Genomic DNA, 48953 nt, shown 5'->3' with positions numbered 1-48953 from the left:
ATACTTACCCGAAACGTAAGCAGAAAATGTCGGCTGCCATGAAAACCTGGTTCGAAGCCTTCATCGATTCGCCGCGTTGCTTCACGTACCCGACTTCAACGATTGGAGTCGCCGGCCAAATGAGATCCAGTGTGCACATGGCTTCTGCGTTTGAAGATCATGGCGTCACAAGGGGCAGCGAAGGGATTCGGGACTGGGACGATGGCGGCGATGTGGCAAGGTTCCGAATTCGGGTCGAGCAGAAGGGGACCTATGCGGTCTGCTTGCAATCATCCAGCTCGGACAAGGCGATCGATGCTCAGGCTCGTTTTCGCATTGGCATCGGAGAACAGCTGATCGAAGCATCGCTGAAGCAGCTAGCGGATAAGCAACAGTCCGTACGACAGCCAAGACAGACTAGCTTGTCTCTGACGCCCGGCGAATACATTCTCTCGGTGGAACTGATCGATCCCGCGACGGCGAAAGGCAGGTTGCAGATAAAGGCCGTCTGCTTTGATCTGCAAGGCCCCTGAGCTTCCAGTTAGGAAGCGAGGCAGGAAACACGGTTTTGATGAACCACGCAAAAATGCCAAAGAACGGTCGAATTGACGAGGTGGCATTCATCGACCGGATGCGTAACGCACAAGAAATTGCTGCGTTCTATCGCTCTGCTCGGAAGGAGGTCGCGAGATCACCATGACTTTAGAATAGAATCTCGTACGCGTTGGTGAATGAGGTGACAGGTCCAGCATTGAAGGATGCGAAACTTCATTGACGACCGAAAACAATCACTCCCTCGATAGAAAATCTATGAATATTCCGACGCGTTTGCTTCTCTGCGTTGCCTTGGTCCTCGTAAGCCGAACCGGCCATCTGATGGCGACCGACACGCCGCCGAACGTCGTGTTTCTGGCGGTCGATGACATGAACGACTTCGTCGGATGTCTGCCGTCGCGTCCCGGCGCGATCACGCCCAACATCGATCGGCTTGCCGCGCGTGGTGTCTGTTTTACCAACGCACACACCGCTGGCGTGTTTTGTGCCCCCAGCCGCGCGGCCATATTCTCGGGCCAGTACGCATCGACAACTGGATGCTACACGACCCCAAATTACTTTGTGCATCACCCGGAGATTGAATCGCTGCAGATGAGCTTTGCCAAAGCGGGTTACTCCACGCTGGGCGCTGGAAAGCTGTTTCATCATCCCGCCGGAGCGATCGATCAAAGAGGTTGGACAAAGTTCTTCCTGCGCAATCAGTTCCAACGTGAAGGCGGGTGGGCATTAGAATCGTGGAGTCGTGGCACGCCGGTGCCACAACCGTTCCCGGCTAGCGTCTACAACCAAGGTAAAGAAATCACCGGCGGTTTGTTTTTGGAATGGGGAGCCATCCCGAACAACCGCGAGGACGAGATGGCCGATTCGATACGAGCCAACTGGGCCGTGCAGCAGTTGGCTCGAAGTCACGACACACCGTTCTTCCTGGCTTGCGGTTTTTATGCTCCGCATTACCCCAATTACTGTCCGCAGAAGTATTTCGATCTCTACGATCGGGACACCATTTCAACGCCAGCATTCAAAGACGATGATTTGGTGGACTTGCCGGACAAGATTCGCAAGCAACGGGAAAACCGCAAAGCATTCCACTACGACAAATTGGTTGCGATGGGAGCTTGGAAGGATGCTCTACACGGATACCTTGCTTGCACCAGTTACGCCGACGCAATGGTTGGGCGAATCCTAGACGCACTTGAAGCCGGTCCCCATGCCGACAATACCATCGTCGTGCTGTGGAGTGATCACGGATATCACCTGGGCGAAAAAGGCCAGTGGGGCAAACATACGTTGTGGGAACGGACCTCCAACGTACCATTCGTCTGGGCCGGTCCTGGCATTGCGGAAGGAGCAAAAACAGACGTTACCGTCAGCCTGATCGACATCTATCCGACGCTGGTGGAAACATGCAACTTGCCGGCACCGCGTCAGGACCTGGAGGGTGTCTCGCTGGCGTCGATATTGAAGAATCCCGCCGAGGCCGATGACCGCACGGTGTACCTGCCATACATCAACCCAGGTGAATACGGGTTGATGAATCGCCAGTGGCGTTTCATCCATTATGACGACGACAATCAAGAACTGTACAACGTCAAAGAAGATCCGCACGAGTGGAATAATCTGGCGTCTGACCCACAACACGCCGACGTCATCGCCGAACTACGTGCCTCGGCACCGACTGAATTCGCCGCCCCGGAACCCAAGATGAACGCAAGACGTGACTTGGTCGTCGAAGGCGAAACATTCCGTTGGGTAAAGGGTGAAGGTAACTATGTGCCGCACCCAAAGTACCTGCCCTACACCGACCCGGCGCTGAAACAAAAGAAGGCGAATTCGGAACGGTAAAGGTATACAAATACACGGTCTGATGCGCACGTAGTGGACGGGGTCACGAGCCCCTGAAATCTAGAATTTCGCGAGGAAAGGAATCTTTTACCCTCGTCCACTACGATTCGGATCTGAACGACCAAGCTGACGAACCTGAAACGTATCGAATGAAGTAGGGACAAACATCGCATGAATAGCCTGAAACACGCGTGTTTGATTCACCGGCTTGGATCCACCGTCATTGCGTTTCTTCTGTTGTCGGTCAATCTGGTTGCCGATGAAGCCGAATCCGAACGGCTTCCGAACATCGTTCTTATGTTTGCTGACGATCTTGGTTATGGCGACCTCGGCTGCTATGGGCATCCATACGCGAAGACGCCCGCGTTGGATCGACTGGCGGAAGAGGGCACACGGTTCACTCAGTTTTATGTGACCGGAGTCACATGTAACCCCAGCCGCACAGGGCTGATGACCGGGCTGTTTCCGGCTCGGTTTCCGCGGTACGCCGCCGACTTTGGTTTTGGCGAGCGTGTGACGATCACCGAATTGCTAAAAAATCGAGGCTATCAGACGGGCCATTTTGGCAAATGGCATATTGGCCCGAAAGAAACCGACGGCACCTACGGTATCGACACCGTCAGAGTGATCGGGAAAAGCCGCGACCGTTCGTCAGGTCGGGACGACGACTTGTATGCCGCTGCGATTGAATTCATGAGAGAAAACGCGGATCACCCCTTTTACGTCAACATCTGGGGGCACGCGACACACTTCCCTGTGAATACGGCAGACGGTCTGGTCGCCAAGTTCAACGACGTCAATGTTGACCGCAACGATTTTTCGCCAACCATGCAACACAAATTCGATGAGTGTGTGCAGATCGGAGGCGATGTTGACGAGTCGATGCGTCAGTACCTCGGCGACGTCTACCAGATCGATTTGAACGTCGGTCGCATCCTGGACGCACTTGAAGACCTGGGGATCCAAGACAACACCATCGTTGTCTTCTCAAGCGATCATGGCCCCGCTCCCGTAGTCCTGGGCAAGAAGAGAGCGCGCGAATTCTCGCAAAACATGCTCGGCTACGCCGGCATCTATCGTGGCGGCAAGCACGAGCAGTACGAGGGTGGCACGCGAATTCCGTTCATCATTCGTTGGCCCCAGAACGTGCCGGCCGGGCAAGTCGATTCGACCAGCGTGTGTTCGTTCATCGATTGGTTGCCAACACTGGCCTCGATTGCGGGAATTGATGAATTGCCCAAAAACCTGGACGGAGAGGACATTTCCGACATCTGGCGAGGAACCAGGCGGCCACGTGCAACGCCATTGTTCTGGAAGACAAGTTCCGCTGGGGCAACGCCAGCGATTCGCGACGGGAAGTGGAAGCTGCACTTGCCCCGCCGCCGATCCGGATCGCCCGAACTGTACGATCTGTCACTCGATCCATCGGAAAGCAACAACATTGCCGACGCCAATCCCGAGGTGCTCAAACGATTGACGCGGCAACTGAGACAATGGAACGCCGGATTACCGGCAAACTACCTGAAATCCCGGAAACGTCGCGAAGACGACTGATGCAAGTCCTCGTTTTTGGACGGTGGCTGTCCGGCGTTCCAACAATCATATGGAATCAACGTGAAACCTTTTATGATTTTTGCGTCATGGCTTTGCGCAATTGTGGCCGCGATTGGCAATGTCGCAGCCGCTCCGCCTGACCAGCCGATGAACGTTCTGTTTCTGGTCGCCGATGACCTGAACAGTTGGCTGCTTGAGGATGCTGATCGATACGCAGGCAAAGTCGTTGCTCCCAATTTGAAATTGTTTGCTGCCAGTGGTGTCAACTTCACACGCGCGTACACAGCGGCACCGGTTTGTTCGCCCTCAAGGACCGCATTCTTTTCCGGCGTTTGTCCCTGGCGCTCGGGGCACTATCACAACGCTTTGCAAGTCCAGCAGAGCGAACCATTGAACACGGCACTATCGCTGGCTGGTTGCTTCAAACGAGCCGGTTACACGACCGCCGGTTTCGGAAAGATCACGCACGGTTGGGACCAGAAGGAACACTGGGATGAAAAGCTGGGGCACAAGCGAGATCCCGCGCCGCCGGGCGCTCCACTCACTCCAGTCGGAAGAGGCGAGCAAGACTGGGGTCCAATTCATCTCGCCGAAGCGGACATGAATGACACCATGAACGCCAACGCAGCAATCTCTCGGCTTCAGAAACCACACGACCAGCCGTTCTTTATCGCGATGGGCACGTTCAATCCACACATGCCCTGGTACGTGCCGCAGAAATACTTCGACATGTTTCCGATGGATGAAGTTGTGACTCCACGGCTTCGGAAGAATGACCTGGATGATGTCCCGCCGGCCGGAGCTGCCTTGACCGCTGGCAAGAGCCGGTTTGTTGACAGTGTTCTCGAACACGGTCTTCACAAGGACGCCGTTCAGGCCTATCTCGCGACGACGGCTTATGTGGACGCACAGTTGGGACGAGTGCTCGATGCCCTGGATGACAGTCCCCATCGAGACAACACAATCGTCGTCTTCCTGTCCGACCACGGATTTCATCTGGGCGAAAAGCATCATTGGCAGAAAGCAACGTTGTGGGAAGAAGCGACTCACTGCCTGTTGATGTTTCGCGTTCCAGATGTCACGCGTGCGGGAAGCGTCTGTCAGAGATTCGTCTCGCTGCAGGATATCTACCCGACTTTGGTAGAACTTTGTGGTCTGGACCGCCCATCGTATTTGGATGGTCGATCCATGGTTCCTTTGCTGAACGATCCCGACGCCCCGTGGGACAGCACCGCAATTACCTGTTTGTCGGACAAGAGTCGTCCCGAACGGGGCTACGTGACGATTCGCAACGAAGCCGGGCGATATATCCGCTACGAACAAGGCCAGGAGGAGTTCTATGACACGTCTGAGGATCCGCGTGAATGGACGAACCAAATCGATAACCCCGAGTACTCCGCGATTATCAACGCATTGAAAGAAGCTGTTCCGTCGCCCGCAGAAATGGCGAATCCGATGCCACCCGTGATTCGAAAAAACAACAGCATCGGCGAATAAGCCCATCAGGCGCTCCGTCGATATTCCTTACCCGTCGTAGTGGACAAGGTCACGAGTCCCTGACTGCGCCGACCGCCAACGACACTCGTAACCTCATCCACTACATCGAGCGACTGCGACCAACAGCCAAACGATGACGTTTGCTGATACGGAATCTTTTCAGGGCATTTTTCGGGGATTTTGCGGCAGGTTGGCTTTTGACGATGCATCGGAATGCATGACGACGTCACAATCCTGTCAAGAACCTGCGACGGCCCAACGGGCTCATGCATGGTTGTTCCTAGCGGCCGGAACGATGTCCAAAACCAAGCCGCAGAACTGTATCGCGCCCCCTGGTTCATGCCTCGCTAAACTATGACGCGGGGTCACTGCCATCGGACTGCCCACCAAATCCAAACACTTTGAAAAAATGACGACGCAAATGAGAGCGTTTCTGATGATCGCTTGCGTGATGTGCCTGTCGGCCACGCAGGTGAATGCTGAACAGCAAGAACCGAAGTCGCAGCCCAACATCATCATCGTTTTTGCCGACGACATCAGCGCTCGCGAATTCCCGATCTACGGATCGTCGGTCTGGACGAAAGAAAAGGGTGTGGACACATCGGATCGGGCGTTTCGAGCCGAGACACCGGTGCTGAATCAAATGGCCCAGGAGGGATGCTGGATTAAAACGGCGTGGGCGTCGGTCGTCTGTTCGCCCAGCCGTGCGATGATGATGACCGGACGATATGCACACCTGCATAAATGGTGGCAAAATTCCTACAAGGGACGGTACATCGACGAAAACGGAAAGGAAACCACTTGGCCGCTTTACATGAGTTCGCCGCTGCAGATCGGTCATGTCGCTCAACAGGCCGGCTACGGAACTTACTGGGCCGGCAAAACCCAGATGGCTGGTGACCTTCGCGAGTATGGTTTTGATCAAGGCTGCTTCACACCGGGTAACCTGAGCGACAAAGACAATCCCTACACCGACTTCAAGCTGGTCCAAAGAGTTGCCAACGGTGAAAGACTGATCTTCAACGCGGACACTGGCAAACCGATTGACACGTACCTTCAACACGGCTGGTACTTCTACCCGCACGTCTGGCTGATGAATCACGGCGACCAGGACTTTCAGTGGTGGCCAAACACCGATGAGTCCAAGGAAGCGTTCGGCCTTGGCACCTACGGCCCTGACGTCGAACTGGATTTCATCTTTGACTTCATGGACCGCCAGCATTCCAAGGGCCGACCGTTCTTCGTCTATCACACCACGCACCTGGGTCATGGTGCGTTCGATTGGCTGAACCCCACCAACGGCCAATGCTGGCCGGGGACTCCCGTCGTTCAGTGGGACGGAAACAAATACACGCGGATCGAACCTCACATCACCGGCGACGACGGCGTGTACGATACCCATGGAACGGTCACCGAAACTGGAATCCAGTCGCAAATTGAATACCTGGATTATCAGATGTGGCTGTACCGCAACCGATTGCGCGAAATGGGGATCGCCGACAATACCGTGATCATCTTTTGCGCTGACAACGGAACTTCGGGATATGGAAAGGGCAGCCATGATCGGCAGAAGGGCGTCCATGTGCCGCTGATCATTTTTGCACCGGGAATGACGAAACACGGCCAGCAAGATGTCCTGGTCAACATGTCCGACCTGCTACCGACGATCGCAGATCTAACCGGCGCGACGATCCCCAAAGACTACGTGCACAACGGCGAAAGCCTCGTTCCGTTTTTGTTCACGAACAAGTCGAAGCATCGTCAGTGGATCTACGGATACAGCCGCGAGCGACAGATCATTCGTGGCGATTTTGTGATGCGAGACGGTTACGGAAAGTGGTGGGATGTCGCCGAAGAACCTGCAGATTTGATCAGTTACGACCAGATCACGAACTGGGATGACGTTTCACAACAGCATCGCGATGAACGCGACAAATTGAAGATCGTCCTTCCCAAGTTTGATTTGTTCGACATCGAACCCGATGCACCAGGAGTCCGCCGTTCGGGGACAATTGGTAATCCCACGGCATCGAGTTCGGGGAAGAAGAGTGCAACCAACAAAACGCTTGGCACGAAGAAGGCGTCAGCCGGGGCTAGCACCGTTGGTTCACAGCAATGGAAGCCCGTTTTTGAAGACGACTTCGACAACCGAACCAAAATCGGCAAGGATTACACGACGGCGCGGGGCCACGAGGATTCTTGGTCGGTCATCAACGGCGTGCTGGTTGGAAAACAGACCAAAGCAGATCACGGTGCGGTCATCCGGACACAGCTTGATTTTGACGACATCGATATCCAGTTCGACTTTCGGTTCAGCGGCGGGAAGAGTTTCAACTTTGTGATCGATGACCAGAACGAGAAATCCGTGCACGCGGGGCACATCTGTCGCGCTTCGGTTTTCCCGAAGTTTCTTAAGATAGGGGACGACAAAACTGGCGGCATGAATCTGGAAGTCCGCAAGCAACGCCAAGACAAGAATCTATCGACCCGCGATGCGGAGGCACTGAAAAGGCTACTGGAACGAACTGGGGCGTCGGCAAAGATCAGCATTCATCCCGGACAATGGCACACGCTGCGAATTCGAATCCGCGGTGACATCATGAAAGCGTTTCTTGATGACGAATTGGTCACAAGCCTGCGATCACCGGGTTTCGACCATCCGACCAAAACCAAATTCGGCTTCACGGTGAACGGACAGTCCATCGATTTTGACAACCTGGTTGTGAAAAGACTTGTAACGATGGACGGACGAGAATGACGTCAGGCACGCGGATCGAATCCTTTAAGCTGATCAACGTTCACCTAAGCTCATAAAAGTGACGTCCAAGCAAGAGCAACCAGCGGTTGCAACGCGCAGCGATGAAGCACCAAATCCACAACGCTTCGGTGAAAGCGGCAGCGAAATCAGCCAAACGCTCGACTACCTCGACTGCACAAACGTGCTTGCAGAAAGATATGACACTGTCGTGATTCCCAATGTCCCTGCCACCGAAACACTCACTTGTTCTTTTCCTACAGGCCTTTGGATGAAATGGTTCCTGTTCATGGTGCCGCCTGATTCGCGGTGGGTCATCACCTGCATCGCGACTGCCATGGTTGCGATCAGTCTTTCGGCGCAAAATCCTTCGAGCGCCCAAGTAGTCCAAGTATCGCCCACCGCAAACAGCCCGGGTGGCGTTGTGTCGTCGACCTTGTTGGTCGATGCTGATTCGCGGCTTCGTTTTCAAGCAAGCTTTCAAGGCAGACAGATCGTTCAGCCTTCGGCGCTGGGCATCACCGTTGACGGCGATGACCTGGGCGATGGTGTGATCATCGGGCAGCCAACAAAGTCGGTGATCAACCAGACCTACACGACACGCGGTCACCATCACACCGCGATCAACCACTGTGTGCATTGGGAGTTTCCAATCACACATTCCGCGTCGGGGATCGAATACGCGGTTCACTTGCGTGTCTACGACGACGGCGTCGCCTATCGCTATGTCGTTCCCGGCAATGACATTCAACATGTCGATGGTGAAGCATCCAGCTGGACGCTGCCCGCTGGCTTGAAAGCATGGTTCTTCGAAAGAAATGCCAAGAAATGGAAACTGAAGTCGTACGCAGGCGAATGGTTGACAGCCGACATTGACGAGTTGCCGACCATCTCGCCAAGCGGTCCGGTGCAGGGAACACCGATGGTTTTCGAGCTGCCTGCGAATCAAGGCTTTATGGCGATCACGAAAGCAGCAACCTACAACTACAGCGGCATGCGTTTGAGGGCGGTCGGAAAACGAACGCTTATCGCTGACTTCACCGAGGCCAAACAGGGTTTTGACGTCAACGGAACGATCACCACGCCTTGGCGGGTCACGTTGTTTGCCGACAACTTGACCGAGCTCGCGACCAGTGACTTGATCAACAATCTGAACCCATCACCAGATCCACAATTATTTAGCGACACCAGCTACATCAAGCCGGGGCGTTGTGTTTGGAGTTGGGAGACACTGGGCTTGGGAACTCCCGAAACGCAAGAAGAGTTCATCGACCTGGCGGCAGAGCTTGGCTTTGAATACTCGTTGGTCGACGACGGCTGGAAGGATTGGAATGAACCGTGGAAGACGGCGAAATCGTTGTGTAACCGGGCGGCCCAGAAGAATGTCGGTGTGTGGCTTTGGGTTCATTCTCAAGACATCATCGACCCGACCGACAACTACGCCATCATGCGTGATTACTTTGATCGTGTCGCCGCGATTGGTGCCGTAGGGTTGAAAATTGACTTCATGAATGGTGAATCCAAGACGTTGATCGACTTCGAGACCGCGGCGTTGAAGATCGCTGCAGAACACAAGCTGTTGATCAACTTTCACGGTTGCCACAGTTCAACGGGCGAATCGCGAACTTATCCCAACGAAATGACTCGCGAAGGCGTCCGTGGCATCGAAGTCAACAAGATGAAGGAAGGCCCCCTGACGGCATCGCATAACGCCGCTTTGCCTTTCACGCGTTTCGCGGTTGGCCATGCCGACTACACGCCGATCTTGTACACCAACCCGGGGCCGACAACACTTGCCCACCAGTTGGGGACCGCGGTTGCGTATCTTTCGCCATTGCAAGTGTTTGCCGAACACCCGGAAACGATTTTACATTCACCGGATGTGAACCAGGCACTTCCGGTCTTGATGGCGATGCCCACGGTATGGGACGAAACCGTCGTCTTACCCAACAGCAGGATCGGCGACTTAGCCGCTTTAGCACGTCGCAGTGGCAATGATTGGTTTGTTGCAGTCCTGAACGGATCGAAGCCGCGTAAGGATGCGATCTGCCTGGACTTTCTCGGCGACGGTTTACACACGGCGACCTGTGTTCTGGATGACATTCACGGAGACCGCGTGGATGTGTCCCAGATCGGGGTCAACCAGAAGGCCGATCGCAAACAGTGGACTCATTCGGTGCCGATGCGGGTGTCGACGAAGTCGGTCCGGGCGGGTGACGAGATGAACGTCGATTTGGCTAGCGGAGGAGGTGCCGTATTGTGGGTCAGGCCAAGTCGGTGATCCGCGTGTAGCTGATTGCTTTTGACCACCCTTTATGACTACCGCCAGCAAACGCGGCCGTCGAATATCGACAGCTGGTCACAGTCGAAGGAACAAAGGATTTTCTCCAATGCCTCAAAGTGGATTCCCGGGGCAACGATCTCGTCCATGACTGCATCTGCCTCGCTCATCAGTTGGTCAAACCGCTCGACATCCCCTCTTTCATCGACCTCACCGGCAAGTCGTCCCAATTCATGTTCTTTGTCGAACAGATCCTTCACTTCGTTGAACGCATCCGTCGGCTCAAAAGGTTCGCATGGCCATTGGTCATCAAAGCCGACGTAGCCGAGCACAACCTCACCCCGAAAGACTCGATATCTTCGTTTCAATGATCGCTCCAGTTCTTGCCCCTGGGAGTGAGGAATTCCTATCGCACCGCAAGACAAGCATAACGCTGATCGGTAGCGATCGCTGCAGCGTTTCGAACGCCGCAAGTCACCGAGACATCACCCGTTCGAGAATTAAGAGATCGCCGCGGGTATCCCTCAGCACTCTGGGGTCGGCCAGACGAACAACATCCGGGCTTTCGTGATCAGTTGCGACCAGCCCCTGCCAAAACAGATCAGGGTGAAATCTGCTTGCTGCCATATTTCCCGCACATCCGAATGCACCGTTTCTAACCAGATACACCAATCGCGGTGGGCAGGCGCATTCGCACGCAGGTACCGCCACATGGAACGGGTTCAATATCAATTTCGCCACCGTGCTTGGTCACGATGGTGTCGTAGACAAACGACAAGCCTTGCCCCATCCCCTTACCCACTTCCTTGGTGGTGAAGAATGGTTCAAAAATTCGGTCGCGGATCTTCGCGGGCACGCCTGGCCCGTTGTCCTGCACCCGAATCTCCACCGCTTCGGCCCGGGCATGACTGGAAACACGAACGCATCCGATCTGGGAAGCCCCCTGTTCCTGGATCGCCTCCAATGAATTGTTGATCACGTTCAAAAGACACTGGCTGACCGGGCCGGATAAGCAAACCACATCACCAACCTCGGGATCCAATTCTGTTTCAATGTTCGCGATCTGGTCGGCCTGGTTGCGTATCACGGTCAGTGAATTCTCGATCATTCGGTTCAGCTGAGTCGCCGTCTTGTTTTCGGTGGAGGTTTGCGAGAACTCCTTCATGGCACGAACGATGGTCGCCACCCGTTGGATTCCTTCCAGCGACTGGGCAATCGCACCGGGAAACTCGCTTCGCAAGAACGGCAGGTCTGCCAACTCCTGCTCCGTTCGAATCCTCTCGATCAAATCGTCCGCCGCCTCACCGTTCTCGACGCGCTTGGCCAGAAGATCGAACAGATCCAGCAACTTTCCGAGGTCCCCGAAAGCACCTTCCAGAAACAACATGTTGTCATTGACAAACTGAATCGGCGTATTGATCTCGTGTGCAATCCCCGACGCCAACTGGCCGACCGATTCCATCTTTTGGGCTTGTGCCAGGCGGGCTTCCAGAGTTTTCTTGCGAGTCAGGTCACGTACCAGCATCGTGTATTGCGAGTCATCACCCGCACCGCTTCGGCTGATGGCGACTTCAGCACAAAACTGACGTCCGCCCTGAGTGACACCTTGGATTTCGACCGGTTCAGCGTCATGGCCACCTTCGATAGGCGATAAACCAGACTGCTGGGGAAAGAGGACTTGTTCCAGATTCTGCGTCATCTTGAACAACTGACGAATGCCGATCTCGTTCGCGTCATCGCGCTCGAAGATTCTTGCGGCCGAGCGATTGAACAGATCAATCCGACCGTCGTGCGAATACGTGACGATTCCCTCCGCGGCGGTTTCCACAATGGCACGGGTTTGCCTCGCCAAACCATCCAGTCGCTGGTTCGCGTGAAAGATCTCGATCGATTTTTGCTCCAACAGACGTTCCGCCTCTTTGCGAGCCTTGCGTTCACGCTCGAAACGTCGCTGGAGTAGAAGGTCATCAGACATACGCCTGAACTTCACCATGACGATGTTGGTCGACGGGCGTCAGACAGAAGCACGCTTCGGTCCCATTTCCGTCCCCCAGGTCTTCGCGAACCACCATCACTTCATCACCGAAGTGATCGACACACGCACGAACCAATCCCTCGGCCAAGTCGGCGAATGGGCGCGAGGATTGATAGTGCATCGTCAAGTTTCCTTCATGAATCCCGCAGTCGAATGTGGGCAGTTCCGCATCGGGATACAGTTTTCGCACCTCCACATGGATATAGGTTTCCACCAGCGGCAGAAAATCAAAGGCGGACTGTGCGTGTTCGAAGAACTGTGGATACAGTTGCGAAAAACGCTTAAACAAATGCCGCCCAAATGTCTGCACCAACTCCGGAACGGGGACTCCTGTCTGATCCGACAAAGCAAGGACTAGTTGAATCAGCTCGGCATGGTCATAGCTACCGACGGCGGTGTAGGCACCCTCGTTCGATGTCCCTGACGTGGAAATCATTCGATCCGCGATCTCGATCCCCAGATCGTCTTCGACCATCTCGATCAGTTCGGTAAATACAATGCCCTTCATCGAATTGGCCCTTGTTGGATGCGTAGAAAATGGACAAGAGAAAACGCCCTGCGATGGTGATCGCCGTCGATACCGTCATGGACTTGGCACTGCCGATCAATTGGTAATCCGAAGCGTCAGCGAGGGGCCGAAGTTATTCATTCATCAAGAATTCCTCGCCGGCGCGTCGGGTTACCGTTCTCATTGGCCTTCGTGTTGAATTGATAAACAGTGCCTCGTTATGTGGCGACCGAAACGACCTTTTACGGTGTCGTTGCGAGACGATTTGGACCGGGCTGCCGGTCGTTGGTCTCGGAAAGACTGCGTCGCCAGCGTCCCCTTCGAAAGCCATCCAGTATCTGCGACACACGTTTGCTGTCGCCGTTGAGATCGGTCAGCCGTTGACCGCGAAAGAAGTCGACAAAGCCGGGCAGTTCTTCCAAAGTGTTCAAGCCACTCAGAAACCCCATACTCCATTGACCGAAATTTCGTTCGGTGATCGCTCGTGACGACAGCAACAAAACATTATCGTGCCTGCCATCGCGAGCAATCTTCTGATACAGCCGATCAACGGCGTCTGGCGTACCTTCCAAAACCTGCAAGAACGTCCCCTCATGAAACAACAGCACGCCGGAAACGTCGATACCGGCGTTATTACGCCGCGACTGGGCTAAAAGCGTTTCCAAGTCTTCATCGGAAAACGCAACCGTCGCGGCACTGACGTAGACCAGTTGCACCATCTCGCTTTGGTGATCGCAATGATTCATTTCCATCGTGTTCTCCAACCCATTGAAGGCAAATCCGCCAGTCTTAAGGCAAAATCCAATTCATCGAATTCCGGCGCACGGTGCGTCTCGCTATTCACAGGCGGCCGTTTTTTGATGCACCGGCAAACGCATTGTCACTTTCGTTCCCAGATCCACTTGGCTTTCGATACTTATCGATCCCATGTGTTTTTCGAATATCCCGTAGGCGATTGACAGCCCCAATCCGGTCCCTTCGCCGACCTGCTTGGTCGTGAAGAAGGGTTCAAAGATATGTTCGATGTCTTCGGGTGGAATACCGACACCTTCGTCTTCAACGATGACGCTGATGGTTGTATCATCCGCAGTGGCCGATAATCGCACGGTCCCGCCGGCCGGCATCGCTTGGCTGGCGTTCAATACCACCCCAGCGATCGCTTGTCCTACTTCGCCCGCGTTACATACGGTGGACGGCAGATCGTCCAATTGGCACTGGACATCGCACACATCGGGTAATTGGCTTGAAATCAACTGCAACGTATTGACCACAATGTCTTTCACATTGGTGACCACGTGCCCGCAGCGATCCACATGCGAAAAGTCCTTCAAGCCTTGAACGATGCCTTTGATCCGAGTCACGCCGTCACGAGTCTCTTTAACTAACTCTTTGGTATCGTCGATTACAAATCCCATGTCTTGGGTCTGAGCTTCCAATTGCATTCCCTTGATGACATCGTTGCCCGCATTGCTTTGCTTGATCAACGTCGCGCACAATGATTCATACAGTTGCAACGTGGACTCGATGACTTCGATGTAGTCATTCAGCGTGGTCAGGTTGGCATCGACAAAGAAAAGTGGGCTGTTGATCTCATGCGCCACTCCCGACGCCAATAGCCCTACGGATGCCATCTTTGCAGAGTGTACTAACTGTGCTTGCTGTTCGGCCAAGTGCTCATTCGCTTCCTTCAACTTGGCATTGACTTCGATCAACGAATCCATCGCCTGGGAATAGGATGCAGCCAAATCCAGTCGCATCAAATCCAAGCAGAAGTGGCACTCGATGGGGCCATGTTCCGTTTCCAGAACGCATCGCCCGGTGCGGAATTTTGGATACCGAATGGCTCCGAAATAGATTCGCGGCGACGTGATGGTCAGCTTGGTGTAGGTCTGTTGCAAAGTCACGATGCTTTCACCGACGATGGTGTTCAGCGTCTCGGACATCGCATCACAGAGGTCTTCTCGGATGGCATCGCGATTGTCGTCGCTAATCTGTTCGCAGATACCGATCACGTTTGCCGCGGTTTGTTCGTCCATGGCCAACAAGTATTCGCCGTAAACGCTGCCCGTGTAGTAGATCGAGACGATGAACGTCTTGTCGGTGTTCACCGAATCGGTTTCGGTCACCGATCGGACGGTCGGTTGGCTGATCCCGAACATCTCGCCAAGCGTTCGTGCGGCAACGTCGGCAAACAGTTCGGTGTGTGTATTGACGATTTCCATCTTCAGCAGGCCTTTTCGACGGCTTTTTCCAGGGTGGAGCACAGGCGTGACAGATCCGCCGGACTGTTGGGGCGGATCGGCTTTTGCAGAAACTCGAACGCTCCCGCGTACATGCATTGTTCAATCACCGCAGCATCACGGATTGCGGAGAGCATCACGACGCGGGCTTCGGCATCGATCTCCAAGATTTTCTGTAGACATTCGACGCCATCCATGTTCGGCATGGTGACATCCAATAGGGTCACGTCGGGTCGTTGTTGTTTGAACTGATCTAGGCCTTCGAATCCATCGTGGCCGACGCCGACGACTTCAAAGCCCATTTCTTCAAGCGAAGTCTTCATAGCTCGCGCCATGAACTTGCTATCGTCAACGACAAGGGTACGAATCATAGTTCTAGCTTCGTTGTATGTGAGTAATGGTTTGGTTTGGCTGAAAGGTGATCCGTGATTGCGATCGAGTTATCCATCAGGGCGACACAGCGTGGTCGGTCAAGCTGTGTTGTGAATCATTGTTTTCATTTGCCGCTTCGCGTGATTCCAAGCCTTCGCGAATTGCCATGGCCAGCTCCACATCACGAATCGGTTTGGTCAGGAACCGGAAGACGCCGCCACGATTGATTGCGTCCTGGGCGACGTGCACGTTTGCATGCCCGGTCAACATCAAACGAATCGTCTTGGGATGATGCTGACGAATCCAAGCCAGCAGTTCTAAGCCGCAGATGTGATCCAGTCGCTGGTCCACCACGGCAACATCAAAAACGCGATGTTTGAACAACTTCATCGCTTGGTCTGCCGAATTGGCGACATGCAAGAAGTACGGTTGGTCCCGCAGACTGCGTCGTAGCCCCCGCAATAGATTCATGTCATCATCGACGAAAAGTAGGTTGGTCATCAAATCACCTTTGTTGAACATTGCTTGTTTGGCCTTGGGAACTGCCAATCAACCGATTCCCACCGCTTCGGCTTCGGGTTGGCGATCGGGAACGGGAGCAAGGGTTCGCACCAAGATCGGTTCTTGCACACCGTTACCCGATCGACAGAGGGCCTTCAGCTTTTGAATCAGTGAATCATGGACCTCGTGTCCTTTGGCGACCAAGATTCGGCCGGCGTGGTCCAGCAAGTGTTCCTCCAGAACCATCCCTTCGGTCAGCTGCGAAACCAAGACTTCGACTTGTCGATAGGTGGCTTCGACGACTTCGGCTACGAGCGCTAGGATTTTGGGGTCGTAGGCGGGTGAGCCTTCCATTTCACGTAGCGCGACCAAGGGCGATCGGTCATGCCGATACCGCTGAAAGTCACCGACGATCTTCAAAATTTGTGATGCCACCGGCACCTGCGGTGATGGCGGATCGTTCAATCGGGAAATGAGCGCGGCAACGTTTTCAAGTCTTGGAATGGACGCAACCAACTCGCTGCCCAGTGCTGGGGTTTCATCCACCAGTGCCAGCAGTTTTCCATCCAGTGGCTCCGCCCGCAGGTAGCGTTTTGCGATCTCCGCAGGCAGAGAAACGTAGCCCAGACGCATCAGCATTGCGGCCATTTCCAGCTCCCACAGCGGCTGGACGTTCATCTGCTTGCCGACCTCGCGTGCCAGCGTTCGCGCTTCCTGGGTCAGTCCAAATGCTTCTGGCATCGCCAACGAAAGCACTTGAGTCAGCACTCGGATGCTGCCCGAGACGGTCTTGCTCAGCAGTTCGGCTTCGGCCGTCACCAAACGATACTGTTCCAGAGCCGAGTCCAGCGTTTTCGCCAACACTTCTGGCGGACAGGGCTTGCCAAGGAATCGAAAGATGCAGCCTTCGTTCACCGCATCAACGGCCGTTTTTTGGTCTGCATTGCCAGTCAACATCACGCGAACCGTTTGCTCGTGCAATTCGCGAACGCGGGCGAGCAGTTCGACACCGCTAATTTCCGGCATCTGCATGTCCGAAACCACCACGGCGAAGGGACCTTCGTTCCGAATGGTCGCCAAGGCTTCATGCGGCCCGACGGCCAGCGAAAGCTCATAATGCTTTCGAAGGTTGCGTTTAAAGCCTTGCAGGACATTGGGGTCATCGTCGACCAACAGCACTCTTTTGTTCACGGCATCGCCTCCGTGAGCATTTGGTTGCACCAGTGTTCGGCGCGAAGTTTTAGCTGCAGCGATTCCAGATATTCAAGATCCATGTCCTTTTCCAGCGGCGGACTCGACTCAGAACACTTTGCCAGCGTTTCACAACACGACACATCCAGACCAATCAAGTTGTTGGCGACATGGACCGCGGTCAGCGGACAAAATCGACCACCCGGTGCCGATCGCGGCTGATGATGAAACGCGACTGCTTCGACGACCGGGTTGGGTAGCCCCCAGAGCCCAAGCAAATGCCCACCAATGGCGGCATGGGTCGTTTGGAAAATCTCCAACTCTGCCTGCCAAAGTGGTTGTTGTCTTGCATTGGCCAAACGGATTGCGTCGGTAAAGGCTTCGGTGTGATGCACCGCCAAGATCAATTTGCCGATATCGTGCAGCATCCCGGCGACAAACGTATCGTCGATCAATCCAGGATCATCCGTTTCGCATTCCGCGACCCGCCGCGCGGCCACCGCCACCGCCAGACCATGCTGGATTTCATGATCCAAGCAAAATCCATCCACATCCAGCGACTCGTACTGAAGAAAAACACTGGCCGACAGAGCCAGCGGTCGCATGATGTTGAGCCCCAATAAAGATGCTGCATGCTTGGGTGCAGTGACTCGACTGGGCAAGCCAAAGAATGATGAATTGACCAGCTGAAGCACTTTGGCACTCATGGCCAGGTCGCTTTCAATCATCTCCGCCACGCGATCGATTGATGCGTGATCCGATTCCAATTCGTGGACCAGATCGCGATAGATCTCTGGCAAGCTTGGCAACGCGGCGATCTTAGAAATGATTTCCTGCAACGCTGTGTCTTGCAGTTGGGCACGCAGATTGACGGCTCGTTCAATCGTGTGAATCAGCCGGTCCGCATCACACGGTTTTGATAAAAACTGATGGGCCGGGCCGATGACACGAAAGATCTTCTCTTGCTCCGACTGGCCACTTAGCACCAAGCGGATCGTATTCGGGTATCGGTCGGCGACTTGAGTCAACAATTCGGCACCATCCATACCCGGCATACGCATGTCCGAAACAATGACGTCGATCGGTATTTTCCGCATGACATCCAACGCGGCTTCGCCACCGCCGGCAAAGTGCATATTCCAAACGTTTCGTTGGCATCGCAGCATCCGCCGCAACCCCGAAAGCACGTTCGGCTCGTCATCGACGAACAACACCTGACGCTTAGGTCCCATTGATTCTGTCATTTTGTTTCACCCGCATAGCCCGCTATCAACTTGTGAACCATCCATTTCAATTCGTCGTGAACGGATATCCTGTCACGACGCCTACTGTGAATATGTTTCGCTTGTCCGCTTGGCATGAATCACCCTACACACGCCTTTTCCATTGCTTCGACTGGCTGGTTGCCTTGTTCCGTTGTGCTGCCCAAGGGCAGCCGAATGACGAATGTCGTCCCTGTCCCAAGCTTGCTTTCCACATCAATCGTCCCCCCGTGTTTTTCAACGATCACACTGTGTGCGATCGCCAGGCCCTGGCCGGTACCCTTACCGGCAGCTTTGGTTGTGAAGAACGGCTTGAATATCTTTTCCACGTTTGCCGCATCGATTCCCGTCCCCGTGTCAGCCACACGAATTTCCGCCGCAGTCCCACATCGGTGAGTGCTGATCCCAATACGGCCCTTTTCGGATGCCGTGTCCCCTTGACGATCAGCGATCGCGTGGGCCGCATTGACGATTAGATTCAATAGGACTTGGTTCAGTTCGCCGGGCAAACAGGGAATGGGGGGCAATTCGGAATCGAACGTAGTCTCAAGGTTTGCCACATACTTCCACTCGTTCCGTGCCACCATTGCGGTGTTTTCGATGCACTTGGAAAGATCGGTGGGAACCATCTCCGATACCCCAGGGTGTGCAAATTCTTTCATCGCGCGCACGATGTTGGCCACGCGTTCGACCCCTTCCAGTGTTTGTCGGATGGCCGCCGGCACTTCATCGATCAGGTATTCAAAGTCGGCCTGTATCATGGCGTCGTGAATGACCGTCTTGATTGCGGCGACGTCACGACTGGGCTGTTCATCGCCGACGATATTGCTGCACTTGGTCAGCACATCCATCAGGTCTTCACAAGCGTCACGCACGAATCGTGTGTTGTCGCCGACATATTGAATGGGCGTGTTGATCTCGTGCGCGATGCCCGCCGCCAATTCGCCCACGGCCTCCATTTTCTGTGCTTGAACGACGCGGTCTTCCAAATCGGACACATACCGAATACGTTCGATCAATGCGTTCAAATCATCGTTACCGCAATGGCTGGATAGACATTCCGATACGCCCAACGCGAACGCTGCGTCGTTTTGTTGCTTGCTTCCATCGGTCAGTGCGATGGTGTGATGGCATACTTCGTGAATGGATCGCAGAAACTCGCTTGGCTCCGAGCACCAGTCGAAGGGGAACGGGACCATGACCGCAGCCATAAGATTGCAATCCAAAACATCACGAACCTCCGATTCATCGGCGGCTTCATGCAGTTCCAGTTCGTGGGATCCCAGCCGACTGGTCCATGCTTCTCGGATACTCCGTCTCGGATCAACAATCAATAGGCGCATGGCAACAAGGACATCACTTCAAATAGCATCGGATATAGACTGATCTACAGTGTTGAAACATCGGAATGACAAAGTCGTCATCATCTTGGGACGCTTTGATCACCGTTGGGCATGAAGCAGACACACCGATCTGTTCAGGAAACGGTCGTCAACTTCACCATTGATTTCCGTGCGGACTTGGTCTCGCCCCCGGTCTCATACGTCTGGTTGGGATCGCCCGCCATGCACCAAGATTTGATTGCCGGACGACGGTGTTGGCGAAGTCGGGTTCACAGCTGTTTTTGACAGACTGTGATGATGACGAGCCTTTGATTCGCGAGGTATCGGGACCGAGGGTCGTCCCAAAGCCAGGGCAGAACCAAGCGTACGTTTGGTCAATCGCGACGCTGAAATTTAACAGCATGTCGTCGATCGCCGCGGTCGCGGAAAGAGATGGTGAGAACTTCATTCGCGTCACTCGGATGTGGATGACGATTCGTTCCCCCGTAAGCGACTGATGAATTCATCCCCGTCGCCGTGTGCACTTTAAACCTGTGACAGATTCCAACACAAAGCCGCTGATATCGGAGCGAATTGTCGCACTGAACCTCAGTGGCGGGCCGGTTGTATCGATCATTTTTTGGGCTGACCAACAGGGCCGATCACCGTGATCAACGCACGCTCAAAACGCAATGCCGCCGCAAGAAGCGATGCGTTTTCTGAGCCATCGTTTGTGATGCCGACCTTCGAAGAGAGACCAGCGCAATCTTCAGCGCAGTCGTTAGCGAAGACAGTGCATTCGGATCCAACCGATGCTTGTCACTTTGCCTCGGCCCGAACGGATTCCAACTCTTGCCGCACGTCATCCAAGATCCTGGACCAATCCATGTAATGCGTTCTTGAGAAAAGTTGCGGTCGATACTGACTGGTGGCGACGTCGGCATACCGCGTCCATTGGTGAACCGCGGTTTCGAATTGCTGTACCGCACGATCGTGGTGGTCGGTTCGTGTTCGATCGGCACGATAGACCGCCAATTCCGCGGCACCACGAATCTTGGCGGCGTAGTATTTGCCCAACCATGCCATCGCTTCCAGATCTGTCAGCGTCGACAGCAGCTCCGGACTGGATTGCTTCGCAGTGCTTCGAAGCGTCTTCAGACCGGCCAGCGTTTGCGCCGAATTGGCGTCCAGAGTGTCGGCGACATCCATCGGCGTGATCCCATCGAACGATTCGTTCTGCATGATCTTCTGAGCGTATTGCTGAACCGACAGAATCCCTGATCCCTGAAGCGGCGGATGGGCGAAGAAGGATCGATCAACCGTCAGAAATCCCTCTTTTGCAATGCAACCTTCTGGCGAAAACTGGAGATCATTCACACGGAAGAAGAACCGATTGACCAAAGGGATGATCTGCGAAGCGGATTGCCAAGTTTCGTACAGGCATTCCGGATCGGTTTCAGGAAAATGTTTGGCCAATCGCTTTTCAAAGTAGTCTCGCGTGAGTGTCAGGTCATAGCTCAGACGGCCGAACATCATGAACCGATACCAGTGCTTATCGACCTCCATTTGGCCGGCCAGTTCATCATTCTTAATGACGAATTCCTTGCCCTGCACAAAGCCGTCGGGGCCCATGAAATAGCCCGCTTCGGATCGCAGCACGTCACGAGGAATGTTGGCCCAGAATTCGCGAACGTAGTCGGGATCACCCCAACGAAAGATGAACAAATCATCGTTGCGGACGTTCAGCCAACACGGAATTTCGAACTTTTCCAGACCGTCGCGATACTCGATGTCCAGATACGGGGACGTGGTCGTGGAATGAACGCGTGCGCGAGCGTATTTGTGGTCGGTATGGAAGGCACCGACGTCATAGTCTGCGAACACATCCATGATGTTGTCGGCGTTTGACATCAAGCTGCGGAAGATGAACGTGATCCGGCGATCGGGGTGGTCGCGGCAGTAGTCTTTGATGCCCAGTGCGTACGTCTTCCACAGCCATTCTTCACGAGCCCCGCCTTGGGGAAGATCAAAGTGTTCGCCGGCAGCAACACCGATCCCGTCAATCTGCGGATACGTTTCCAACATCCGGCGGACGCAGTATCGCATGTACCGGACGGTTGCTTCGTTTTTGCCACTGTCGGTGATACCGTATTTACCTTCCGCACCGAAGGTATAGATGTTCCAGTGGTACAAATGGATGGTGATCCCGTGTGCCTGGGCATAGTCAAAGACGCGTGTCCAGAACGCGATTTTTTCGTCCAACGTGATTTTCTTGACCACTTTGGTGTTGGCGGGATCGAAAACATCCAAGCGATCCCAATGGCGATCGCCATGTTCATCGACCGGCTTGGCCAGTACACGTACGTCGTCGTAGTTTGCATCCGGGTACTCCGGCAATCGAACCATTCCGGGATACGGATGCGTGACCCACAGGGTCAGCGTGTCGTAGCGATTGCGGATCATTTGATCGATGAACGATTTCCAGAATTCCCATTCCCACATGACCGGGATGTTCTGGTGGGCCGACGTTCCTGTGTCATCGTAGCTGGGGGCTCGGGCGTCCAGCGGGATATTGAACTTCAATCCACGATGGGGCACATACGGCTTGCGTGCCTTTTCTCGGATACCTTGCAAGCCGTTGCCCAACGCAATGTCCTCGGCCAATTCCAATGCGCCGTACATTGCCCCCACCGAATCGCCGTGAAAGATGCGGATTCCACGCGTTCCTTCCTTTTGAATCCGGAACGATTGCGGGCCCATCCCAGGTTGATACTGTGAGAACGCGATGTGGAAATCGGCTTGTTCGGAGACGATTTCGTTGTCGGTGGATGTCAGCGCCGCCGTCAAATCACCGACGCCGAAGACCTGCATCGGATCGTTCGCGTCGTACTGGATGGAAACGCGATCACCCCAGGCATCAGAAAGCATACCGGCGAACAGAAGACACGCGAAAACGCACCACCAATTCGAACGAAACATCACGATTGACCGGAACAGCGAAAATGAGAACCCAGTGCCGGCAATTCAAGGCTCGCACGGCACGCGGGATCCATGATAGCGACGGTCGTGAAGATACCTGTACTGATAGCGGCCTGATCTGCGTCGCTAGGTCAATCTGTCAACCTTCGCCTGGGCCGCGTCGCGAATCAGCGTGATGCTGCCAAGATTTCATCCAGGATCACGTCCATCGTTTGGACGACCGCCGCCGATTTTTCATCATTCAATGCGTCGTGGTGCGGTTGGCCAAAACGCAGGGAATCGTTGTCGTAGTAGCGTCCGGAGGCTTTGTCGAACTCCTGGGAGGTTGCCGCACGGACCAAGATATCCGAACCGATCGAAAGATCCTTGCCGTCGATTCCAAACGCACGCTTGACCATCTTGCTGGCCAATAGCGAACCAGGATTGACCGAAACCATCATGGGCCCGTCGGTTCCCAATGATGCGGCCATCTGATTGGTCCACATGATCAGTGCCAGCTTACTTTGGGCGTACGCGTCGCCGTCGGACAATTTTCCGGTACCGGACAAAGCACTCAGGTTGACCGGGGCCTGCGCAGCAGACGAAACGTTGACGATGCGTCCGTCGCTGCCCAACGCTGGGATCAAACGTTTCGCAAGAATGTAGGGTGAGATTGTGTTCACCGCGAAACGCACATCCAATCCATCGTCGGTTCGAGATTCATTGACGGCGAAGACGCCAGCGTTGTTGATCAACACGTCGATGTTGGGATGATCTGCAACGACATCACCGGCCAGTCGTTCCGCCTGGGACAGGTGTGAAAGATCGGCAAGGTAGCCCTGCACCGATTCATCATTTGATATTTCTTGAATATCGGCCCTGGCCTGACGAAGCTTGGATTCGGACCTGCCATGCAGCAGGACGCGATGCCCCAACTGTGCAAGTCGTTTCGCGGTATTCAAACCGATGCCGTCGGTCGCACCAGTGATCAAAATTGTTTTTCGCATCGTTAACTCAAGTGGGGCGATGTCAATGGTCCGCGGCCTTTGCCGCTATCGGGAACGTTTGACTTGGCCGGACGGCTGGGACCATCGGTGGATCGTCCTAGAAATCAATCGCTTCGCCGACGCTGTGACACAGTGCCCAAATGTGCGCACTTCCATGGTCTCAAAGTCAGGCGACGGACAGCGTGAAAACGGAACAACCGGTCGGATAAACTGGTTTCCGATCGAAACGGGTACCTGCCGCGTCGAGATTGCCGAAGCGAACGTCGTACCAATAGTCAGCCCGACACTGTGTTTTTGGGTGCTTCTCGCCGACTGACCGCCGCCGAAGGTTCCATCGGTCACCAGATTTGGCCAACCGGATTCGGTCGGCTCCCGCCCACGATCAGGTGCCGCCCCACAGACGCCCCTCCTTTGCTGCCCGCCATGAAGAAACTTCGTCCCACCGTCATCTCGGCCCTAGCGATGATGCTGATTGGCATCATGCAGTTCGCTGGCCACTCCGCGAACGCCGCCGAAGATCGACCGCCGAACGTCGTGGTCATTTTCATCGACGACATGGGGTTCGCGGACCCGAGTTGTTTTGGCAACCCGGCAATGAAAACGCCCAACATCGACCGGTTGGCCGCCGAAGGAATCCGGCTGACCAATTTCTATGTCAATTCGCCCATCTGTTCCGCGTCCAGAGTCGCGTTGACGACGGGACGCTATCAACAGCGGTATCGCATTCATTCGTTTCTTGCGACTCGACAATCCAATCGCAAGCGTAAGATGCCCGACTGGCTGGATCCGGATGCTCCGACGCTGGCCAAGCTGTTGCGAGAAGCGGGATATCGCACCGCGCATTTCGGCAAATGGCATATGGGCGGAGGACGTGACGTCGGCGACGCGCCACTGCCTCAGGCGTATGGCTTTGACGAATCACTGGTTTCCTTCGAAGGCTTGGGCGACCGCATCCTTTGGCAGAAGACGGGCAACCAGAAACTCAGTTGGACACACGGTCGTGGCAAAATCTTGGATTTGCCCAAGCATCGGACAACCGAGACTTATGTGGATCATGCGATCGATTTTTTGAAAGCCAATCAACAGCGTCCGTTCTATCTGCGCGTCTTTCCGAATGATGTTCACGACACACATATGCCATCGGAACGACAGGCGAAAAAGTGGCAAGGAACTTCGGACAATCCGCCCGACGAGGCGTTCTTTGCCGTCCTGGACGAAATGGATCACCAGATCGGTCGTCTTCTGGACACGTTGGATACGCTCAAGCTGTCACAGAATACGCTGGTCCTGCTGACCAGCGATAACGGCCCGACTGATTGGCCGCGATATTACAAGGCCGGCCACCAACCGCCTGGATTCACCGGACCGTTTTTTGGTCGTAAATGGAGCCTGTACGAAGGCGGCATCCGGATGCCCTTCATCGCACGATTGCCGGGCAGAATTCCGGCCGACCGTTTGAACGATTCAACGATCATGGCCGCGATCGATGTCTTGCCGACCGTCGCCTCGATTTGTGGTGCAACCGATCAGATCACGCAAACCGATGGCGTCGATCTCTCCGGTGCACTTCTCGGCCAGGATGTTCAGCGAGACCAACCCGTCTTCTGGGAATACGGCATTCACGGCAGCATCCAACCCGGCAAGGCGGAACACCAAAGCCCACCACTTGCCATGCGAGATGGTCAGTGGAAGTTACTGTGCAATCCCGACAGTTCCCGTGTGCAATTGTTTGACTTGACGGCAGACCCTGGTGAGACGAACAACCTGGCTGATGAACAACCGGCGATCGTCCGCGCGATGAAGCGACAACTGTTGGGTTGGTGGCAGAAAATGAATGCCCACTATGTTCAACAGCCGATGGCCGAATCAACGCGTGCTGCGGTTGAAAAACCGCAGAATTCTCGCTCCGTACCGCATCAGTCGACGTCGCAAGATCGATCCTCGTCATCCCCGAACATCGTTCACATCATCGCCGATGATCTTGGCTGGAACGATGTGGGATTTCACGGCAGCGAAATCAAAACACCTGCGATCGATCAGTTGGCCGAACAATCCGTGGTCTTGGACCGTTTTTATGTCACGCCCATTTGTTCGCCCACGCGGGCCGGTGTCATGACCGGCCGCTACCCGTTTCGTTTTGGAATCTGGGATGGCGTTTGCAACCCAAAATCGCGGCACGGTTTACCTCCCCAAGAAGTCACCACGGCGGAAGTCTTGTCAAATGCCGGTTATCCACACCGGGCGATGTTCGGCAAGTGGCATCTGGGATTGGCGTCCGATCTGTTTCATCCGCTGAAGCATGGATTCAATCATTTTTATGGTCACTACAACGGCGCGATCGACTACTTTAGCCACAAGCGGCACGGACAACTGGATTGGCATCGCGGCAATGAAGCATCAACGGATCAGGGCTATTCGACGGACTTGATCGGCCACGAAGCATCAAACTACATCCGTGACCACGCCGCGGGCGATCCTTTCTATATGGTGGTCGCGTTCAACGCACCGCATTCCCCGATTCAAGCCAAGCGTAAAGTGCTGGAACAATATGGTTTCGATCAAAAAGCTGATCTGGCACCGAACACGGACCGTCGGCTGGCGAAGCGGGAAAAGGCACCGAACTATGGCAAGGTCGGACGCGGCAATACGGTTCGCCAAACGTTCGCAGCCATGGTGACGTCGATGGACCAAAACATTCGCCAAATCTTGGATGAGATCGACAAACAGGGAATCGCTGAGAACACGATCGTCGTTTTTCACAGTGACAACGGCGGCACGCCGACCCACGGCGGCGACAACTCACCGCTTCGCGGCAACAAGTTTGACACGTGGGAAGGCGGCGTGCGGGTGGTTGCCATGATCCGCTGGCCACAGCAACTGCCCGCCGGTCAACGGTTCACGTCCGTGGCCAGCTACGTGGACCTGTTGCCCACCATTGCAGCGGCCGCCGGGACAACAGCGCCCGCGGGATGCGACGGCGAAAACCTGTTGCCGTACCTAAATGGCAGCCAAACACCGCCGGAACGATCGGTCATCTTGGGTGCCAATGCGGTCGTGTCCGACCATTGGAAACGGGTGGACGATCAGTATTTCCGCATCGCAGATGACCCGACCGAATCCGAACCGGCCAAAGACGTCCCCGCCGATGTTGTTCGCCGGCTAAGCGATGCACTGTCTTCATTCGGAACAATCAAAGGCCCGGCTCTTGAAACGCAGCTTGCCAAGCCCGAGTTGTGGCCACCAGTGGACTGGAAACTGCCATCGGAACCGGATCGTTCGCGTTGATCGGCAGACGTTGCCCAAATCACCGTCGTGGTCCACCGCGCGGTTCCCAGTCATCCTATGATTCAAACGGGCTGGTCAAGGAACCGGTATTTGACATTCGGATCAAACGATCGATCAGAACTGGAACAAGTCCGTGCGGCGATCGGAAAACACCGGAATGCGTGATCGCACATCATCGATCAGATCCGTGTCGATCACCGTCGTCACCAGCTCTTCTTGATCGCCGGCTTGAATCTGTATCTCGCCCCAGGGATCAATGACACATGAGTGGCCCCCGAAAACCGTGGGACCGATTTGCCCGACGCAATTGCATGCGATCACAAACATTTGGTTTTCAATTGCTCGGGCACGCAACAGCGTTTTCCAGTGCTCCACTCGCACCTTCGGCCACTGTGCGGGGATCAACACCATGATCGCACCGTTGGTCGCGTAGGAAGCAAACAACTCGGGGAACCGCAGGTCATAGCAGATCGCCATCCCCGCCTTTCCCCATGGGCTGTCGATCAAAACCGGTCGGTCACCTGATTTTAGGTACTGGTCTTCATGCATCAGGCGAAACAGATGCAGCTTGTTGTATTGCCCCAACGTTCGTCCGCCGGGTGCAGTCCAAACACTGGTGTTGGCATATTGATTCGAGGCGTCTTTCGATAGACATGACCCGACGATGTGAATCGAATGCTCCTCGGCCAATTGCTGGACTTCGGCAAAGACACCGTGCCCCACGGCATCGGCAAGTTCGCCGGCACGTTTCAGCACATAGCCGGTCGACCAAAGTTCCGGCAGCACCAGCACATCGGCGCCCGCGTCGGCGGCATTCCGCACCATCTGTCGCGCTTTAACAATGTTGGCTTCGAGATCACCGGGAACGATGTCCATTTGTCCCAAACTGACGGTCAACTTCATCAAGAATCCTTCGCCGGTCCGATCACCGAAGTGACTTCGTGAAACAAAGTCCAACCAACGTGATCAAGATCAGGTGCTTAAAAGGGGCTGAACGCGTGACGCCGAGTGATCAGGTCGTTTTATGGACGGACATTGGGGACTTCGGTGACCGGTTTTTCACCGCGAATCACACGGGCCGCTTCGCCGACCAAACGCAGATAGTGATCACTGGGCAAGCCTTCATAGGTTAGGAAAGGCACGTGATCATCGACAGGCGGGTCGTTGGTGCATTTGAAAATGGCGGTCCCTTCGTCCACCTCGTCAAACATTGCGACGTACAACATGTTTGCACCGGCCTGTTTTGCCGCCACGACTTGCGACCAAAGAAACTTGCCCTTTTGACGCGGGATCGCGCCCAATTCCGCTTGGCCTTCCTTCAAATTGTGCCAGCTGAATCCAGGGAAGATGACCGGCAGGTAATCCTGGCCCAGCTCGTCGCAACGTCGCTGATCGGCGGCCCAAAAATCATCGGCGTGGCGACGCACCTGATCAAGGTCTCGGTATCGACCGGGCGTCCAAGGGCTGATGACATCGGCCATCTGCAAGATTTCTTGGACCATTGGATCATCAACGCAATCGCGTGTCTGCTGTCGCCATCCCGTGGGAACGCCCAGCATGACACTGCATCCGGCCGCTTTGATTTGGGCAACCATGTCGCGACAGCCTTGCAATGTGTAGCCACCATCCCGGTGTCGGTCTTTGAATCCCACGCCCCAGATGGCCACCAAAGGCTTTCCGCGGTGGTGCAGATAAGCGGGGCTTTGGACCAAGGCGAAGGCCGAGTCCAAACGGTCCCAATCATCAGCAATCATTCCGAGTTGTCCTTCGCGCAGGCCGGACAGGTCATACATCACGACAAAGGCACGGCCATGGTTTTCCGCCGCCTGTCGGCAGTGATTCAGGATTCTGTCTCGGTTGGAACGACTGGCATCGGATCGCAGCGACGTTGCAAACCGCTGAACAAACGCGCCGTCGATACCATAGTCCTTCATCCAGCGGAAATGCCGGTCGACGGTCGCTTGATTCGCACTGCTGAAAACCTTGGCGATGCTGCCATCGGCATTGCGAAATCCGGTTTCGAACAACTCCCCATCGTCAAATTCCGACACGTCCGGCCACAAGTCGATCGTCACGCTTTCCGGTCCGAACATCCGGCGACTGGATCGCCCCCAGTGTCGCCATCCCAATTCCGATCCGTCGCCGGGACAGTTGAACCAGCCCTGGTAGCCACACATCACCTTGCCGTCCAACGTCGTGCAATCAACCGAACCAGGACCGGGTGAATCCGCGTGCGAAACGGCGGATAAACCAACGAACAAACACAGCCAAACGGTGAGGGGTATGCGATTGCGCTGATTGAAATGGTTAAGTCGTTGCATGGTTGATCAAGGCGGGGCGGGACCGCGTCGTCTGCGACAGCTTGGGAGGAACAAGCGACGACGAAACGCGATTGATGCGGCGGGGCAGGGGATCCAACAGGCGGGATGCCGACACATCATGGCAGCGATCCACCGGCCCGTCAAAACGGCGCCCAGACATCGCATCATCCACTGCCATCCGTCATGTCGGTGGCCACGGGACAAGTGACACCAAACAAAAACAGAAAGCCGAGTTAGCCACTAAGACGTGGCAATATGATATTTTCCGACACTTGTTCCGCGTTGACCATATTGGAGATCACGGCACTAAGTTTTGGATTCCGCAGCGCCCAAAGGTACGCCTTCTGTGGGATCGACCAATCGCCACCAATGGCCGCGTCCAACCGCTTGCGGCCTTCCCTATTTCCGTTGGCCGATTTGGGGCTGCGATACACCGGTCGCGCGACCTTCATCGCGATCACCCCGACACCGGCATCGTGGGCCGCATCGATGGCTTGGTTCATGAACGATTCATTGACAACGTTGTAGGCAACCATGGCAACCGAATAGATCCCGGACTTTGTTGCAGCGTCCAAAACGCCGGCGGGATCATTGTGGGACGACACGCCCAAGAAGCGAACCTTTCCGTCGACTTTCAATTCGTTGAATGCATCAAAGATTTCGGGATACCTTGTCAATTCAACAGGACTGCTTGCGCCGTGCGGGCACATCAGCACGTCCAAATGATCGGTCCCCAAGCGTTGCAGACTGCCTTCGACCGAATCGATGATGATCTGACGATAGTTTTTGTCACGATCGATTCGGTCCCCATAGGTCGCTTCCATCACGTCCGACAGTGCAGCCGCATTCAATTCGCGAGTCTGACCGCCAAAGTAACCGCCCAGATAATCCGGTTCAGCCGCACCACGTTGTGCAATCAAGTCATCCGCCGCGCCACGCAATCGCGACTGTTCGTCGCCGGACAAACCGTTGTAGATCTTTTCAAAACGCTCGTTTCGGTTCAGATCCCAAACGCTGACTTTTGATGTCAAAAAGAACTGATCCCGTGGCCGCTGCTTGATCACTTTGGCAAACCCCAGTTCACTTGCGCCTTTGCCGTAGGCGGGCGAAGTGTCCAGGTAATTCAACCCCATGTCCATCGCTTCGAACACATGGCGGTAATTGTCCGGCGTGATTTCGTTGCCCCCCATCACGATCTCGGAAACCATCATCCCGGTTCGCCCCAGCATCCGGTAACGCATCGCTTCATTACGATTTCGCCACTGGACCTGAGAAGCCGCAGTCGTGGCATTTTGCGATGAAAGATCGTCGCCCGATGCCGACTGGCCACTTTCCGCCAATCCGGCGGCCACAGCGGTACCGATGGAACCTTTCAAGAAACGACGACGGGAATTTGGCGACGCCATGCAAACACTCCGCGGGAATCCGTGACCGGACGAAACAAGAATACGTCCAGTCTAACCGGGAACCCCCACGCCCGGCTTGGGCGAACGAGCATTTCCCACGCACAATGCCGAACAAGACAAGCGTGATTTGGTGCGCAAGCCTGGCACGCGGAGTTGATGCGGAGCGTCAACCGACTATTGCTTCAAAGTGTCGTAGACCGCGTCAAAGGCGGGTTTGGGCTGAAGATCGCGGTCGAATAGCAACGGGTGATTCACGCGTCGCCAGGGAAACGTGTTCAGCCAGCTTTCACCATCGTGCAGATTCCAAAACGAAACCCTGGCGATGATGTCACTGTATTCATCGAACAGTTCAAACAACTGGACGTATTGGCGGGTCTGTTGGTCGCGAATGTCATCCGACATCCCGTCGGGATAGGGATCATAGGCGGACAATTCATCGCGATACTTTCCATCCTCGGACCACCAGCGGCCACGTTTGACAACGTCGATGTCCAGCTCCGATACAACGACCTGTAGCCCCAACCGGCGAAGCTCCTGGAAAGTCTCGCGCAATTGATCGATAGATTCGTCACCAATTTCAAAGTGGCCTTGCATGCCATACGCGTCGACCGGCGCGCCGGCAGCTTTTAACTTCGTCAAGAACTCGATCAGTTTCTTTCGCTTGTCTGGTTTATGGCCGTTGTAGTCGTTGTAGATCAATAAAGCATCCGGATCATTTGCGCGAGCCACTTGGAAGGCTTTCACGATGAAGTCGATTCCGGTGGTACGCGAATAGACCGAATCACGCAGCAGACCTTCGTCACCATCGCCGATCGCTTCATTGACGACATCCCACATCGTGACCGCGTCGGCATATCGCTGCACCACCGTTTCGATGTGGGTTTCAATTCGCTGCATCAGTTTGTCTCGGCCGACGTCGCTTTCAACGTCTTTCATCATCCAAGTGTCAGTGCGATCATCCTTGGCCCAAACCAGACAATGGCCAACGACCTCCAAACCATGCTTCCTGGCGAAGTCCACAAACTTATCCGTTGCGGCAAAGTCCCATTCGTCTTCGGCCGGATGAATGCCCTGAGGTTTCATGCAGTTTTCTGGCGTCAGAATTTGAAAGTGTTTCTGGATCAGTTCGGCGCTGGCAGGGTCATCGATCACGCGATGGCTGACGCCCACGCCGATCTTATAGCGGTCGCCGACCGCGGCTTTCAGCGATCGCTCGTCGCCATCGCTTTGATCTGACACTGCGGAAATCGTTTCTGCATCGACGTCGGATTCGTCGCGTTGAACCGTGACCGCCATCACGATCGGGGCGGTGGAATCTTCACCCTTGACCAGCTCGATCGTATTGATCTTTGCGGAACGGCTCGGCACGACCTTTAGATAGCGAATCTGTTGATCGCCCAACGCAAACGCGAACTCGCTTTTGGGCACATCCACGCGGCGGATGTAGTCTGCAAAGTGCAAGCCGTTGATCAATTCATGATCTTCCGATGATCCATCGGCGTAGTGCAGGCGAACGATCATCGATACCGATTGTTCTTGTTCAAACGGATAGCTCCATCCACCTACACCGCTTAACAGATGGATCGCCGAGGCGGACGTTCCGCAAGGCAGCGACACCGACGCCGGCATGCGTGGCGGCAAGGTTCCGCGCGGCCCTCGCAACAGGATCAGATTCTTTTGGCTTTGCCCCATCGGATCGGTCAGAACGAAAGGCACCCCATTGAATGTCTTGGGATCCCAATTGTCGAACACCATTCGGTCCGGGCCACGATCGCTTTGTGAAAACAGTCCACGTGTGCTGATCGCCGTCGCAGCATCGTCCAAAGGAATCGGAACAAACGGCCCCTGGTCGGTCAAAAACTGCAAGAGATCAGCCAATTCGTCTTCGCTGATTTGTTTTTCGAATCCTTCGGGCATCACGCTTTTTCGCGACGCAATCAGTTCTTCGATATCTTCCCGCGCCAACCGAATCTCTTTCGCTTGAGCGTCGATGATGGTGATCGACGTTCGGGATTCACCCGCCAGCATTCCACTGAACACCTGGCCGTCGACGGTCAGCACGTTGTACAAGCGGTAGTTGCCTTCCACGTTGCGCGATGGATCAATGATATGCGTCAACAATTCGGACTTCGGATGCGCGGCCATGCCGGTCAGATTGGGGCCGACCTTTTGTCCAAGATCACCGTATTGATGACAGACGCTGCAGACTTTCTTGAACACCTCTTTGCCCGCTTTCACATTGCCGGTCCGATTGGTGACATGCATCAGCGACTGAAGTACCTTTTCGCGGTCCGCATCGGGAAGCCCGCCGCCCAAGGCGAGCTTGGCTTCGGCACGCCGGCGGATGCGACGATCGGGAAAGGACCGCAACTGTTGCTTTTGTTCCAACGTCAATTCGTTGATGTCAAACTGGTCGGCCTCAGCGGCATCCAGCAGTGCAAGAGTCCAACTGGGCTTGCCGATCATGACACCGATCGCGGCCGATTTGACTTGCGGCGTCAACGTGGACAGTGCGTCGATGATCAGCTCCGCTGCTTCTTCGGAACGACTGCGGGAGACGGCGTTTAAGAAACCGGCCGCCAATGCCGGATCGGTCTGCGGCGTGATTTCTTGGACAATGCTGTCGACGACATCGGGGTCATCGGACCGAAAAGCGATCCAGTCCTGTGCCGCACGAATCCGCTTCTGCGGATCGACGTCTGGGTCGGACACCGTGTCCCGTAATCCGGCCAAGATCGATTCGGCTTCATCGTCCAGCGTGTCCAAACCTGCTGCCGCCGCCAATCGCAACAGTTGGACCTTGCCCGCTGATCGGGACGCACGAAACGCATCGCGAAGAGTGATCCCAAGCGTATCGGTTGCCGAAACATGATGGTCCTTGGGCCAACCCGCCAACAATCCGTCGACCATCGCGCCGGCAATGTTCGGTTCTGCGCCGGACAGCGCTTCCAACAATCGCTGCAGCGTGGCACTGTCGGGTCGACCGCGAGCGACATGTTCCGTCACTCGTTGCGTGATCGGCGACACCACCGCCATGCTTTCGCGACCGAAGCGTGTCTTGGCAATTTGCCGAAGAAATGAGGGGGCGTGTGTGGCCGCTGCGGACGTCAATGCGTCCAGCATGATCGGATCGGTTTGACCGCGACACAGTTCAGCCACCAAACGGCCGGCGGGCTTCATCGCCGGCATGTCCGACAACGTCAACACGGCCTGCAGTCGAACTTGGGCATCCACGTCGTCGAACACTTCGCGATTCCGAAGCAACAATCGGCCGCCGGATTCCGACTTTGGCAACACTGCCAATGCGTTTCGTCGCACGCCAGACGAAGGATGACGAACTGCGTTTTCCAACACATCGATGAATTTCGAATCAGTGGTCTCCGTCTGCGGTCCCGAGGTTTGCAGCATTGCGCCGAGCGTGTGCAACGCATGAATGGCAGCGACGTTCAGCCCGATCGCGTCGACTTCTCGGTTCGACACCAGGTCCATCAGACCGGTCACCACTTCGACGTCCTGGCCGAGGTCTCGTTCGACCAGCAATCGCTGAGCATGCAAACGCCAACGCATTGACGGATGCGAAAGGCTGTCAACCAATTCCTGGTTCGAACTTTGGGAAAGGTCGTCGAACGTGTGCAAACGCTGGTCGTCATCGGGGACAACACGATAGATCCGGCCGTGCGTTTTGTCGCGAAGATCGCTTTCGTAGGCACGACCTTGCCCCGTTTCAAAACCGTTGGGCGTCGGATTATGTTGCACGATGTAGTTGTACCAATCGATCACCCAAACCGCGCCGTCGGGACCCACTTCCGCCATGATCGGAGCCGACCATTCGTCATCGCTTGCCAACAGATTCACGGGGCTGGTCGATTGAAAATTTGCGCCGTCGGGACTTAGCACGAATGTCCCGACGAGATGCCCGGTGGGCCCACAAACGAATGCCGTGCGGTTCCACCATTGACGCGGAAACGCACGAGCGGTGTACAAGGCATGCCCGGCCCCGGCGGTGTACCCACCGTGATGATCGACTTGGCGAACGTTGTCGGTGATCGGATCAAATTCGTGCGTGTCGGCGATCGAATGCAATGTCGATGGCGACCACCCACGTACACGTTCGTAATAGCGGTTGGCAATTGGCATGAACATGCTGGGGTTGTGATTCGCGGTCGATCCAAAGATCAAACCGTCTTCGCCAATCCCCAGCCCCCAAGTGTTGTTATCACTGGATCGCACAAATTCCAAATCCGTCACCACCGGTGGGTCACTCTGTGACAACTTGAATCGCCAGAAACCCTGACGAAACGACTGTGATTGCTTGCCGTCATAGGTCGGCGTGCTGTTGTTGTATCCCTGCATGGCCCAGATCCAGTTGTCCAAGCCGTAACGAAAGTTGCTGACGCCGCCGTGCGTATCGCCCAGTGCCCAGCCTTCGATCAACGTCGTCCGTTGATCGGCCACGTCGTCGCCATCGGTGTCCTTCAAATAGATCGTCTCGGTTCCGTTTTGAACGACGGCACCACCCCGCACGATGACGATCGAGGTGGGAATGCTAAGCCCGTCGGCAAACACGGTGAAACGATCGGCGACATGGTCACCATCGGTGTCTTCACAAATGCGAATCCGGTCACGTCCCTGCCCCAGTTCATTGGGATAGTCGACCGTTTCGCAAACCCACAATCGCCCACGCTCGTCCCAGGTCATGGCGATCGGTTTGGATTGAAAATCACGCTCATCGGCATAGCGTTCCACCGACAGGCCGACCGGCGTGACGAAACGCTTGATCGACTCCTCCGGGTCCAGCGGCATCTGCATCAGGGTTTTGGGATCCCCTTGCGTGCCCCATTGCCGACTGGGTGTGTAGTTCGGAATTTTGGGACCGACGTCGACGTACTGGAAACCAACCGCATCGTCATCAACCGTGGTCATCGCCGGCACGTCAAAGGTTTCGACATCACGAAAATCCGGGACGACCGCCGGATCTTGTCCACAAGCCCAGCGAATGCCGCGTTCGACCAGATTGTGAAAACCTGGCTGGGTGAACGTTCGTCCGTCGTGTCCCCAGGCGGTGTAAAACACGCGCCCGCGCCTGTGCGTGCGGACCCATGTCCAGGGTTCGCGATCGTTGCCCTCGGCCTGCTCGTCCCCGACGCGATACTCCAAGACGGTTCGATTCGCCGTATTGTGGCGGTGGTGAACGTAGGTTTCATCCCAGCTGGAAAAGCCTTCGAATCCCTTCATCACCGGATGCTCCGGTGCAACGCCCTGCGTTGAAACGATTCCGGTCCCGTGCCGCAAAAACTGTCCGCCCATCAGGGCAACGATTTCGGGGTTGTTACGCCAACAGTAACTGGCACAGTGCAAAGGAACGAAACCTTTGCCGCCGGCGACGAAATCCAGCAGTGCAGCGGCCTGTTCGTCTTCGATACGGTCGATGTTCGCGTACAAAACCACACCGTCGAACGCTTTCAACGTCGACGGATTCAGATCGGCCATACGCTGGGTGTAGCGTAGTTCAATGCCACGACGTTCCAGCACCGGCGCCAATTCTTGAAAGCGTCGTGCAGGCTGGTGATGTCCGGAATCACCGATGAATAACAACGTCAAGTCGGAGGCACTGACCGGCGTGAACGTCGAAACCGCGGACGGCAACCACGCAAGGATCATCAACGCCCACAGCCTGCGGGGCATCGTCACAAACGAACAAGGGCTCATCAACGTTCTCAAATTCGAAACCGACGTGAAATTCAAAAAAACGACCACCGACCGCGCAGCGAGGAAACCGCAAAACGCGTCTGCGAGACCACCGCCGATGGACCGCGATTACCCCAACGTGAATTTTGGCAATTGGACCACTTGTCCGCCTTGCAGCGCCGACTGGTGTGCGCAAATGCCGACACACGTCCAGTTGGCACTGGTCACCGCGTTGGGCCGTGGGTCACGGTCCTCCAGCAGCGACGAAACAAACTCGTGGACCAAATGCGGATGTGATCCGCCGTGTCCGCCGCCCTGGATGAACGACAGGTGTTCGGCGTCATGGATCTGCGCCGGCAACGTGAACCGACGAATCTGTTCGGGCAAACGGTCCGCAAAGTCGGGCACCTCCACCTTTTCAGGGATTTCCGGTTCCGGTTTCTTCGCGGTATGAATGACGTGGGGTTCATTTTCCACCAACGTCCATTCGAAGCTCTTTTTCGTGCCATACACGTCAAAGCTTTCGCGATATTGGCGGGCCACGTCGTACAGAAAACGCCAGATGTGCGCCGTCAGGTCACTGTCTTTGATTTTGATGTGACAAGTTTCGACGGCAAACGAATTGCCCGACTTTTGCGCGATGTCATCGCGGACGGTTCCCGAACCGAAACAACTGACGTATTCCGCCAAACCGTCGACCAACCCCAAGCATGGGCTGACGACGTGCGTCGCGTAATGCATGGGGATCATCTTTTCCCAGTAACTAGGCCAACCGTCCATGTCCTGGGGATGTGATGCGGCCAAGTGCTGGATCTTTCCCAATTCGCCTTTGCGGTACAGATCTTGAATGAACAGAAATTCGCGGCTGTAGACCACCGTTTCGGCCATCATGTATTTCAAGCCGGTGTCGCGCACCTTTTGCACGATCTGTTCGCACTCTTCGATCGTTGTCGCCATCGGCACCGTGCACATCACGTGCTTACCGGCATCCAAGGCCTTAAGCGACATCCATGCGTGATCGGGAATGGGGCTGTTGATATGAACAAAGTCGATCTCGGGGTCGGCCAAAACATCGTCATAGTCGGTGTACCGCCGGTCGATGCCGAACTGATCACCGGCCTGATTCAACTGGGTGGCATCACGTCGACAGATGGCGGCGACTTCGGCATTCGGATGCGCCTGATAAATCGGAATGAACTCGGCTCCGAAACCGAGCCCCACCATCGCAACTTTCACTGACTTTCCCACCACACGGGCTCCCCAATATCAGAACACTTCGAACAGAACCTTAGCCACCGTATTGTGCGCCAATCGGCCCCCTTGACCATGACGTTTTGCGCACCAATCTTGAGATATTTCACCGGTCCGGAACTTCTGCCTGAACGCGAACATCAACGTAATAGGCCTTGTTGATCCTTTTTCCGAGAACGAGCACCCGTCGATTTCTGAGTTTTTATGCCGCGTCGCAGCGTCGCACTACTGATCGAGACATCCAACTCCTATTCCCGCGGGGTATTGGAAGGCATCGTCGACTACGTGCGGAAACACGAACGATGGTCGATCTATTTGCCGGAACAGGAACGGGGCGGCAAACCGCCGCCGTGGCTGTCCCGATGGAAAGGCGATGGGATCATTGCAAGGATTGAAAACGACGCCATCGCGGACGCGCTGCGTCGTAAGAAAATCCCGGTGGTTGACGTCAGTGCCGCGCGACAATTGCCAAACATTCCGTGGGTGGAAACGGATGACACGGCGATCGCCGCGATGGGAATCCGGCATCTGGCCGACCGTGGTTTTCGCCATTTGGCGTTTTGTGGCGACCCCGGATTCAATTGGTCCAATTGGCGGCGGGAACAATTCAATCGCTTGGCAACCGAACACGACATCATCGCACACACGTACGACACGTTGTCGCGAACCGATACCAAGTACTCGTGGAATCGCGAGAAACGTGGTCTGGCCGCTTGGCTGAAAAAGCTGCCGCGCCCGGTGGGCATCTTGGCCTGCTACGACATTCAAGCTCAGAAAGTCTTGGAAGTCTGTCGCGAGATCGGTATTGCGGTTCCAGAACAGGCTGCGGTCTTGGGCGTGGACAACGATCTGTTGTTGTGTGAATTGGCCGATCCGCCACTGTCAAGCATCATCTGCAACACACGCCGAACCGGTTATGAAGCCGCCGCGATGCTGGACCAGATGATGACGGGCGCGAATTTCGGATCAAAGCGTGTTTTGATCCCACCGCTTGGAATCCAGACGCGACAATCGACCGACGTTCTTGCCATCGATGATCCCGACATCGCAGCGGCACTTCGGTACATCCGCGAAAACGCTTTGGACGGGATCAATGTTGCCGATGTGGTTCGACACGTCCCGCTTTCCCGCCGAGTGCTGGAAAGCCGATTCCAAAAAATGTTGGGTCGCACACCTCACGAAGAAATCACGCGTCTGAAAATCGATCGTATCAAAGAATTGTTGACCGACACGGATTTGTCGTTGACTCAGATCGCGGTGCGAACAGGTTTCGAACACGACGAATACATGTGCGTGTTCTTTCGAAAAGCGGTGGGCGTCCCGCCCGGGAAATATCGCCAGCAACGGCGTTGAATCCATTTGCCGATCGCCCAACCGCCGAGGCGCGCATGTGGACGTTTGTGACGCGTCGATCGATCCGATGGCAAGCCGGGACGACGACGGTTAGACTGACGACCAGCCCAAATGTCGACTGTTGACAATCTGGCTTCCCGCCTCTCCCGCCAACTTCAGGATTGCGTTCGCATGAAACGAAACGCCTTGAACATCGTCTACGCCACGATCACCTGTCTTCTCGTTTCGCTGGCGATGACCAACTCCGCCCTCGCGATCAACCGAGTTGAATACCAAGAAGGTGCCATTGCAGGTCGGCAGTGGGAGGTCTTGGACATTGCGTTTGCAGCGGCAACCGACCCACAGCAAGCCGGCGAAATCGAGATCGCTGCCGACTTCACCGGCCCGGACGGAACCGCGTTTTCGGTCGACGGCTTCGACGACGGCGACGGCCGATTCGTTATCCGGTTCACACCGAACAAGCCCGGATCGTGGACGTTCAGCGTCCGATCGTCGGTCGCCGCTCTGGACGGCAAGCAAGGCAGCCTGTCGGTCCAAGCGGCCGGACAGGATCGAAAGGGCGGCGTCGTGATCGCGAAAGAATCGCCGACGCGGTTCGAATATGAAAATGGTGAACGCTATTACCCGATCGCGTTTGAATGTGATTGGCTGTTCGCGCTCGATGCGGAAAACCCGGATGACATTCCGCAAACACGGCGATTCGTCGACACGCTGGCGGAAAACGGTTTCAACCAAGTCGTCATGAACGTCTTTGCCTACGACGTCAACTGGCCGAAAGATGATCGGCTGGACAAAGCGTTTGATTACGGCAGCCCCAACGTCTATCCCTTCGGTGGCCACAACGAAAATCCCGACCATTCGCGTTTGAATATCGAATACTTTCAGCGTCTGGATCGTGTTATCGATTACTTGGACCAAAAGGGAATCGTTGCTCACCTGATGATTTACGTTTGGAACAAGAACGTGAACTGGCCGGAGGCTGATTCACAGGCGGACAACCGCTACTTCGATTATGTCGTGCGACGATACCAAGCGTTTCCCAACATGGTGTGGGACATTTCCAAAGAAGCGTTGGGCTATGGGCACAACGACGTTCATTACATCAGCCATCGGATCGACCGTTTACGAAAGGCCGACGCTTACAGTCGCTTGGTGACCGTCCATGACTATGGGTATTGTCGCCGTTTCCCCGAAAAGGTTGACTTCGTCAGCGTCCAGCTTTGGCTGTCCGAACTGTACAGCGTGATGCGTGATGTCGTTAAGAACATTCCCGGCAAACCGATCTTGAATATCGAACACGGTGGGTACGAACGGGGCCCCTACGTGGTCTTTACCGGCAATTACACGTCACCAGAAGTCTGCTTGGAACGTGCCTATCAATGCATTTTCGCTGGTACGTTTCCGACCCATTACTGGCAAGGCGCGGCGTGGAATGTGATCATTCCCGACATCGACCAACTGCCGGCCGATGAACAGCCTCGTTTGGATTACTATCGGCACATGCGGTCGTTTGTGGATCGATATCGCGTGGACGAATTGGTGGCGGGCGATCGCAAAGCAAACGCAGGGTTCTGCTTGCACGACAACGCCGACACGTTGATCTATTACATTCCGAAAGAATGTGATTTCATCGGCATCCGTCTGCCTTCGGAACGTCGCGGCGAATCCATGACTGCGACTTGGTTCGATCCATACACCGGCGAGTATTCCAAACCGGAAAACCACAAAATCACCCAGTGGCCCTCTCTGAAGGTCCCAGCGGGTGACGGGTTTCGAATCTTGGTGTTGAACTTGGACGCACCGTAGTGATTCGGGACGTTTGCAAGTTGCATTGTTTCGCGTGGCAGCGTCGCTGTCCGCGTGATCAACACGTCGTGTGGCCTGGGGAACACGGCGACAACGTGGAATCTATACTGGGCGTTTGACAGACCGTTTGGTCTGCTGGGCCATGGGTCCGGCCGGCACGCTTGCTGGTGCCACCGGTCGTCCGTCGGTTAGTCGACGCCTGGCCCGTGCTTCGATTCCCTTCCCAGTATCCCCACCTGCAATGCACCTTCATTCTGCCCGATCGGGCCAACCCTATCGCCAAACCGCGGCGTTTCGCACCAGTGTTCTCTGCGTCGCTGCGTTGGCGTTGGTGACGATGCCCCGCGTGTCCGCATCGACTGCGTCCGACGAAGACGGCGCGAAGCGTCCCAATTTCCTGTTCATCATCGTGGACGATCAGTCGCCGTTTGACCTAAAGGTGTACAACCCAGAATCCACGCTTCAAACGCCCAACATTGATCGCTTGGTATCCGAAGGGATGACATTCGATACCGCCTATCACATGGGATCGTGGAGCGGCGCGGTGTGCACGCCGTCGCGACACATGGTGATGTCGGGACGAACCGTTTGGCACCTGCCTCAGAAAGCCAAGCGAGGCCGAAAGCCGCTGACAACCGCCCCCAAGGACTTGGCCGATCACACGATGGCGGCGGTCTTCAACGACGCGGGCTATGACACGATGCGTACCTGCAAACGCGGCAACAGCTATGAAGCAGCCAATGCCAAGTTCACCGTTCGTCACGATGCCAACAAACGTGGCGGCACTGACGAAACGGGCAGTCGCTGGCACGGCGACCGTGTGATGGATTACTTGACCGAACGAGACCAGCAGGCCGACACCGATCCATTTCTGATCTACTTCGGGTTTTCCCACCCGCACGACACCCGCGACGGCGTTCCAGACCTGTTGGAAAAATACGGTGCGACCAACCACACCGACAAGAACCGGTTGCCCTCAGCCAACCCCAAGCAGCCCGAACTGCCGGCGAACTACTTGCCCGGCCACCCGTTCGACAATTCGCATATGAATGTGCGTGACGAAGTTTCCGTCAGCGGTGTTTGGAAGAATCGTGACGAGCGCACGATTCGAAACGAACTGGGGCGTGAATACGCGTGCAGTGAAAACATTGACCGACAAATCGGTCGCGTCCTGGACCAGTTGGAAACCATGGGCGAACTGGACAACACGTACGTCTTCTACACATCCGATCACGGAATCGCGATTGGGCGTCACGGTCTGCAAGGCAAACAGAATTTGTACGAACACACCTGGCGTGTTCCCATGATCGTGCGTGGCCCGGGCATCGAAGCCGGCTCACGCGTGACGGGCAATGTGTACCTGATGGATGTCCTGGCCACCCTTTGTGACTTGGCCAAAATCGACGCGCCGCCGACCAATGAAGGCAACAGCTTTGGTCCGATCCTGCGTGGCGAGTCATCAGAAGTTCGCGACGTCTTGTTCGGCGTCTATTGCGGAGGAACCAAGCCAGGCATGCGGTGTGTGCGTCGCGGTGATTGGAAGCTGATCAAGTACGAGTCGATCGATTCGGGTGCTCGCGAAACCCAGCTTTTCAATCTGGCCGAAAATCCACATGAATTTCTGCAAGAGCATCATGCATCCGACGTAGTGGCGTTGACGGGCCAGCAACCCGGCAAGAACCAGATCAACTTGGCTGATTCGGCCGAGTACGCCGACCAATTGGCAACAATGGAAGCATTGTTGCTGTCGGAAATGAAACGTCACGATGACCCGTTCCGATTTTGGGATCAGCCCAAATCATCTGCGGCAAAGTGACTTCGTCGCAGGTGTGTTTTGTTGGCCACGCCGGCCGACAAAACCGTTTCTAATAACGCCTGTTTGAACGTTATTCAGATCCTGATGCACAATGACTTCGCACTTTGGATTGGCGAAGTGCATCCGGATTGTGATTTCCAGTGTCCTTCAACCCGATTAATTTCACGATGCGATTATCGTTTCGCTTGACTTGCCTGCTATCCATCATCTGGGCCGCCTCTTGGCTTTCTTCCGGCGTGTCCAATGGCGAATCACCCTGGACCTTGCGCTACGATGAACCCGCCAAATCTTGGAATGATGCGTTGCCGGTCGGCAATGGCAGCATGGGTGGGATGGTTTTCGGTGGCGTCACGCATGATCGTGTCCAGTTCAATCATGACACGCTGTGGGCGGGTCGCCCGCGATCGTATGCGCACGCGGACGCCGTGCAGTATTTGTCGGAAATCCGACAATTGCTGTTCGATGGAAAACAGGCTGAAGCCGAAAAGCTGGCATCGGCCCATTTCATGTCACAACCGTTGCGGCAAGCCCCCTACCAACCATTCGGGGATCTGGAACTTCATTTCGCCGACCATACCGCGGTTGAAAACTACGAACGGACTTTGGACTTGGATGCCGCGGTCGCACAGACCACGTATGAAGCCGACGGTGTACGTTTCACTCGAACCGTATTCGCCAGTCATCCGGATGGTGTGATCGTGGTACATCTGGCGGCCGATCAACCGGGTGCGATCAGCTGTTCCGCCCAACTGTCGACACCGCATCAAAGCGATGCCAAAGTCGCGAGACTGGATGATCACACGTTGCGCATGACAGGCAAGGTGGACGAGGTCGATTACAAGCAAGTGGTCTTCGAAGGTGCCGTCCGATTCGAAGCCCAACTTCGCGTGGCCATCAATGGCGGGACCGTCGACGTATCGGACACTGAGATTCAGGTTCAGTCCGCCGACGAAGTCACCTTTTGTCTAGCCGCCGCAACGACTTATCAGGACTATCAATCGTTGACCGCAGATCCGAACGCGATCTGTCACGACAGACTGAATGCGATTGCCGACAAGCCGTATGCGTCCTTATTGGTCGATCACCAGCGGGACCATCGCAAGCTGTTCCGTCGTGTCGATTTGGACCTGGGTGGCGGCCAGTCGCGTTCAATGACCACCGATAAGCGTTTGGAAGCGTATCAAGATGAACCTGACGCGGATTTCATCGGACTGTTGTTTCAGTATGGACGTTATCTGTTGATCGCTTCGTCGCGTGATGGTGGCCAACCGGCGAACCTTCAAGGCTTGTGGAACGAAAGCAAGACGCCGGCCTGGGAATCGAAATACACCATCAACATCAACACCGAGATGAACTATTGGCTGGCAGAACTGACGGGTCTATCCGAATGCCATGATCCGCTGTTCCACATGCTGGACGATTTGACAGAAACCGGTCGCGAAGTGGCCCGCGAACACTATGGGGCCAACGGTTGGGTCACCCATCACAACACCGATGCGTGGCGAGGCGCGGCACCGATCAATGCGTCCAACCATGGCATTTGGCCGACCGGCGGCGCATGGCTCAGCACACACCTTTGGGATCGATACCAGTTCACCATGGACAAAGATTTCCTGCGCGAACGTGCATACCCGATCATGAAAGGATCGTCGCAGTTTTTTCTGGACACTCTGGTTCCCGATCCCGTATTTGACAAAGACTGGTTGATCAGTGGCCCTAGCAATTCTCCCGAACGAGGTGGCTTGGTCATGGCGCCGACGATGGACCATCAAATCATCCGCCATCTGTTGAATGCCACCGCGGAAGCAGCAGACATTCTGAATGTCGATGCCGACTTTGCCGATCAACTTCGATCCACCAGTCAGCGCATTGCTCCCAACCAAGTCGGCGTGGAGGGTCAGTTGAAAGAATGGCTGTACACCGAAGACCCACGCACCACGCATCGGCACGTGTCCCATTTATGGGGACTGCATCCGGGATCACAAATCACTCCTGAAACCCCCGAGCTTTTTGCAGCATGTAAGAAAACCCTTGAGTTTCGCGGCGACGCCGGCACGGGCTGGTCGCGTGCCTGGAAGGTCAACTTCTGGGCGCGTTTGCGAGACGGGGATCACATGAACACAATCTTGCACGGTTTTTGCAAGAAAGGCGGCGGCGGTTTTTACAACAACCTTTTTGATTCTCACCCGCCGTTCCAAATCGATGGTAATTTTGGCCTGACCTCGGGGGTCGCCGAGGCGCTGGTCCAGTCACACCGTCGCAATGCCGACGGCGACTATATCATCGACCTGTTGCCCGCGCTGCCCAGTGCATGGCCCGACGGTTCGGTGTCCGGCTTGCGGGCCCGCGGCGGATTCGAAGTATCGATTCGCTGGAAAGATGGGCAGTTGAAAGAAGCGTCGATTCGGTCACTTCACGGCGGTCCGCTGGTGATACAGACGCCCGATGGTTTGAAAAAAATGGAATCAGAAACGACACCGAGCGAAGTCTACGTCGTACGCTAGTCACCGCGAACGAGGCCATTCCCAACGGTGTTACGCAAACCGGAAGATTCAGCATTCGGATTGCCGGACGAATCTGGTTTCCGGACGAAGGAGTGGACCATCGATCGAGCCCCCACAATCATTCCCGCCGCAGGTACAACGTGATGCGATTCATTGCCGGACTTTGTTGTCTATCGATCATGGCTGGCATCGGCGGCAACGCGATGGCGGCGACCACGGACCGTCCGAATGTTTTGATCATCTATTTCGACGACATGGGCTGGGGGGACATGGGTGCAAACCAGCCCACCGATCATCCGATCCCTGCGGATTCCAAGTATTTGGATCCCTCTATCCCCACGTTGACGCCGAATCTGGATCAATTCGCCAAACAATCGATGCGGTTCACCAACGGGCATTCCGCCGATGGCGTGTGCACACCGTCCCGGTATGCCCTGATGACGGGGCGATACTGTTGGCGAACACGACTGAAGAAGGGGGTCAACGGTGGTTACACGCCCACATTGATGGAACCGGATCGCTTGACGATCGGAAAGATGTTCCAAAGTCGCGGCTATTCAACCGCGATGGTGGGCAAGTGGCACATCGGCATGCAGTTCCATGATTCCGCCAATCGACCTGTGAAGGGCAACTTGGGGAACCGATCGGATGTGTTGGAGAAGAACCTGATCGACTTTTCCAAACCGGTCACCGACACACCGATCCACAATGCGGGATTCGATGTCTTTTTCGGAACACCAGCATCGTTGGACATGCCGCCCTATGTTTGGCTGCAATCCGACGGCGACGTGGTCCGAGTGATGTCCCAAGGTGGCGTCGTTCGTGACGGCGAAGTGGACTTTTCCAAAGCACGTCCGGCCACCAATGACGACCTTGTGGAACGACAGAATTTCCGCAAATCCGTGGGCATTTCGACGAGGGCCGGTGTGCATGACCCGACTTTTGATCTGCGAGATTACCTGCAAGTGCAGGCCCAAAAAGTGAGCAACCTGATTCACCGGTTCGACGACGAATCTGAGCCTTTTTTCATTTACGTCCCCATGCCTGCGCCTCACACGCCGCATGCGGTGCAGGATCAATTTGTCGGTTCGGCGGGATGGACTTATGGCGACTATGTGGTCCAAACGGACCATTACACCGGAGTGATCTTGGATGCGTTGGGCGACCCGTCGGACGACAACAGCGTTGCCGCGAACACGGTTGTGTTCATTTCCAGCGACAATGGCCCAGAAAATGGCGCCTATCACACCAGTCTGGAAGTCGACCACGACGCCAATGGCCCGTACGCCGGCCGGAAACGTGACAACTATGAAGGCGGCACCCGAGTCCCGTTTCTGGTCCGTTGGCCCGGTGTGGTGCAGCCGGGATCGGTGACCGATCACCTGTGTTGGCAAGGTGATTTCATGGCGACCATGGCGGATCACTTGGATATCCCGTTGGGCCCCGACGATGCCCCGGATGCGGAAAGCTTTTTGCCGGTGTTGAAGGGCCAATCGATGCCCACGCAACGGCGTCCTGCGATCATCCAGCACTCCAGTCGTGGACAGTTTGCGATCGTCGATCAATCCGGTGACTGGAAACTGCTGGACGGGACCGGGGGCGGCGGAAACGGCACCACCTGTGATGCCGACAACCAGGAAACGTTGCGGGCGGGCAAGATTCGCGAAACGCCGCGACAACTGTTTCATTTGTCGGTCGATCCAGGCGAACGAAAAAATCTGCTTGACGATCCCGATCAAGCGGCCACCGACAAGGAATCCGAGTTGTACGAATTGCTGAATCAAATTCGTGGCGATCAAGAATTCGGAGCCGATGGTAATAGCCAAGTCCCACGTCCGAATTGATTCACCGATCGGCTGTCAAGATTGGCCTTGATCGTCCGTCGCCGTCTCCAGTGATGCATATGCAAAGTAAAATTTTTCGTCGGTTGTTTCGCTGGCTGGTGGTCCAGATTTTGGTCCCAGTCAGTCTCGTATCATTCGCGATGGGTCAAAGTCCAAACAACAAGGCTGAACGACCGAATGTTTTGTTCATCGTGGCCGACGACTTGAATTGCATGATCAGGCCGTATGGTGACAAGACTGCGGTCACACCGAATCTGACGTCCTTGGCCGATCGCGGAATCGTTTTCCAAAACGCCTATTGCCAACAGGCTGTTTGTAATCCGTCCCGGTCGTCGTTCCTGACCGGGTTGCGGCCGGATACCGTTGGCGTGGACGACTTGCGCAAAGGATTTCGTGACACAGCACCTGGCGGCGAATCACTGGTCACGTTGCCGCAGCATTTCAAGAATCATGGGTACTTTTGCCAAGACATTGGAAAGATCTTCCACAACATGGGCGACACGCAAGATCGCCGATCTTGGTCGATCGATGAAGTGCTTCACACGGGGACGCACGCGGCCGACACCGTGTACACCAACACGGCACCTGTCCTACGCAAAGAACGTTACCGCAAAGCACCGGTCACCGAGTCGTTAACCGTTCCGGATCTCGCCTATCGCGACGGGCAGATCGCGAACTTGGCCGCGGCGATGCTGCGTGAGTATCCGCAAAATGGCCAGCCGTTTTTCCTGGCGGTTGGGTTTTGGCGTCCGCATTTGCCCTTCGTGGCCCCCAAAAAGTATTGGGATCTTTATGATCCGCAAGCGATCCCGTTGCCCCAGCCTTTGTCTGCGCCGGCGGAGGCGCCCGACATCGCGATGCATGATTCCCGCGAAGTCCGAGGCTATGACGGCCCGGCGTCACAGGATCCGTTCACTCCAGATTCCCTGCGCCAACTTCGTCACGGCTATTACGCGTCGATTAGTTTTCTGGACGCTCAGATCGGCGAGATCCTGCGCGGCTTACGTGACGGCGGTCACCTGAACAACACCATCGTCGTCTTCACGTCCGACCACGGATTTCATGTGGGCGAAAAATCGCTGATCGGAAAGACCAGCAACTTTGAACTGGATGCTCGAGTTCCGTTGATCATTGCGGACCCGAGGCAGCCCGACGCGCACGGCCGATCGACCCGATCGCTGACCGAATTGGTCGATCTTTATCCCACGCTGGCATCCTTGGCCGGCATCCACGGTGACTTGTCGGACACCCTGCAAGGCGTCGACGTTTCCGCCGTCATCGAATCACCTGATCGGAGTGTCAAAGACGCAGCCTTCACTCAGCATCAGCATCCGTTCTACGGCGCACCATCGAATTGGCGGGCGTGGGGACGTTCGGTCCGTACGGCGGACTGGCGTTATACCGAATGGCGTTCCATTGACGACGGATCCCTTGTTCACCGTGAACTTTATGATCACGCCGGCGACCCGACCGAATCGGTAAATGTCGTTGCCCGCCATCGCGTTGTCGCAGACGAGCACGCCAAGCGTTTGCAAAAGCACTTTGGGCTTTCGTCGTCACCATCACGGCCGGACGGCGGGCATCACGATTGAATCCCCTACGAACGTCTTCACAGCAGTTGCCCCACCTGCTGTGAAGACGCGTTTGTGGAGAATGGATCACCAGTCGCGTTATCGAAACTAACGCGGTCTTAGATTTCCGTCAGGATTTCCGAATACGGAAGACGCGACTTTGGCAAATCGGCGTTGTAGTCTTTCTCGGCGTCGTGATACCCCAGCGTCACGACCACCAAGCTTGTGAATCCTTTCTCGCGCAGTCCC

30 protein-coding genes and 1 pseudogene are annotated in these 48953 nt (G+C 55.4%); 13 read left to right on the top strand and 18 right to left on the bottom strand.

All coding sequences use genetic code 11. The features are described from left to right. The 6 genes from HFP54_RS24400 to HFP54_RS24375 form a co-directional block, all read left to right on the top strand. Positions 1-512 (top strand): hypothetical protein (locus HFP54_RS24400; RefSeq protein WP_206036390.1); only part of this gene is annotated, 512 nt, incomplete at its 5' end. 343 nt (positions 513-855) lie between these two features. Further along, complete coding sequence (locus HFP54_RS24395) at positions 856-2376, top strand: sulfatase (protein WP_390658272.1); 1521 nt, start codon at positions 856-858, stop codon at positions 2374-2376. Positions 2377-2547: 171 nt separating this feature from the next. Further along, complete coding sequence (locus HFP54_RS24390; protein WP_235952341.1) at positions 2548-3930, top strand: sulfatase family protein; 1383 nt, start codon at positions 2548-2550, stop codon at positions 3928-3930. 147 nt (positions 3931-4077) lie between these two features. Continuing rightward, positions 4078-5427, top strand: a complete 1350-nt coding sequence (locus tag HFP54_RS24385) for a sulfatase (RefSeq protein ID WP_168567179.1) — start codon at positions 4078-4080, stop codon at positions 5425-5427. A gap of 421 nt (positions 5428-5848) precedes the next feature. Then, positions 5849-8185 (top strand): sulfatase-like hydrolase/transferase, encoded by a 2337-nt coding sequence (locus HFP54_RS24380; RefSeq protein ID WP_235952339.1) that lies wholly within the window; start codon positions 5849-5851, stop codon positions 8183-8185. A 268-nt stretch (positions 8186-8453) separates the two neighbouring features. Continuing rightward, positions 8454-10463 carry a glycoside hydrolase family 97 protein gene (locus HFP54_RS24375; protein WP_235952336.1) on the top strand — a complete coding sequence of 670 codons (2010 nt, stop codon included), beginning with the start codon at positions 8454-8456 and terminating at the stop codon, positions 10461-10463. Between the two features lie 38 nt (positions 10464-10501). Here the strand turns inward: HFP54_RS24375 and HFP54_RS25365 are convergent, their stop codons facing one another. The 12 genes from HFP54_RS25365 to HFP54_RS24315 all read right to left on the bottom strand — a co-directional run bounded on the left by HFP54_RS25365 (position 10502) and on the right by HFP54_RS24315 (position 23859). Then, on the bottom strand, positions 10502-10723 hold the full coding sequence (locus tag HFP54_RS25365; protein ID WP_206036389.1) for a hypothetical protein: 222 nt from the start codon (positions 10721-10723) through the stop codon (positions 10502-10504). A gap of 395 nt (positions 10724-11118) precedes the next feature. Further along, positions 11119-12438: a sensor histidine kinase gene (locus HFP54_RS24365; protein ID WP_168567177.1), complete on the bottom strand. Its 1320-nt coding sequence runs from the start codon at positions 12436-12438 to the stop codon at positions 11119-11121. Then, positions 12431-13006: a heme NO-binding domain-containing protein gene (locus tag HFP54_RS24360; protein WP_168567176.1), complete on the bottom strand. Its 576-nt coding sequence runs from the start codon at positions 13004-13006 to the stop codon at positions 12431-12433. Before HFP54_RS24360 ends, HFP54_RS24365 begins: the two co-directional genes overlap by 8 nt. Positions 13007-13248: 242 nt before the next feature. Further along, positions 13249-13752, bottom strand: coding sequence for a BLUF domain-containing protein (locus tag HFP54_RS24355; protein ID WP_206036388.1), 504 nt, complete (start codon positions 13750-13752; stop codon positions 13249-13251). Between the two features lie 90 nt (positions 13753-13842). Further along, on the bottom strand, positions 13843-15228 hold the full coding sequence (locus HFP54_RS24350; protein WP_168567174.1) for an ATP-binding protein: 1386 nt from the start codon (positions 15226-15228) through the stop codon (positions 13843-13845). A gap of 2 nt (positions 15229-15230) precedes the next feature. Beyond that, positions 15231-15617 (bottom strand): response regulator, encoded by a 387-nt coding sequence (locus tag HFP54_RS24345; protein ID WP_146414787.1) that lies wholly within the window; start codon positions 15615-15617, stop codon positions 15231-15233. Positions 15618-15693: 76 nt separating this feature from the next. Beyond that, entirely contained in the window at positions 15694-16119 is a 426-nt protein-coding gene (locus tag HFP54_RS24340) for a response regulator (RefSeq protein ID WP_168567173.1), read from the bottom strand. A 48-nt stretch (positions 16120-16167) separates the two neighbouring features. Beyond that, a complete protein-coding gene (locus tag HFP54_RS24335) occupies positions 16168-17310 on the bottom strand; it encodes a response regulator (RefSeq protein ID WP_168567172.1) in 1143 nt (380 codons plus the stop codon). Next, positions 17307-18554 (bottom strand): HDOD domain-containing protein, encoded by a 1248-nt coding sequence (locus HFP54_RS24330; RefSeq protein ID WP_168567171.1) that lies wholly within the window; start codon positions 18552-18554, stop codon positions 17307-17309. Before HFP54_RS24330 ends, HFP54_RS24335 begins: the two co-directional genes overlap by 4 nt. Positions 18555-18673: 119 nt before the next feature. Continuing rightward, a complete protein-coding gene (locus HFP54_RS24325; protein WP_168567170.1) occupies positions 18674-19915 on the bottom strand; it encodes a sensor histidine kinase in 1242 nt (413 codons plus the stop codon). 798 nt (positions 19916-20713) lie between these two features. Then, the gene (locus HFP54_RS24320; RefSeq protein WP_206036387.1) at positions 20714-22873 is read right to left on the bottom strand and encodes a hypothetical protein; all 2160 of its coding nucleotides are present in this window, start codon (positions 22871-22873) and stop codon (positions 20714-20716) included. Positions 22874-23040: 167 nt separating this feature from the next. Next, entirely contained in the window at positions 23041-23859 is an 819-nt protein-coding gene (locus HFP54_RS24315) for an SDR family NAD(P)-dependent oxidoreductase (protein WP_168567168.1), read from the bottom strand. Positions 23860-24282: 423 nt separating this feature from the next. Between HFP54_RS24315 and HFP54_RS24310 the strand changes: the two genes are divergently transcribed. Beyond that, entirely contained in the window at positions 24283-27144 is a 2862-nt protein-coding gene (locus HFP54_RS24310; RefSeq protein ID WP_168567167.1) for a sulfatase-like hydrolase/transferase, read from the top strand. A 114-nt stretch (positions 27145-27258) separates the two neighbouring features. On the opposite strand, the gene HFP54_RS24305 is transcribed toward HFP54_RS24310, so the two are convergent. The 5 genes from HFP54_RS24305 to HFP54_RS24285 all read right to left on the bottom strand — a co-directional run bounded on the left by HFP54_RS24305 (position 27259) and on the right by HFP54_RS24285 (position 37783). After that, on the bottom strand, positions 27259-28047 hold the full coding sequence (locus HFP54_RS24305; protein ID WP_146414795.1) for a carbon-nitrogen family hydrolase: 789 nt from the start codon (positions 28045-28047) through the stop codon (positions 27259-27261). Positions 28048-28166: 119 nt separating this feature from the next. Continuing rightward, a complete protein-coding gene (locus HFP54_RS24300; RefSeq protein ID WP_168567166.1) occupies positions 28167-29465 on the bottom strand; it encodes a glycoside hydrolase family 99 protein in 1299 nt (432 codons plus the stop codon). A gap of 233 nt (positions 29466-29698) precedes the next feature. After that, positions 29699-30871 (bottom strand): aldo/keto reductase, encoded by a 1173-nt coding sequence (locus tag HFP54_RS24295; RefSeq protein ID WP_168567165.1) that lies wholly within the window; start codon positions 30869-30871, stop codon positions 29699-29701. Positions 30872-31045: 174 nt separating this feature from the next. Further along, positions 31046-36556, bottom strand: a complete 5511-nt coding sequence (locus tag HFP54_RS24290; protein WP_452094356.1) for a PVC-type heme-binding CxxCH protein — start codon at positions 36554-36556, stop codon at positions 31046-31048. A 132-nt stretch (positions 36557-36688) separates the two neighbouring features. Further along, positions 36689-37783, bottom strand: a complete 1095-nt coding sequence (locus HFP54_RS24285) for a Gfo/Idh/MocA family protein (protein ID WP_146416116.1) — start codon at positions 37781-37783, stop codon at positions 36689-36691. Positions 37784-38014: 231 nt separating this feature from the next. Between HFP54_RS24285 and HFP54_RS24280 the strand changes: the two genes are divergently transcribed. From HFP54_RS24280 to HFP54_RS24255, 6 genes are all read left to right on the top strand, one after another. Continuing rightward, a complete protein-coding gene (locus HFP54_RS24280; RefSeq protein WP_146414798.1) occupies positions 38015-39163 on the top strand; it encodes an AraC family transcriptional regulator in 1149 nt (382 codons plus the stop codon). 171 nt (positions 39164-39334) lie between these two features. Continuing rightward, entirely contained in the window at positions 39335-40969 is a 1635-nt protein-coding gene (locus tag HFP54_RS24275) for a DUF5060 domain-containing protein (RefSeq protein ID WP_235952333.1), read from the top strand. A 337-nt stretch (positions 40970-41306) separates the two neighbouring features. Beyond that, positions 41307-42785 (top strand): sulfatase family protein, encoded by a 1479-nt coding sequence (locus HFP54_RS24270; RefSeq protein WP_390658270.1) that lies wholly within the window; start codon positions 41307-41309, stop codon positions 42783-42785. Positions 42786-42952: 167 nt separating this feature from the next. Further along, a complete protein-coding gene (locus HFP54_RS24265) occupies positions 42953-45289 on the top strand; it encodes a glycoside hydrolase family 95 protein (RefSeq protein ID WP_168567163.1) in 2337 nt (778 codons plus the stop codon). Between the two features lie 143 nt (positions 45290-45432). After that, complete coding sequence (locus HFP54_RS24260; RefSeq protein ID WP_168567162.1) at positions 45433-47133, top strand: sulfatase family protein; 1701 nt, start codon at positions 45433-45435, stop codon at positions 47131-47133. A 53-nt stretch (positions 47134-47186) separates the two neighbouring features. Continuing rightward, positions 47187-48725, top strand: coding sequence for a sulfatase (locus HFP54_RS24255; RefSeq protein WP_168567161.1), 1539 nt, complete (start codon positions 47187-47189; stop codon positions 48723-48725). A 98-nt stretch (positions 48726-48823) separates the two neighbouring features. Here the strand turns inward: HFP54_RS24255 and HFP54_RS26490 are convergent. Next, positions 48824-48953, bottom strand: a pseudogene (locus tag HFP54_RS26490) (NAD(P)H nitroreductase); the annotation flags it as partial.

This window comes from Crateriforma spongiae, assembly GCF_012290005.1.
GTDB lineage: Bacteria > Planctomycetota > Planctomycetia > Pirellulales > Pirellulaceae > Crateriforma > Crateriforma spongiae.
The sequence above is the reverse complement of the archived record's forward strand: the minus strand, read 5'-3'. Positions and strand labels throughout refer to the sequence as shown.

Bases quoted from the DNA above. Each gene is read 5' to 3' on its own strand.
- HFP54_RS24365 (WP_168567177.1), bottom strand. From the start codon at position 12,438: ATGTCTGATGACCTTCTACTCCAGCGACGTTTCGAGCGTGAACGCAAG.
- HFP54_RS24320 (WP_206036387.1), bottom strand. From the start codon at position 22,873: ATGTTTCGTTCGAATTGGTGGTGCGTTTTCGCGTGTCTTCTGTTCGCC.
- HFP54_RS24385 (WP_168567179.1), top strand. From the start codon at position 4,078: ATGAACGTTCTGTTTCTGGTCGCCGATGACCTGAACAGTTGGCTGCTT.
- HFP54_RS24315 (WP_168567168.1), bottom strand. From the start codon at position 23,859: ATGCGAAAAACAATTTTGATCACTGGTGCGACCGACGGCATCGGTTTG.
- HFP54_RS24350 (WP_168567174.1), bottom strand. From the start codon at position 15,228: ATGGAAATCGTCAATACACACACCGAACTGTTTGCCGACGTTGCCGCA.
- HFP54_RS24380 (WP_235952339.1), top strand. From the start codon at position 5,849: ATGAGAGCGTTTCTGATGATCGCTTGCGTGATGTGCCTGTCGGCCACG.
- HFP54_RS24270 (WP_390658270.1), top strand. From the start codon at position 41,307: ATGCCCCGCGTGTCCGCATCGACTGCGTCCGACGAAGACGGCGCGAAG.
- HFP54_RS24290 (WP_452094356.1), bottom strand. From the start codon at position 36,556: ATGCCCCGCAGGCTGTGGGCGTTGATGATCCTTGCGTGGTTGCCGTCC.
- HFP54_RS24305 (WP_146414795.1), bottom strand. From the start codon at position 28,047: ATGAAGTTGACCGTCAGTTTGGGACAAATGGACATCGTTCCCGGTGAT.
- HFP54_RS24280 (WP_146414798.1), top strand. From the start codon at position 38,015: ATGCCGCGTCGCAGCGTCGCACTACTGATCGAGACATCCAACTCCTAT.
- HFP54_RS24260 (WP_168567162.1), top strand. From the start codon at position 45,433: ATGCGATTCATTGCCGGACTTTGTTGTCTATCGATCATGGCTGGCATC.
- HFP54_RS24285 (WP_146416116.1), bottom strand. From the start codon at position 37,783: ATGGTGGGGCTCGGTTTCGGAGCCGAGTTCATTCCGATTTATCAGGCG.
- HFP54_RS24330 (WP_168567171.1), bottom strand. From the start codon at position 18,554: ATGACAGAATCAATGGGACCTAAGCGTCAGGTGTTGTTCGTCGATGAC.
- HFP54_RS24295 (WP_168567165.1), bottom strand. From the start codon at position 30,871: ATGGCGTCGCCAAATTCCCGTCGTCGTTTCTTGAAAGGTTCCATCGGT.
- HFP54_RS24325 (WP_168567170.1), bottom strand. From the start codon at position 19,915: ATGCGCCTATTGATTGTTGATCCGAGACGGAGTATCCGAGAAGCATGG.
- HFP54_RS24390 (WP_235952341.1), top strand. From the start codon at position 2,548: ATGAATAGCCTGAAACACGCGTGTTTGATTCACCGGCTTGGATCCACC.
- HFP54_RS24360 (WP_168567176.1), bottom strand. From the start codon at position 13,006: ATGAAGGGCATTGTATTTACCGAACTGATCGAGATGGTCGAAGACGAT.
- HFP54_RS24255 (WP_168567161.1), top strand. From the start codon at position 47,187: ATGCATATGCAAAGTAAAATTTTTCGTCGGTTGTTTCGCTGGCTGGTG.
- HFP54_RS24375 (WP_235952336.1), top strand. From the start codon at position 8,454: ATGAAATGGTTCCTGTTCATGGTGCCGCCTGATTCGCGGTGGGTCATC.
- HFP54_RS24265 (WP_168567163.1), top strand. From the start codon at position 42,953: ATGCGATTATCGTTTCGCTTGACTTGCCTGCTATCCATCATCTGGGCC.
- HFP54_RS24310 (WP_168567167.1), top strand. From the start codon at position 24,283: ATGAAGAAACTTCGTCCCACCGTCATCTCGGCCCTAGCGATGATGCTG.
- HFP54_RS24275 (WP_235952333.1), top strand. From the start codon at position 39,335: ATGAAACGAAACGCCTTGAACATCGTCTACGCCACGATCACCTGTCTT.
- HFP54_RS24395 (WP_390658272.1), top strand. From the start codon at position 856: ATGGCGACCGACACGCCGCCGAACGTCGTGTTTCTGGCGGTCGATGAC.
- HFP54_RS24355 (WP_206036388.1), bottom strand. From the start codon at position 13,752: ATGAATCATTGCGATCACCAAAGCGAGATGGTGCAACTGGTCTACGTC.
- HFP54_RS24340 (WP_168567173.1), bottom strand. From the start codon at position 16,119: ATGACCAACCTACTTTTCGTCGATGATGACATGAATCTATTGCGGGGG.
- HFP54_RS24345 (WP_146414787.1), bottom strand. From the start codon at position 15,617: ATGATTCGTACCCTTGTCGTTGACGATAGCAAGTTCATGGCGCGAGCT.
- HFP54_RS24300 (WP_168567166.1), bottom strand. From the start codon at position 29,465: ATGCAACGACTTAACCATTTCAATCAGCGCAATCGCATACCCCTCACC.